The 57,671-nt window shown below is 63.2% G+C and carries 50 protein-coding genes, 1 pseudogene and 1 riboswitch (1 of these 52 running past the window's edge); of the genes and pseudogenes, 24 read left to right on the forward strand and 27 right to left on the reverse strand.

Annotation, left to right across the window (positions count from 1 at the left end):
- Positions 1-892: DUF6542 domain-containing protein (locus tag A9W99_RS09440; protein WP_253869708.1), on the reverse strand; the 892-nt coding region annotated here is incomplete at its 3' end.
- Positions 893-1,019: 127 nt separating this feature from the next.
- Here A9W99_RS09440 and ychF point away from each other — a divergent pair.
- From ychF to A9W99_RS09465, 6 genes are all read left to right on the forward strand, one after another.
- The gene (ychF, locus tag A9W99_RS09445; protein WP_067376291.1) at positions 1,020-2,117 is read left to right on the forward strand and encodes a redox-regulated ATPase YchF; all 1,098 of its coding nucleotides are present in this window, start codon (positions 1,020-1,022) and stop codon (positions 2,115-2,117) included.
- Between the two features lie 47 nt (positions 2,118-2,164).
- The gene (locus tag A9W99_RS09450; protein WP_067376133.1) at positions 2,165-2,554 is read left to right on the forward strand and encodes a nuclear transport factor 2 family protein; all 390 of its coding nucleotides are present in this window, start codon (positions 2,165-2,167) and stop codon (positions 2,552-2,554) included.
- Positions 2,555-2,747: 193 nt separating this feature from the next.
- Entirely contained in the window at positions 2,748-3,086 is a 339-nt protein-coding gene (locus A9W99_RS25990; RefSeq protein WP_082929929.1) for a hypothetical protein, read from the forward strand.
- A 458-nt stretch (positions 3,087-3,544) separates the two neighbouring features.
- Entirely contained in the window at positions 3,545-4,174 is a 630-nt protein-coding gene (locus A9W99_RS09455) for a peptidoglycan endopeptidase (protein WP_371514939.1), read from the forward strand.
- A 314-nt stretch (positions 4,175-4,488) separates the two neighbouring features.
- Positions 4,489-5,007, forward strand: a complete 519-nt coding sequence (locus tag A9W99_RS09460; protein ID WP_371514940.1) for an OsmC family protein — start codon at positions 4,489-4,491, stop codon at positions 5,005-5,007.
- Positions 5,008-5,027: 20 nt separating this feature from the next.
- Positions 5,028-5,351, forward strand: a complete 324-nt coding sequence (locus A9W99_RS09465) for a putative quinol monooxygenase (RefSeq protein WP_067376139.1) — start codon at positions 5,028-5,030, stop codon at positions 5,349-5,351.
- On the opposite strand, the gene A9W99_RS09470 is transcribed toward A9W99_RS09465, so the two are convergent.
- Genes A9W99_RS09470 through A9W99_RS09480 form a run of 3 tightly spaced genes read right to left on the reverse strand, consistent with a single transcriptional unit; the run spans position 5,348 to position 7,244 of the window.
- Positions 5,348-6,034: a guanylate cyclase gene (locus A9W99_RS09470; protein WP_067376142.1), complete on the reverse strand. Its 687-nt coding sequence runs from the start codon at positions 6,032-6,034 to the stop codon at positions 5,348-5,350. The two genes, A9W99_RS09465 and A9W99_RS09470, sit on opposite strands and share 4 nt — an antisense overlap.
- 5 nt (positions 6,035-6,039) lie before the next feature.
- On the reverse strand, positions 6,040-6,420 hold the full coding sequence (locus tag A9W99_RS09475) for a carboxymuconolactone decarboxylase family protein (protein WP_067376145.1): 381 nt from the start codon (positions 6,418-6,420) through the stop codon (positions 6,040-6,042).
- Positions 6,421-6,443: 23 nt separating this feature from the next.
- On the reverse strand, positions 6,444-7,244 hold the full coding sequence (locus A9W99_RS09480; protein WP_253869710.1) for an SDR family oxidoreductase: 801 nt from the start codon (positions 7,242-7,244) through the stop codon (positions 6,444-6,446).
- A 43-nt stretch (positions 7,245-7,287) separates the two neighbouring features.
- Here A9W99_RS09480 and A9W99_RS26800 point away from each other — a divergent pair, with 43 nt between their 5' ends.
- Positions 7,288-7,461, forward strand: a complete 174-nt coding sequence (locus tag A9W99_RS26800; RefSeq protein WP_172828843.1) for a hypothetical protein — start codon at positions 7,288-7,290, stop codon at positions 7,459-7,461.
- Positions 7,462-7,467: 6 nt separating this feature from the next.
- Here A9W99_RS26800 and A9W99_RS09485 read toward each other — a convergent pair whose 3' ends face one another.
- Positions 7,468-8,301 carry an adenylate/guanylate cyclase domain-containing protein gene (locus A9W99_RS09485; RefSeq protein WP_067376148.1) on the reverse strand — a complete coding sequence of 278 codons (834 nt, stop codon included), beginning with the start codon at positions 8,299-8,301 and terminating at the stop codon, positions 7,468-7,470.
- An 88-nt stretch (positions 8,302-8,389) separates the two neighbouring features.
- Here A9W99_RS09485 and A9W99_RS09490 point away from each other — a divergent pair, with 88 nt between their 5' ends.
- Together A9W99_RS09490 and gnd are read left to right on the forward strand one after the other, a co-directional pair.
- Positions 8,390-9,796, forward strand: a complete 1,407-nt coding sequence (locus A9W99_RS09490) for a glucose-6-phosphate dehydrogenase (RefSeq protein ID WP_067376292.1) — start codon at positions 8,390-8,392, stop codon at positions 9,794-9,796.
- A 14-nt stretch (positions 9,797-9,810) separates the two neighbouring features.
- Positions 9,811-10,833, forward strand: a complete 1,023-nt coding sequence (gene gnd / locus A9W99_RS09495) for a phosphogluconate dehydrogenase (NAD(+)-dependent, decarboxylating) (RefSeq protein ID WP_067376150.1) — start codon at positions 9,811-9,813, stop codon at positions 10,831-10,833.
- A 23-nt stretch (positions 10,834-10,856) separates the two neighbouring features.
- On the opposite strand, the gene A9W99_RS09500 is transcribed toward gnd, so the two are convergent.
- Positions 10,857-11,729, reverse strand: coding sequence for an alpha/beta fold hydrolase (locus tag A9W99_RS09500; protein ID WP_067376152.1), 873 nt, complete (start codon positions 11,727-11,729; stop codon positions 10,857-10,859).
- Between the two features lie 22 nt (positions 11,730-11,751).
- Positions 11,752-12,906, reverse strand: a complete 1,155-nt coding sequence (locus tag A9W99_RS09505) for an amidohydrolase family protein (RefSeq protein ID WP_067376153.1) — start codon at positions 12,904-12,906, stop codon at positions 11,752-11,754.
- A 109-nt stretch (positions 12,907-13,015) separates the two neighbouring features.
- On the opposite strand from A9W99_RS09505, the gene A9W99_RS09510 reads away from it, so the two are divergent.
- On the forward strand, positions 13,016-13,495 hold the full coding sequence (locus tag A9W99_RS09510) for a VOC family protein (protein ID WP_067376155.1): 480 nt from the start codon (positions 13,016-13,018) through the stop codon (positions 13,493-13,495).
- On the opposite strand, the gene A9W99_RS09515 is transcribed toward A9W99_RS09510, so the two are convergent.
- Positions 13,485-14,069, reverse strand: coding sequence for a TetR/AcrR family transcriptional regulator (locus A9W99_RS09515; protein ID WP_067376157.1), 585 nt, complete (start codon positions 14,067-14,069; stop codon positions 13,485-13,487). The two genes, A9W99_RS09510 and A9W99_RS09515, sit on opposite strands and share 11 nt — an antisense overlap.
- Before the next feature lie 80 nt (positions 14,070-14,149).
- On the opposite strand from A9W99_RS09515, the gene A9W99_RS09520 reads away from it, so the two are divergent.
- From A9W99_RS09520 to A9W99_RS09530, 3 genes are read left to right on the forward strand one after another with little or no spacing between them, the layout of a single operon-like run.
- Positions 14,150-15,058: an alpha/beta fold hydrolase gene (locus A9W99_RS09520; RefSeq protein ID WP_067376159.1), complete on the forward strand. Its 909-nt coding sequence runs from the start codon at positions 14,150-14,152 to the stop codon at positions 15,056-15,058.
- 4 nt (positions 15,059-15,062) lie between these two features.
- Entirely contained in the window at positions 15,063-16,316 is a 1,254-nt protein-coding gene (locus A9W99_RS09525; protein WP_067376161.1) for a WS/DGAT domain-containing protein, read from the forward strand.
- Between the two features lie 18 nt (positions 16,317-16,334).
- A complete protein-coding gene (locus tag A9W99_RS09530) occupies positions 16,335-16,847 on the forward strand; it encodes a DoxX family protein (RefSeq protein WP_067376163.1) in 513 nt (170 codons plus the stop codon).
- Positions 16,848-16,868: 21 nt separating this feature from the next.
- On the opposite strand, the gene A9W99_RS09535 is transcribed toward A9W99_RS09530, so the two are convergent.
- Entirely contained in the window at positions 16,869-17,207 is a 339-nt protein-coding gene (locus A9W99_RS09535) for a WhiB family transcriptional regulator (protein WP_067376165.1), read from the reverse strand.
- A gap of 517 nt (positions 17,208-17,724) precedes the next feature.
- On the opposite strand from A9W99_RS09535, the gene A9W99_RS26490 reads away from it, so the two are divergent.
- On the forward strand, positions 17,725-17,889 hold the full coding sequence (locus A9W99_RS26490) for a hypothetical protein (RefSeq protein ID WP_156623031.1): 165 nt from the start codon (positions 17,725-17,727) through the stop codon (positions 17,887-17,889).
- Between the two features lie 64 nt (positions 17,890-17,953).
- On the opposite strand, the gene A9W99_RS09540 is transcribed toward A9W99_RS26490, so the two are convergent.
- Positions 17,954-19,366: a short-chain fatty acyl-CoA regulator family protein gene (locus A9W99_RS09540; protein WP_067376169.1), complete on the reverse strand. Its 1,413-nt coding sequence runs from the start codon at positions 19,364-19,366 to the stop codon at positions 17,954-17,956.
- Between the two features lie 118 nt (positions 19,367-19,484).
- Here A9W99_RS09540 and prpD point away from each other — a divergent pair, with 118 nt between their 5' ends.
- Complete coding sequence (gene prpD / locus A9W99_RS09545; RefSeq protein WP_067376172.1) at positions 19,485-20,990, forward strand: 2-methylcitrate dehydratase PrpD; 1,506 nt, start codon at positions 19,485-19,487, stop codon at positions 20,988-20,990.
- 122 nt (positions 20,991-21,112) lie between these two features.
- Positions 21,113-22,237, forward strand: a complete 1,125-nt coding sequence (locus A9W99_RS09550) for a bifunctional 2-methylcitrate synthase/citrate synthase (RefSeq protein ID WP_067376174.1) — start codon at positions 21,113-21,115, stop codon at positions 22,235-22,237.
- 1 nt (position 22,238) lies between these two features.
- Here the strand turns inward: A9W99_RS09550 and A9W99_RS09555 are convergent, their stop codons facing one another.
- A complete protein-coding gene (locus A9W99_RS09555) occupies positions 22,239-22,475 on the reverse strand; it encodes a hypothetical protein (RefSeq protein WP_067376294.1) in 237 nt (78 codons plus the stop codon).
- Positions 22,476-22,554: 79 nt separating this feature from the next.
- Between A9W99_RS09555 and A9W99_RS09560 the strand changes: the two genes are divergently transcribed.
- Complete coding sequence (locus A9W99_RS09560; protein WP_067376176.1) at positions 22,555-24,294, forward strand: DUF3556 domain-containing protein; 1,740 nt, start codon at positions 22,555-22,557, stop codon at positions 24,292-24,294.
- A 296-nt stretch (positions 24,295-24,590) separates the two neighbouring features.
- Here A9W99_RS09560 and metE read toward each other — a convergent pair whose 3' ends face one another.
- From metE to A9W99_RS09590, 7 genes and pseudogenes are all read right to left on the reverse strand, one after another.
- The gene (gene metE, locus A9W99_RS09565) at positions 24,591-26,873 is read right to left on the reverse strand and encodes a 5-methyltetrahydropteroyltriglutamate--homocysteine S-methyltransferase (protein ID WP_067376295.1); all 2,283 of its coding nucleotides are present in this window, start codon (positions 26,871-26,873) and stop codon (positions 24,591-24,593) included.
- A 139-nt stretch (positions 26,874-27,012) separates the two neighbouring features.
- Positions 27,013-27,230: riboswitch (cobalamin riboswitch) on the reverse strand.
- A gap of 115 nt (positions 27,231-27,345) precedes the next feature.
- Positions 27,346-27,447 (reverse strand): annotated as a pseudogene (locus A9W99_RS27180) (NAD-dependent dehydratase); the annotation flags it as partial.
- Between the two features lie 466 nt (positions 27,448-27,913).
- Entirely contained in the window at positions 27,914-28,936 is a 1,023-nt protein-coding gene (locus tag A9W99_RS09570) for an LLM class flavin-dependent oxidoreductase (RefSeq protein ID WP_067376177.1), read from the reverse strand.
- Positions 28,933-29,985, reverse strand: a complete 1,053-nt coding sequence (locus A9W99_RS09575) for an alpha/beta hydrolase (protein ID WP_067376183.1) — start codon at positions 29,983-29,985, stop codon at positions 28,933-28,935. The genes A9W99_RS09570 and A9W99_RS09575 overlap by 4 nt, the downstream gene beginning before the upstream one ends.
- 38 nt (positions 29,986-30,023) lie before the next feature.
- Positions 30,024-31,622, reverse strand: coding sequence for a UbiD family decarboxylase (locus A9W99_RS09580; RefSeq protein WP_067376189.1), 1,599 nt, complete (start codon positions 31,620-31,622; stop codon positions 30,024-30,026).
- Between the two features lie 34 nt (positions 31,623-31,656).
- A complete protein-coding gene (locus A9W99_RS09585) occupies positions 31,657-32,325 on the reverse strand; it encodes a UbiX family flavin prenyltransferase (RefSeq protein ID WP_067376191.1) in 669 nt (222 codons plus the stop codon).
- 480 nt (positions 32,326-32,805) lie between these two features.
- A complete protein-coding gene (locus A9W99_RS09590) occupies positions 32,806-33,783 on the reverse strand; it encodes a GlxA family transcriptional regulator (RefSeq protein WP_067376194.1) in 978 nt (325 codons plus the stop codon).
- A 478-nt stretch (positions 33,784-34,261) separates the two neighbouring features.
- Here A9W99_RS09590 and A9W99_RS09595 point away from each other — a divergent pair, with 478 nt between their 5' ends.
- The 4 genes from A9W99_RS09595 to A9W99_RS09615 all read left to right on the forward strand — a co-directional run bounded on the left by A9W99_RS09595 (position 34,262) and on the right by A9W99_RS09615 (position 40,543).
- On the forward strand, positions 34,262-37,072 hold the full coding sequence (locus A9W99_RS09595; RefSeq protein ID WP_216639723.1) for a LuxR family transcriptional regulator: 2,811 nt from the start codon (positions 34,262-34,264) through the stop codon (positions 37,070-37,072).
- A gap of 327 nt (positions 37,073-37,399) precedes the next feature.
- The gene (locus A9W99_RS09605) at positions 37,400-38,047 is read left to right on the forward strand and encodes a sigma-70 family RNA polymerase sigma factor (RefSeq protein WP_067376198.1); all 648 of its coding nucleotides are present in this window, start codon (positions 37,400-37,402) and stop codon (positions 38,045-38,047) included.
- Positions 38,048-38,301: 254 nt separating this feature from the next.
- Positions 38,302-38,739 carry a tautomerase family protein gene (locus A9W99_RS09610; RefSeq protein WP_067376200.1) on the forward strand — a complete coding sequence of 146 codons (438 nt, stop codon included), beginning with the start codon at positions 38,302-38,304 and terminating at the stop codon, positions 38,737-38,739.
- Positions 38,740-39,685: 946 nt separating this feature from the next.
- Entirely contained in the window at positions 39,686-40,543 is an 858-nt protein-coding gene (locus tag A9W99_RS09615; protein ID WP_067376202.1) for a GNAT family N-acetyltransferase, read from the forward strand.
- A gap of 420 nt (positions 40,544-40,963) precedes the next feature.
- Here A9W99_RS09615 and A9W99_RS09620 read toward each other — a convergent pair whose 3' ends face one another.
- The 5 genes from A9W99_RS09620 to A9W99_RS09640 all read right to left on the reverse strand — a co-directional run bounded on the left by A9W99_RS09620 (position 40,964) and on the right by A9W99_RS09640 (position 48,078).
- Positions 40,964-42,520, reverse strand: a complete 1,557-nt coding sequence (locus A9W99_RS09620; RefSeq protein ID WP_067376204.1) for a GMC family oxidoreductase — start codon at positions 42,518-42,520, stop codon at positions 40,964-40,966.
- A 328-nt stretch (positions 42,521-42,848) separates the two neighbouring features.
- Entirely contained in the window at positions 42,849-43,991 is a 1,143-nt protein-coding gene (locus A9W99_RS09625; protein WP_067376206.1) for an LLM class flavin-dependent oxidoreductase, read from the reverse strand.
- A gap of 147 nt (positions 43,992-44,138) precedes the next feature.
- Positions 44,139-45,608, reverse strand: a complete 1,470-nt coding sequence (locus A9W99_RS09630; RefSeq protein ID WP_156623033.1) for an NAD(P)/FAD-dependent oxidoreductase — start codon at positions 45,606-45,608, stop codon at positions 44,139-44,141.
- A gap of 316 nt (positions 45,609-45,924) precedes the next feature.
- Entirely contained in the window at positions 45,925-46,851 is a 927-nt protein-coding gene (locus tag A9W99_RS09635) for an AraC family transcriptional regulator (RefSeq protein ID WP_067376208.1), read from the reverse strand.
- Positions 46,852-47,058: 207 nt separating this feature from the next.
- On the reverse strand, positions 47,059-48,078 hold the full coding sequence (locus tag A9W99_RS09640; protein WP_371514941.1) for a GlxA family transcriptional regulator: 1,020 nt from the start codon (positions 48,076-48,078) through the stop codon (positions 47,059-47,061).
- Positions 48,079-48,833: 755 nt separating this feature from the next.
- Here A9W99_RS09640 and A9W99_RS09650 point away from each other — a divergent pair.
- Positions 48,834-49,556, forward strand: a complete 723-nt coding sequence (locus A9W99_RS09650; protein ID WP_067376213.1) for an MBL fold metallo-hydrolase — start codon at positions 48,834-48,836, stop codon at positions 49,554-49,556.
- A 544-nt stretch (positions 49,557-50,100) separates the two neighbouring features.
- Here A9W99_RS09650 and A9W99_RS09655 read toward each other — a convergent pair.
- Positions 50,101-51,003, reverse strand: a complete 903-nt coding sequence (locus tag A9W99_RS09655) for an SDR family NAD(P)-dependent oxidoreductase (RefSeq protein ID WP_067376214.1) — start codon at positions 51,001-51,003, stop codon at positions 50,101-50,103.
- A 131-nt stretch (positions 51,004-51,134) separates the two neighbouring features.
- A complete protein-coding gene (locus A9W99_RS09660; protein WP_253869712.1) occupies positions 51,135-53,915 on the reverse strand; it encodes a LuxR family transcriptional regulator in 2,781 nt (926 codons plus the stop codon).
- Between the two features lie 490 nt (positions 53,916-54,405).
- On the opposite strand from A9W99_RS09660, the gene A9W99_RS09665 reads away from it, so the two are divergent.
- Both A9W99_RS09665 and A9W99_RS09670 read left to right on the forward strand, forming a co-directional pair.
- On the forward strand, positions 54,406-55,014 hold the full coding sequence (locus A9W99_RS09665) for a hypothetical protein (RefSeq protein WP_156623034.1): 609 nt from the start codon (positions 54,406-54,408) through the stop codon (positions 55,012-55,014).
- Between the two features lie 173 nt (positions 55,015-55,187).
- On the forward strand, positions 55,188-56,057 hold the full coding sequence (locus A9W99_RS09670) for a TIGR03620 family F420-dependent LLM class oxidoreductase (protein WP_067376300.1): 870 nt from the start codon (positions 55,188-55,190) through the stop codon (positions 56,055-56,057).
- Between the two features lie 182 nt (positions 56,058-56,239).
- On the opposite strand, the gene A9W99_RS09675 is transcribed toward A9W99_RS09670, so the two are convergent.
- Both A9W99_RS09675 and A9W99_RS09680 read right to left on the reverse strand, forming a co-directional pair.
- Positions 56,240-56,881: an SDR family oxidoreductase gene (locus tag A9W99_RS09675; RefSeq protein WP_067376218.1), complete on the reverse strand. Its 642-nt coding sequence runs from the start codon at positions 56,879-56,881 to the stop codon at positions 56,240-56,242.
- Between the two features lie 11 nt (positions 56,882-56,892).
- Positions 56,893-57,671 carry the 3' portion of an SDR family oxidoreductase gene (locus A9W99_RS09680; protein WP_067239632.1) on the reverse strand. The gene runs 61 nt beyond the window's last position, so 779 of the gene's 840 nt are visible here — the last part of the coding sequence; its start codon lies off the right edge, out of view — the gene reads right to left on this strand; its stop codon occupies positions 56,893-56,895.

Here is a 57,671-nt window from a genome sequence, read left to right on the forward strand (position 1 = left end):
AGCCGCGGCTCGGCGGGCGCTCGTAGGACCCGCGGCGTCCGTACGAGTCCCGACGGCCTTCGCGCGGTTGGCTGCGTGGGTCTGGCTCCGCCTGCGGTCGGGGACGGCGGGAACGGCGGGGCGGGTCGCTAGCGTCGAAGTCGCGCGGACGCTGCTGGGAACGGCGACGTTGCCGCCGCTCGGCAGCCGGGTCGGTCTGTTCTTCTCCGGCGCGAGAATGCCGGGACCGGGTGCGGTCCGGGCGCTGGCCGGCACGAGTGCCGCGCGCCGCCCGGTCGGTTCTGGGAGTGGTTCTCGAGCTACGACGGGCGGTGCGTGACCGGGTCGAGGAAGACTCGTCTTCGTCGTCGTCCGAGCCACTGAGCATCGATGTGAATTTTGCGGCGATGCCGCTGAACAGGGCCTTCGGCTCGGCGCGGGTACCGGTGTCGGCTTTGGCGTCCGTGTCGGCGGCAGCCGGCCGATGTGTCATCCCGAAGTACCACCTGGCCAGGCCGATCAACAGCACGACGCCGGCGGTGCCCAGCATCAGCGGGAACCGCTCGATGAGCGGATAGCCGCAGTTGATCAGGAGGTCCTTGAGCTTGTCGATCTTGCCGCCGTGGAACAGCCAGTAGGCGCCGGGTACCGCGCAGAACAGAATCAGTGGCGGCTGGATGACCGCGGTGAACACGCCCGACTGCCGCACCGCCAGGACGGCGACCACACAGCCGGCTATATAGCAGGCTGCGAAGACGTGGGTGAGCTCCTTATGACCGGCGTCGATGCCATACCCGATGGCGGTCGCGCAAATGGCGATCAACAGGGCCCCCCACCAAGGCACACCTGCCACGTTGGGGAGGATCGAGCGGTGGGCAGCCTCTACTGCCGACCTTTCCCGCTGCGGTGACACACGTTGACCGTACCGGCAATAGGCCCAAAGACTCGTAAATACCTTGTCAAGACCAGGGTGTGGCATGCGTCAGCACTGCCGCACGGTGTCAGGCGGTTTCGCCGCCGAGCCCTACACTTGGTTCCTCGTGAGCTTGAGCCTGGGAATCGTGGGTTTGCCCAATGTCGGCAAGTCGACGCTGTTCAACGCGCTGACCCGCAACAACGTAGTGGCGGCGAACTATCCGTTCGCCACTATCGAGCCCAACGAGGGAGTGGTATCGCTGCCCGATCCGCGACTGGACAAGCTCGCGGAGCTATTTCACTCAGAGCGCGTCGTTCCGGCCCCCGTGACGTTCGTCGACATCGCCGGCCTGGTCAAGGGCGCCTCCGAGGGCGCCGGACTGGGCAACAAATTCCTGGCCCATATCCGCGAATGCGACGCCATCTGCCAGGTGGTCCGGGTCTTCTCTGACGACGACGTAACGCATGTCACCGGGCGAGTGGACCCCAAATCGGATATCGAGGTGATTGACACCGAGTTGATCCTGGCCGACCTGCAGACCTTGGAGCGTGCCCTGCCCAGGCTGGAGAAGGAAGCTCGCAACAACAAGGAGCGCAGGCCGCTGTACGAGGCGGCGCAGGCCGCACAACAGGTGCTGGACGGGGGTACGACGCTGTTCGCTGCGAATGTGGACGGTTCGGTGCTGCGGGAGCTGAACCTGTTGACCACCAAGCCCTTTCTGTACGTCTTCAACGCCGACGAGGCGGTGCTGACCGATGCCGGGCGCGTCGCCGAACTGCGTCAGCTGATCGCGCCCGCCGATGCGGTGTTTTTGGACGCCGCCATCGAATCGGAGCTGTCCGAGCTCGACGACGAGTCGGCCGCCGAGCTGCTGGAGTCGATCGGCCAGACCGAGCGGGGCTTAGATGCGTTGGCACGGGCAGGTTTTCACACCTTGAAGCTGCAGACGTTTTTGACCGCAGGCCCAAAAGAGGCGCGGGCGTGGACAATTCACCAAGGTGACACCGCCCCCAAGGCGGCCGGGGTGATTCACAGCGACTTCGAGAAGGGTTTCATCAAGGCCGAGATCGTGTCCTACGACGATCTGATTGCCGCGGGTTCCATGGCCGCCGCCAAGGCGGCCGGTAAGGTTCGGATCGAAGGTAAGGACTATGTGATGGCTGACGGCGACGTGGTCGAGTTCCGACACGGGCAAACGTCTACAACAAGATCGAAGGCGTGATTCAGTTCGTCCTTTCGGCCCACTTCCGTCAGACCTAGGCTCGAACGATGCTGTATCGATGGTTCGTCCGCAAACAGGCGCTCGCGCTGTGCGACCGGTTATCTGATCAACGCTTCGATGAGATCCCTATTGCTGACAACGTCCACTTCGTCTACGTCGGTGACCATCCGCTGGCGACGGAACTACACGGCGCGGATGCCATGCGCAGTTGGCTACGCAACGAGTTGTTCTGTCGCCTCCCTGGTTTGCGTTTCGAGGTGGAAGAAATCGTCGTCGAGGGCGGTCCGTGGTCGACTCGGATGGCCGCACGATACGTCGCCAAGCGCGAAGGCAAAGCGGTGTACCGCGGGGTGCAATTCACCCGGGTTGCCTGGGGCAAGCTCGTCGAAGAGCGCGTCTTCCCCGATTCCAAGGCGCTCGCCGCCGCACTTGAGTGACTGCGTATCGGCTCAGTCGGTGGAATGGGACGTGGTCGAGTTCCGGTTCAACGTCTAGCGCAGTGTGTTGACTGCGCGAGTCGCATGAGCGACGACTCGAGGTGAAATGAAATGCCTACTTGCTTGAAATCTCGCTAAAGGAAATTCTTTGGAGATGGCGACTTCAAAGCAATCGAGACGGTGGGTTGTGCACATGCTGGTGGCTGGAGGGTTGGCATTGTCTGCCGTTGCACTGGCCGACGGGCCGGCCCAGGCGGCCCCGGCCCCCGCTCCCGGCTACCGCTGGTGCCCAGGTGATCAATGGGACCCCGGTTGGGGCACCGTCTCGGATTGGGACTGGAACCAATGCCACGAGTGGCAACGGGCGGGAGGCCCCTTTGGTCCCGCGGGCTGGGGACCCTGGGGTCCGCCGCCACCGTGGGCGACACCGCAGCCACCTCCACCGTCATGGGCGCCCGGGGCTCAGTTGATGTGGAACCCGACCGCCAACGGTTGGGGATTCTGGAACAACAAGATATGGACGCCGATCTAATCGAACGTTGCCCTCGCAATGGCGCTGGCTACAAGCCGCCGCAGTGGCTCACGGGCTGAATGCACGCCAGTCACATCGGCCTCATCAGTCCCTTGAATGCTAGGGGCCAGCGATCTCGAAACTTGGTATCACCCGCGATATCGCATTCCAAGATCGTCACGTGCCTCCATTTTCGGTACTGGAGTGGCAGGTGTGACGAGACCGCTAACGCCGATCTGACGGTTCCACCAGAAGCCGGACAAAGCCCTGCCGTGCGCCATAATAGATCTGGTACGCAATTGTGTCGTTTGCCAGTTCAAATCGAAGCCTGCTTGATGCCCGCATAGCCGGTGGTCAGAGCCATATACCGAGAAGTTACCCCAATTTGCTAAAAACTCCGGAGTCACTTCTGTTTCAACCGTTACATTAATTTGCAATAAGTTTGCTGTATACGACGCACGCCATTGTCGAATTCAAACGTGACTAGTGCCACAAACTTTGGTTACCTATACATGTTATTGGTAGCGTCCCTCTCCATGATTGCTGTTGCTACGCTGTTGGCGCTTGTCAATCAAGTGTCCGGCACTCCGTATATTCCGGGTGGAGATTCTCCCGCCGGGACCGACTGTTCAGGGCTGGCTTCGTGGATATCGAATGCCGCAACTGACAGGCCGGTTTTTGGAAGCAGGTTCAACACCGGGAACGAAGAAGCGGCCCTGTTGTCGCGCGGCTTCCAATATGGAACCGCTCCCAACGCTTTGGTGATCGGCTGGAACGGTGGCCACACCGCGGTGACCTTGCCCGACGGCACGCCCGTCTCCAGCGGTGAACGTGGCGGTGTCCGCATCGGCGGCGCCGGCGCTTACCAGCGCGGATTCACCCACCACATGTTCTTGCCAATGGATGACGTCGAGGGCCTGCCGCCCGTCGACGAGCCACCGGCGCCCGTTCTGGTCGGTGTCGCTATGCCGGCCCCCGCACCTGAGGAAGGCCCCGCACCGGATGCGCCGCCGGCGCCGCCGGAACCGCCCATCCTGGTAGATGCGGCAATGCCGCCTCCGCCAGGCGACCCCGCGCCGACGGGTGATCCTGACATCGCAAATACGTAAAACAAATCCGACGGATGTGGTGAGCTATCCGACCGCATTTTGCGATACAGATCACATTCGTCGGCCATAGTTGCCGAATTAGGCCGGAGCCGTCGCTTGTGGGGTATATCACTATTCCCCCGAGCGGCGGCTTATCCGGCTTTACTCGAATTACTCGGGACGGCCATTCTGATCGAACTCCGTCTAGCCTGAGCGATTTGCTCGCAGTCGTAGTTAAAGAGCGACCGGCCCTCGGGCCACGGTTCGGTTCACGTCGAGCGGGAGGGTCGCACCCATCTGGCAGCGCTCCTTATCATCGCCACAACGGAAGGAGTATTGCCGTGACAGCATCGACCACTCATCTAGGCACTCTCATCGCCGCCACCGACGCCGTGGTCGCCGCCGACAAGTCCAAAGCCCAGGTCGTCTTCCAGGCTTCGGCGGCCGCGCACGACGCCGTGGCCAGCACGGTCACCCTGGGCGAATACCGCGTCGAGGTCGACGAGCCGCCCGTGCTCGGCGGGGAAGGCAAGGCGCCCAACCCGGTGGAGTATTACCTGGCATCCCTGCTCTCCTGTCAGATCGTGACCTGGCGCTTCTGGGCTGAAAAGCTGGGCATCGCGGTCGACGAGATCACCGCGCACGCCGAAGGCGATCTCGATGTGCAGGGCTTCTTCGGCTTTGATGACGCCGTCCGGGCCGGATTCCACGAAGTGCGAGTGGTGGTGAAGGTGGCCGGGCCCGAGACGCCGGAGCGCTACCGCGAACTGCAAGCCGCGGTCGACGCGCACTGTCCGGTCCTGGATCTGACCCGAAACGTCACTCCGGTGACCACACGCGTGGAGATCGCTTGAACCACGTAATCTGAGCGCCCATGATCTTCATCGTCGTCAAGTTCGAGACCAAACCCGAATGGACCGAGCGCTGGCCGGATCTGGTCGCGTCGTTCACCGCGGCGACGCGCGCCGAACAGGGCAATCTGTGGTTCGAGTGGTCGCGCAGCCTGGACAACCCGGCCGAGTACGTTCTGGTCGAAGCCTTTCGCGACGGTGAAGCGGGCGGCGCGCACGTCAACAGCGACCACTTCAAGCAGGCGATGCAAGAGCTGCCGAAGGCGCTGAAGTCCACGCCCAAGATCATCAGTCAGACGGTGGACGCGACGGACTGGTCGGCAATGGGGGAGATGACGGTCGACTAGCCACCACTGACGGTGACGGCGATCTCATCGCCCAGCCGATAGCCGGGCGCCAGCGGCAGCGTGTCCCCGCTCCAGAACTTGCCCGGGTCGAACCAGTTCGTGTCCTTATCAGTGGCGAGCAATCCCATCTCCTCGTAAGTGATCGCCACTGTCTCCGCGCAGTAGGCCGTCTCCAGGCTCATCTTGCGTTCTTGCCTGCGTCGCTTCGTCTGCTCGCGAACCTTCTTGTCCACCACTGGGATTCCTCGCACCCAGTCGTTGATCGTCGGGAGCCGGCCGCGGAACCAACGACCGGTCAGCCGGGCCGCGGTGGGAAACGGCGTGCCGTCCATCCGTGCGATGACGCGCAGCAGTTCGTTCTCCTGTTGGCGAGTGGCATACGGCGTCAACTGACGCAACCAGCACCGTTGGTGGTAGCGGTCGGTCCACTGCACCACGGCTTGCCGAAGATCATTGAGCTGAACACCGCGGTGATTGGTGCCGGTCCACATGTCGACGAGCTTGTCGCCCAACTCGGCGTGCCAGATCAGCGGCGGCAAGTCGTCGATGGCGACGGTCATGCCGACGTGATTCACCGGGGCGTTCGTCAACGTCTGGATGGTGCGGTCGGGTCGTGAGCCGCCGCGGAACAGCCACAAGTCGCCGGTCCGGGTTTCTTCGAGCGCCTGATCGAGAGTCAGCATGTCGGTCAGGGCCGTTCGTCGACGGCAAGAACTTCGCGTGCCGCATTCCGTGCGGTGGTGGCCGCCGGATAGCCGGCGTAGCCCGTCATGTGATAGATCACCTCTTCGATCTCCTTGATGCTCAACCCATTACGCAGCGCGATTTGGAAATGGAGCTTCAGCTCATGCTCCGCGCGCAGCGCAATGAGCGCGCCCAAGGTCACCAGGCTGCGCGAGCGACGATCCAGGCCGTCTCGCGTCCACAACGCACCGAAAACATGATCGAGGCTGAGCTCACCGAGTTCGTCGGCGACGCCGCCGTCCCGCAAAGTGGTGAGGGATTCCGGGATCAGTCCGGGCAACATAGCCTTGAGCACGTCCAGACCTTCGGTGCGGGTGTCAGCCATCGGTAGGCGCCTTTCTGTACTGGTCAACGTTCGCGGGATATCTGGAAGTCGATGTAGGCGTCCCAGTCCTCGACACGCCGCCGCAATTCCTCGACGACGTGAGGATGGGTGGGCACGAAGAATCGGTCGTGCAAGATCGCATCTGCCACCAGCTCGCCGACCGGCGCGGGTTCGAGCAACTCGAACTGTTGGCCCGGGATGCGCAGCGGCGCACCTTCACCGAAAGTCGGTACGCCCGCGGCGATATTCGTCAGCACCGGGCCCGGACACAGTAGCGTGACACCAATACCCTTGGGCCGCAGGTAGATTGCCAGCCCTTCGCTGATCTGCACGATCGCGGCCTTGGCTGCGGCATACGGCAATCGGTCGTAGGAATAGGTAAAAAGTCCTGCGAAGGAGGCGGTATTGACCAAATGGCCGCTGCCCTGGGCCAGCAGCAGCGGCAGAAAGACGGCATTGCTGCGTACCACCGACATCAGGTTGATGTCGAGGATGCGTTGCCATTCGCCGATCGGGATGTCTTGCGGCAGACCGTTGGTCAGCACGCCGACGTTGTTGACCACGATGTCGACCCGGCCGAAACGCTGCAGCGCAGCATCCCGAATGCCTTCGAACGCCTCAGGTTCCGAAACGTCCGCGCGGTGTGTCAGCAACGCTTCGCCAGTGAACTCGGTGAGACGGCTTTCGTCGATGTCGACCGCCACGATGTGAGCGCCCCGGTCGGCCAGTGCGCAAGCGATCGCGCGCCCGATGCCGCTGCCGGCCCCGGTGACGACCGCGACCTTGTCGCGAAGCGGGGAGTTCAACAGGTCAGCCTCTCGCAATGTCGGCATTGTGCTCTACGGGCCGCAGAATAGCCTGTCAACCATGCGCAGCATTTGGAAGTGGATCGGACTGGCGGGTGTCGCGGGCGTCGTCGCCGGCGGCGTTGTGGTAGCGCGCGATCAGCGTAAGCGTCGGGCATATACGCCGGACGAGGTTCGGGCCCGGCTGCACCAAAGGTTGGCCGAGTCAGAACAGGAGGGGCCTCCATCCCAATAGGGTCGGTCAGTCCGATTCCGGCTCGGTGTCCGTTTCCACCGCGAACAAGCGGTAGCTGCCGGAGAATCCCTTCAGCTCGACATCGCGGCCTTCGTCGAAATAGATGTCTTCGCACTTGTTAACGGCGTCTCGCACCGGCTGGCTCACCAGGATCTCTCCGCCGGCAGCATGCGCGGCCACCCGGGCCGCCATCGCGACGTTGCGCCCGAACAGATCGTCACCGCGGCGCACCGAGCGACCCATGTGGACACCGATCCGCACCCGAATATCCTGAATATCCTTGTAGCGCTTGCGCCTTGCGCCATTGAGCAGTGCCTGCTGAAGGTCGATCCCGCATCGCACGGCCTCCTCGGCGCGGGCAAAGGCGACCATGAACCCGTCACCTTGGCTCTTCACCACATGTCCGCCCCGGTCTTCGACGAGGTCGTGAACAAGCTTGCCGTGCGCGGCGATGAGCTTGACGAACGCCCGGTCGCCGATCCGTTCGTTCAGAGCGGTGGACTCTTCGATATCGGAGAACAGAATCACCACCCGGCCGTCGGGAGTGATTCGGGCCAGGTCGGGCCGTTCGACCTCGGCCCAATCGGCAAGATCTTCGATCGAGCTGCGCACCACCGCGCCGAACCCCTCGGTGCGCATCAGGTTGGCGGTTTGCCACACGGTCTTGACTGCTTCGCGGCCGCCGGACAGCAGCCGGTTGCGCGCGTCGGCCCGCTGCCGCAATTCCGCGACCTCTTGACGACTGCGGCTCAGTAACCGCCACAGCACGACGAGCCCGCCCGCCTCAATCGCCGCAACCGCGGCCAGGAGGTAAACCGCGATCTGCTGCGCATCACCCACGTCGGCCCATCCTTCCAGGGCCGATTGGGCTGAGCGTTTCGGGCCTATAGCCTTCGGCTATACGGACTGACATTCGGGAGGTGCGGTGGTGGCCGACGACGATGGTAGTTCGTCAAACCTGCTGGTGATCTTCGGGATCACCGGCGACTTGGCGCGCAAGATGACGTTTCGGGCCCTGTACCGGCTGGAGTCCCGCGGCATGCTGGATTGCCCGATCCTGGGTGTGGCCAGTGACGAGATGAAAGTCGACCAACTTATCGAGCGGGCCCGGAAGTCCATCAGCGACGTCGGCGAGCAGATTGACGACGCGGTGTTCGACCGGCTGGCGAGCCGCCTGGACTACTTGCACGGCGACGTTACCGACACTGAGCTCTACGACTCGCTGGCCGAGCTCATCGGTTCGGACTACCGTCCGCTGTTCTACCTGGAGATGCCGCCGGCACTGTTCGCGCCGATAGTCGAGAACCTCGGCCGGGTGGGACTGCTGGAGCGGGCCCGCGTCGCGGTGGAAAAGCCATTTGGTCACGACCTGGAGTCCGCTCGCGAACTCAACGACCGGCTTCATGCGGTGCTCGACGAAGACCAAATCCTGCGGGTGGATCACTTCCTGGGCAAGCAACCCGTCGTCGAGTTGGAATGTTTGCGGTTCGCCAATACCGCGCTGGCCGAGTTGTGGGACCGCCGCAGCGTTTCGGAAATCCAGATCACCATGGCCGAGGACTTCGGCGTCGAGGATCGAGGCAAGTTCTACGACGCGGTGGGCGCGTTGCGCGACGTGGTGCAGAACCACTTGCTGCAGGTACTCGCCCTGGTCGCAATGGAGCCTCCGGTCGGTCCCAGCGCCGACGACCTGAACGACAAGAAAGACGAAGTCTTCCGTGCGATGCCGGCCCTGCAACCCGAGCGTTGCGTGCGCGGCCAGTATCGCGGCTACACGGACATCGATGGTGTGGCGAAGGATTCGCAGACCGAGACTTTCGTCGCTCTGCGGACCGAAATCGACAACTGGCGCTGGGCCGGGGTGCCGGTCTTCCTGCGTGCCGGTAAAGGGTTGCCGCACAAGGTCACCGAGGTGCGGCTCTTTCTGCGCCGGGTTCCGGCATTGGCCTTCCTACCGGACTGCAGACCGGCCGAACCCAATCAGATTGTCCTGCGCATAGACCCCGATCCCGGGATGCGGCTGCGGATAGCCGCCCAAGTGGGCGACGACTGGCACCCCGTCCATCTCGATTCTCTGTTCTCCGAGGATCTCGGTGAGCCGGAGCGTCCTTACGAGCTGCTGCTGCATGCCGCGTTGACCGGTGACCACCAGCTTTTCGCCCGCGAAGACAGCATCGAACAGACCTGGCGCATCGTGCAGCCGCTGCTGGACAACCCCAGCGAAATTCACCACTACGACCTCGGAACTTGGGGTCCAAAGGCCGCGTCGTCGCTGCTGCGTGGTCACCACGGCTGGAAAGAGCCGTGGCTGCCCCGCAAAGCCGAAACCAAGTAAGGAGACGAAAGCATATGCAGCTAGGGATGATTGGCCTGGGCCGGATGGGTGCGAACATCGTCCGCCGTTTGGTCAAGGACGGACATGAATGCGTGGTGTACGACCACAACGCCGACGCGGTCGAGGCAATGGCGGAGGAGGACCGGACCACGGGGGTTTCCTCCTTGCAAGAGCTGCGTGACAAGCTCGACGCTCCGCGCGTGGTGTGGGTGATGGTACCGGCGGGGGATATCACCACCGGGGTGATCGAGGAGCTTGCGAACACGCTCGACGACGGCGACATCGTGATCGACGGCGGAAACTCCTACTACCGCGACGACGTGCGGCATTCGAAAGCGTTGTCCGTCAAAGGAATTCACTTGCTGGATTGCGGAACCAGCGGCGGTGTGTGGGGCCGCGAGCGTGGTTACTGTCTGATGATCGGCGGCGATAAGGAAGCCTTCGAGAAGGCGGAGCCGATCTTCGCCAGCGTCGCCCCGGGTGTCGATGCGGCCTCGCGGACACCGGGCCGCGACGGCGAGGTCGCGCAATCGGAGCAGGGCTATCTGCATTGTGGGCCGTGCGGGGCGGGCCACTTCGTCAAGATGGTGCACAACGGCATCGAGTACGGGATGATGGCCGCGCTCGCCGAGGGCCTGAACATCCTGCGCAACGCCGACATCGGCAAGCGCATCATCGAAAAGGGTGATGCCGAAACCGCGCCGCTGACGAATCCCGAGTATTACCAATACGATATCGACATTCCCGAGGTCACCGAGCTATGGCGGCGCGGCAGCGTGATCGAGTCCTGGCTGTTGGATCTGACCGCGATCGCGCTGCACGAATCGCCAACTCTGACCGAGTTTTCCGGGCGGGTGTCCGACTCCGGAGAGGGCCGGTGGACGGCCATCGCCGCGATCGACGAGGGAGTTCCGGCGCCGGTGCTGACGTCGGCGCTGTACTCGCGCTTCGCATCTCGTCGCCTCGACGAATTCGCCGACAAGGCGTTGTCGGCCATGCGCAAGCAGTTCGGCGGACACGCGGAAAAGTCGGACTAACCCGTCGACCGAGCGTGCGTTAATCAGGCGTGCGTGTGGCGCCTGACGAAGTCGACCACGACGTCGCTGAAGGCGTCGTTGTCGTCGCCGGCCGCGGTGTGCCCGGCGTTGGACAACTCGACGAACTCAGCGCGCGGCACGGTGTCCAGGAAATGCCGGACGCCTTCCGGGCTGACCACATCGGAGAGCTTGCCGCGGATCAGCAGGATGGGAATCTTCAGGTTGACCGCGGCCTCTTCGAAACTTTCGGTCCGCAGCTCCGGGTCGTCGCCCGGGGCGGTCATGAACGCCGGGTCCCAGTGCCAGTACCAGCGTCCGTCCCGCAGCCTCAGATTCTTCTTGAGCCCTTCGGGACTGCGCGGCTTCTCGCGGTAAGGCAGGTAGGCGGCGACGGCGTCCGCGGCCTCGTCGAGCGACGCGAAGCCGTCGATGTTGGTCAGCATGAAGTCCCTGATCCGGGCGCTGCCGGTCTTCTCGTAGCGCGGCACCACGTCGACAAGGACCAGGCCGGTCACCCGATCGGGCCCGGCGCTGTCGGCCACCAGGATGCCGGTCAGCCCACCCATGCTGGCCCCGATCACCACCACCTGGCGGCCGATCGCATCCAGCACATGCAACACGTCGGTCCTCAGCGTCTCGACGGCATAGTCGGCGTTCGGCGCTCGGTCGCTGTCGCCATGCCCGCGGCTGTCGAGTGCAACGACGTGGTATCCCTCGTCGGCCAGGACCTGGCCGGTGCTCTTCCAGGAGAATCGGTTTTGCCCGCCGCCGTGCAGCATCAGGATCGTCGGACGGTCGGTGTCGGCGGCATCGCGGTTCCATTCGTCGCCGACCAGGGTGATCCCTCCGACGCCGGAAAACTCAACCGTCTGGGGGCTGCTGCTCACGACGCTCATGGTTTGACGTTACATAGGTCGTTTAAGCATCGGTCCCGTGGGGTGGCGGCGGGGGCGTGTCAGGGAACAACTCGGCGAAACTGCCGAACAGGATGCGGTCCCTGGTCGCCGGATCGACGTCGTCGAACAGCTGGTGCAGCGTGGCCTGGGTGTGGCCGAAGGTGCCCTCCAGGTGTGGGTAGTCGCTGCCCCACAGCACGTTGTTAAAGCCCATCGCCGTCATCGCCGCGACCGCCGACGAGTCATGCTGAAACGACGCGTACACCTGCAAGTCGACGATCTCGCGCGGGCTGCGCTTGAGCTTCGGCCGCACCGCCATCGAATGCTGGCGATAACCCTCTTCCATCCGGTCCACGATGAACGGCACCCACGTCGCGCCGCCCTCGGCGACGAGCACTTTGAGGTTCGGGTGCCGATCCAGGGCACCCGACGCGACGAGCTTCACCACCGCGCGCTGGCCGCCGAACGACGTCTCGGTGTAGTTGAGCACCGCTCCGCCGGGGCCGTGGTAAGTGGTGCCGATCGAGCCGCCTGCGGCGAAATCAATTGGCTCGGTTCCGATATGAAAGGCGATCACCATGCCGATGTCCTCGGCGACGCTCCAGAACGGTTCCCATTCGTCGTAGTGATAGTCCCGCTGTGCGGGATGCGGTGCGACGGGAAGAAACACAGCCTTGAATCCCATTGCGCCGCAACGCTTGAGTTCGGTGATGGCGTCGCCGATGTCCAGCGTGGACACCTGCGCCGTTGCGACCAGCCGCGGCGAGTAGTCCATGATGGTGTCTTTGCACCAGTCGTTGGAGGCCCGCATCGCCTCGCGCAACAGCTCCGGTGTGCGAAACGCACTGCACCACATGCCCAACGACGGGAAGACCACTTCGGCCCAGACGCCTTCCTCGTCGAGGTCGGCCAGCCGCCGGGCGACGTCGCGGCAGCCCGCGGCGGCAACGGTGGCCTGGATGAACTCCTCCTGGGCGATGCTGGGCAGCCTGCGGCGGAACACCTGCCCGTCGACGTAGATGGACTCCCATCCGCCGTCGGGATCCTTTTCGCTGCGCGGTGCCAGCTCGGCCAGCCGCTTGGGTAGCCGCGACCGCCACAGGTCGGCAGGCTCGACGACGTGCGAGTCGCCGGAATTGGCCCACAGCTTGACGGGCTCCTGCGCTACAGCGGTCATGCAGGGATATTAGAATCACGTTCTAAAACTGTCAATGATGCTCGGCGGTGAGTTCCGGGCGCCGCTTCGGTCTATCTAGGGGACAAGACCTGACGACAAGGAGGCGCCCATGCCATCGATCACCCCCTCGCTGTGGTTCGACCACGACCTGGAGGAGGCGGCCGAGTTCTACACCTCGGTGTTCCCCAACTCGCGAATCGAAGGTTTCAACAGAACCACGGAGGCGGGACCGGGCGAGCCGGGAACGGTGCTGAGCGGCAGCTTCGTCCTGGACGGCGCGCGATTCATCGGCATCAACGGCGGCCCGCATTTCCAGTTCACCGAGGCGGTCTCGTTCACCGTGCATTGCAAGGACCAGGACGAGGTCGACTACTACTGGGACCGGCTGACCGACGGCGGCGACGAGTCGCAGTGCGGCTGGTGTAAGGACCGTTACGGGCTGAGTTGGCAGATCGTCCCGGATCGGCTCTACGAGCTGATCCAAGACCCGGACCGGAATCGGGCGGCCGCGGCCACCAAGGCGATGTACGGCATGCGCAAGATCGTCATCGCGGATCTAGAGGCAGCGGTAGGACAGCTCACCCAATAAGCCGGTCGATCCATTCGATCGTCGCGTCGATGATCGCCGGCACGTCGGCGGGGTCTTCGCAGCCGGCGACCATCAGCGACGATTCCGCCGTGGCCGCGATCAGCACCCGGCTCAGCAGTTGCCCGCGCACCGACTTGTCCAGCTCCAGGACTGCCATCCAGCTGCGGAACGCCGCTTGCATCCGGTCGCGACGGGCCGTCTCGAACCCGGCCGGTGTGTCGCCGGACGACAACACCCGGGCGCGGCGCCGGTTCTCCCACATCGCCTCGAGGTAGGCCCGCACATGTAGTTCGAAGGTGCGGCGCGGATTGGACGGGCCGGCTTGCTGCATCGCCGCATCGATTTGACGGTCGATGGCGTCGGCCAGTTGCTCGAAGATGGCCAAGAAGAGTTCGCTCTTGCCGCCGAAGTGGTGGTAGATGCTGCCGATGCTGGCGCCGGAGGCCGCCACCACGTCGGCCATCGTCGCGGCGGTGAATCCTCGGGTGGCGAAAACCTCGGTTGCGGCGTCGAGGATCCGCCGCTGGGTGGCGTCGGTCTTGGCCCAGCGGCGAGCCTGCGCCGAGGTCGTCATAGCTAAGACGGTAACGGGTGCGCCGCCGCCGGTAACCTGTCAGTCATGCGCGCAGACGCTCGTCGAAGAGGTAGCACCACATGACTGAGCCGCGCTGGATCGACGTCCCGGGCCCGAGCGGGGACCTGAAGGCGCTCACCTGGGGACCGCCCGAGGGTCCAATTGCGTTGTGCCTGCACGGTTTTCCTGACACCGCCTACGGATGGCGCAAGGTCGCTCCGCGGCTGGTCGAGGCCGGCTGGCGGGTGGTCGCACCATTCATGCGCGGCTACGCGCCGTCGTCGATTCCGGTCGACGGCTCGTTCCACGTCGGCGCGTTGATGGACGACGCCCTGCGCGTGCGTTGCGCAGCCGGCGCCACCGAGCACGACGTGGTGATCGGTCACGACTGGGGTGCCATCGCCGCCACCGGCCTGGCCGCCATCCCGGACACCCCGTTCGTCAGAGCCGTGATCATGTCGGTGCCGCCCGCGGTAGCCTTTCGCGCGCCGGCCCGCCCCGCCGAACGCGGCCGGCTCGCTCTCCAAGTGGCACGCCAAATACTGCGCTCCTGGTACATCTTCTACTTCCAATTGCCTTGGCTGCCAGAGCGTTCCGCGTCCTGGATACTGCCCTTGCTGTGGCGGCGATGGTCGCCCGGCTATCGCGACGCCCACGAGGATTTGCGTCATGTCGACGCCGCGATCGGGACGCCGGAGAGCTGGCGGTCGGCGCTGGGACCCTACCGAGCCAACATTCACAGTCCCCGTCCGCCGGCCCGGTATGCCGAGTTGAACCGCGTGTGGACGCAACCACCTATCCTGCCCAGTCTCTACCTGCATGGTCGCGACGACGGTTGCATGACATCGGCTTTCGCATATTGGACGGAACGGGTGCTGCCGCCCGGCAGCGAAATGGCGATCGTCGAGCACGCCGGGCATTTCTTGCAACTCGAACAGCCGGAGAAGGTTGCCAAGTTGATTCTGGCGTTCGTCGGCTCGCCCGACTGAAGCCATGGCGGCACACCGGATAGCGGCCGTCGACGCGCAGTTCTATTGGATGTCGGCCAAGATCCCCAACGACCAGTTTCTGCTGTATGCGTTCGCCGGTGTACCGGCCGATCTGGACGGCGCCATCGAGGCGGTCCGGGCACGGGCTCGGGCATGTCCGGACTTGAGCATGCGGCTCGAGGATGGATGTGTTCTCACCTATCCGCAGTGGGTCCCGGCGGAAGCCGAGTCCGCACAGCTGGTGCGCCACGAACTGGACGACGACAGTTGGCAGGGCTGCTTGGCCGAGGTCGTCGGCCTCGCCGACCGCCAACTCGGCGTTCGCCGAATGCCTTGGCGGCTACACGTTTTCACGCCGGTGCGTGACATACCAGGCGTCGCAGGCCCGGGGGCCGTTGCGGTCATGCAGGTTCCGCATGCGCTGGCCGATGGTACTCGTGCTTCGGCGATGGCGGCGTGGTTGTTCGGTCGCGACGATCCGGTGCCCGGCGTGGCTCCGCTTCCCGCCGCGTTCTTGCCCTGGCGGGCAGTGCAGGCGGCGCGCACTCATCGGCAGTTGGTTCGCGATCTGGAGGCGGGCCTGTTGACGCCCGGGCCCGGTTCGCGGCCGCCGCTGGCGACGAATGCTCGCCCTGACGGCGCCCGCTCGGTGCGCACGCTGGTGCGGCATCGCTCGCAGTTGCCCGGCCCGACGGTGACCGTCGGCGTGCTGGCCGCGGTGTCCCAAGCGCTGTCCGATCTGCTTGGTGAACCAGCGAATTCGCTGGGCGCTGAGGTGCCGATGGCGAAACCCGGTGTGCGCCATGCGCATAACCACTTCGGTAATGTGGCCGTCGGGCTCTACCCTGAACTCGGGCGCGCTGCCCGTGCCGAGCGCATCGCGACCGACTTGGCCAACGGCCGCCGCCGGTTCGAGCATCCCGCTGCCCGTAGCGCCGACCGCGCCTTCGCGGCGACGCCCGCGCCGTTGCTGCGTTGGGGTGTATCCCAGTTCAATCCTGACCTCCGGCCGGTGCAGGTGAGTGGCAACACGGTGGTGTCGAGCGTTAACCGTGGAGCGGCCGACCTGAGCTTCGGAGGAGCCCCGGTGGTGCTGACGGCCGGATATCCCGCACTGTCGCCGGCGATGGGCTTGACCCACGGGGTGCATGGCATCGGGGACACCGTCGCGATCAGCGTGCACGCGGCGCAGTCGGCCGTTCCGGATATCGATGCCTACGTGCGGCTCCTGGATTCGGCGCTCACGCTCCGACAGTGATGATCTAAGTTTTCAGGTATGACTGCCTACGACGTTGGGTTACTGATCCTGCGGCTGGTGCTGGGCCTGACACTCGCCGCGCATGGCCTGAACAAATTTTTCGGCGGCGGGCGGATACCTGGCACCGCGCGATGGTTCGAAAGCATCGGGATGAGGCCCGGCAAATTCCACGCGGTCGTTGCCGCCAGCACGGAAACCGCGGCCGGACTGGGGCTGGCCGCGGGACTGCTCACACCGATCCCGGCCGCAGGCTTTGTGTCGCTCATGCTGGTCGCGGCCTGGACCGTCCATCGTCCCAACGGGTTCTTCATCGTCAAGGAGGGCTGGGAGTACAACCTGGTGCTGGCCGTCACCGCCGTCGTCGTGGCCACCCTGGGGCCAGGGAGGCTGAGCCTGGACCGTCTTCTCTTCGGCGACGGACTTTGGCTCACCGGCTGGAAGGGTTTGCTGCTCGCGGTAGGCCTTGGTCTGGCCGGAGCCGTTGGTCAGCTAGTGATCTTCTACCGGCCGCCGGTCAAGGAGGCGGGGTAGCCTCGCTACGGCCGTGGGTGGCTACCCGACAGAGCGGTTGTTGCGTTTGCCGAAGAAATCCGTCCACGACACGATCTCAGGATGCTGTTTGAGCAGCGCCCTGCGCTGGCGCTCGGTCATGCCGCCCCAGATTCCGAACTCGACCTTATTGTCGAGTGCCTCGGCGCCGCATTCCTGCATGACGGGGCAGTGACGGCAGATAACCGCAGCCTTACGTTGGGCGGCACCCCGCACAAACAGTGCATCGGGATCTGTTTCCTTACACAGCGCCTTGGAGACCCAAGCGCGATTGTCGGCTGCCACCGCGCGCGAAGTGCTGTTGGCGGGCACAAGACTGAGTGGCCGTCCGGCCGGTCCCATTCCTGGCAACGACCTATCCCTTCTTCTTGGTCGCGGGTTGCGACCCTCTCCCCTGAAGCTGAGATGCACGTCACATCGTGCCCGCCCGTGTGACCTGGATCCCCTCCGTTGCTTAAGTTAAGCGATTCGGTATCGGTTGCGCAAATTTGTGGCACGCGCGTACCTTTCCTCGCCGATGCCCGCCCGGGGGCAGACGCAAAATCGCCCAATTCGAGTCGAAATCGCCGATTTTGCGTCTGCTGGCGATCCAACCGTTTTGGTGCACCGCGTTTCCGGGTAGCCAGCCCTGAGCCAATCAAAGGAGCAACCATGGTTGACAGAGCCGTAGGACTGCCTACGGCGACCAGACCCGAGGCGTCCGATCCGCAGTCACCGGAACGCGGAACGCCGGCCGAAACGCCTGAACGGCTGACGCCGGCCGAACCGCCCGAACGCTTGACACCGGCAGAACCGCCAGAGCGGCTGACGCCCGCGGAACCGCCCCAGCGTCAAACACCGGCAGAAGGAGAGATTCGACATGCGCGCTGAAGAAGGCGACGAAACCGTCGACGACTACGCCGCGGAAGGCAAGCAAACGTTCGACAGGATCAAGGGTTCCCAACGAGCTTCAGGCCCTGTTGGCAGAGCTGTTCGGCGAATCACCAAGTTCTTCAAAAGCGAGAACAATCCGACTGACGGCTAGCTGCCGAGCAGACGCAAAATCGCCCAGTTTCGAGCCGGAATGGGCGATTTTCCGTCTGCTCGCGCTACTCGGCCGAATAAGGCAGGCTGCTGCCGACGTTCGCGTCGACAACCACGCGCGTGCCAAGGTAGGGAAACGCGCGCTGCGCGCACGACGGCCGGTTGCATATCTTGCAGCCCGCGCCGATAGGCACCGCGGTGATCGGGTCGTCGAGGACGACTCCGGCGGAGTAGACGAGCTTTTCGGCGTGGGCCAGATCGCAACCCAACCCGACGGCGAAGCTTCGGTGCTGTCCGAGATACCCGCGGCCGTCGGATGCAACGGTCTTGGCGACCCAGAAGTACGATCGTCCGTCCGGCATCTGCGCCACCTGAACGACAATTCGGCCGGGCTGCGCGAAGGCGTCATGCACTACCCACAGCGGACAGCTGCCGCCGATCCGACTGAAGTGAAAAGCCGTGGCCGACTGCCGTTTCGAGATGTTCCCGGCTTTGTCGGTCCGGACGAAGATGAACGGCACGCCGCGCTGCTGCGGACGCTGCAGGGTCGAAAGCCGGTGACATACCGTCTCGAAACCCACCCCGAACCGGCGGCCCAGCAGATCGATATCGTAGCGCAATTCCATTGCGGCCCGGTGGAACTCGCCGTAGGGCAGCAGGAAGGCGCCGGCGAAGTAGTTGGCCAGACCCACCCGGGCGACCTCACGGGCTTCGGTACCGAGCTGGTCGTCGGTGGCAACGATCGCCGAAATCAGGCCCGCCTGGCTGATCAGAGCGAGCTGGGTGGCGAGCTGAAAGGCGCGCTGACCGGGCCGCAGCCAGCGCGCGATCCGCAGCACCCTGGCGTCGGGGTCGTAGCGACGCTTGGTGGTTTCGGGAAACCCGTCGTCGATCACCACTGTGATGCCGAAGCGGTCGCGCAAGAGTTCGGCCAACTGAATGTCCAATTCGCCTAACCGCATCCCGCTTTCGTTGAACATGCGCTCCGCTGCCTCGTCGAGGTCGCCGATGTAGTTATTGCGGTCGTAGAAGAAGTCGCGCACCTCTTCGAAAGGCATCGGACGCTGCAAGGGCAGCGACGAATCGGCCGTCGCGCGAGATCGATAGCCCTCCAACTCGTCGATCGCATCACGCAAACGGCGGTGAACCGCGACCAGGCTGCGGCCGATCTCAGGCATGCGGGCGACGAATTCCTCGATCTGGCTGGGGCTGATCGCGCCGTCGGCGGTCGTTTCGGTGAATACCTCCCAGAGGTCGGCGACCAGCCGGGCATCCGAATCGGAGGAGAAGTACTGCGCAGGAAGGTCGAAGCGCTCGGTGATCGCGAGCAGCACCGGCACGGTGATCGGCCGCTGATCATTCTCCAGCTGATTGACGTAGCTGGTGGACAGGTGCATCTCCCGGGCCAGAGCGGCCTGGGTCAGCCCGCGCTCGGTACGCAACCGCCGAAGCCGGGCTCCCGAAAAGGTCTTCGCCATCGTAGACACCTTACCCCGGCCCGTGTTCGCAAAGTTTGCAAAAGCGAGAGGGTGAGGACACAAAGATACGCGTTTACAGTCACTTTCCAATGCGCCAGGCATTGCATAGTGTGCGGATATGCTGACACATTCGGTCCGCGCCCGGCGCAGCGCCGACGACTTCCCCCGAAGCGAACACCTGGCCGCCAAGATCGCCGAGGTCGCCGCCGATCCCGTCGCCGTCGAAGCGGAGACCGCCGACATGGTGCTGAACCGGATCATCGACAACGCCGCCGTCAGCGCCGCGGCGGTGCTGCACCGACCGGTGACGGTGGCCCGGCAGCAGGCGCTGGCGCATCCGGCCCGGCAAGGGGCCAAAGTTTTCGGCGTCGGCGGCACTTACTCGGCGGAGTGGGCAGCCTGGGCCAATGGCGTCGCGGTCCGCGAACTCGATTTCCACGACACGTTTTTGGCTGCCGACTACTCGCACCCGGCAGACAACATTCCGCCGCTCGTCGCGGTCGCCCAGCACCTCGGTGTGCGCGGCGAAGACCTGATTCGCGGGGTGGCAACCGCTTACGAAATCCAGATCGACCTGGTTCGCGGAATCTGCTTGCACGAGCACAAGATTGATCATGTCGCTCATCTGGGACCGTCTGTGGCAGCCGGAATTGGGACCATGTTGAGGCTGGACACCGAGACCATCTACCAGGCAATCGGACAGGCGCTACACCTGACCACCAGCACGCGTCAATCACGCAAAGGCGCCATCTCCAGCTGGAAGGCGTTCGCGCCGGCGCACGCCGGAAAGATCGCCATCGAGGCCGTCGACCGGGCAATGCGCGGCGAAGCATCGCCCGCGCCGATCTGGGAAGGCGAAGACGGGGTGATCGCCTGGCTGCTCGGCGGCCCCGAGCGTGAATACCAGGTGCCGCTGCCCGCGCCCGGCGAGCCCAAGCGGGCCATCCTGGACAGCTATACCAAGCAGCATTCCGCGGAGTACCAGAGTCAGGCACCGATCGATCTGGCCCGCCGGCTACGTCAGCGCATCGAAGACGTAAACCAGATCGCCCGGATCATCTTGCACACCAGTCATCACACCCATGTGGTGATCGGGACCGGCTCCGGTGATCCGCAGAAGTTCGACCCGGACGCGTCACGCGAAACCCTCGACCATTCACTGCCCTACATCTTCGCGGTGGCGCTGCAGGACGGCACCTGGCACCACGAACGCTCTTACGCTCCCGAGCGGGCGCATCGACCCGACACGGTCGAGCTGTGGCGCAAGATCTCCACCGTCGAGGACCCGGAGTGGACCCGCCGCTATCACTCAAACGATCCGGCCGAGAAGGCATTCGGCGCGCGTGCGAAAGTGACTTTGAAGAGCGGTGAGGTGATCGTCGACGAACTGGTGGTGGCCGATGCCCACCCGCTGGGCGCACGCCCATTCAAGCGCGAGCAATATGTCGCGAAGTTCACCGAGCTTGCCGACGGCGTCGTGAAACCGGCTGAGCAGCAAAGGTTCTTGTCTACGGTCGACGGGTTGGCCGAGCTGCCCGCCGGGGCGGTGAGTGCGTTGAACGTCCTGGCCGATCCGCAGGTCCTGGACCAGGCGCCGCTGATCCGGTCGGGAATCTTCCGGTGACGGCACTGGCGCGGCTGGCGATGTTCGCGGTGGAGGCGGGAATATGCGAAATCGCCTCGGCGGGAACGCAATCGCTGTCCTGTCAGGAATGCAACGACTTAGCCAGTTGAAGGAGACCGACCATGGCCGCGCCTACCACCGATATCGAGATCAAGAAGGGTCTTGCCGGAGTGGTGGTGGACACCACCACCATCTCCAAAGTGGTTCCGGAAACCAACTCGCTGACCTACCGGGGATACCCGGTCCAGGATCTTGCCTGCCACTGCAGCTTTGAGGAGGTTGCTTTCCTGTTGTGGCGCGGCGAGCTGCCTACCGACGCTGAGCTGGCGCTGTTCTGCCAGCGCGAGCGCGCCGGCCGGCGCCTGGACCGGTCGATGCTGTCGCTGCTGGCCAAGCTGCCCGACAACTGCCATCCGATGGACGTGGTACGCACCGCGGTCAGCTATCTGGGCGCCGAGGATCCCGACGAGGAGATCGAGTCGGCGAACCGGGCCAAGGCGTTGCGCTTGTTGGCGATGCTGCCCACCATCGTCGCGGTCGATATGCGGCGCCGTCGCGGGCTGGACCCGATTCCGCCGCACAGCGGACTGGGATACGCCGAAAATTTCCTGGCGATGTGCTTCGGCGAGGTCCCCGAACCCGCAATCGTCAGGGCATTCGAGCAGTCGATGATCCTTTACGCCGAACACGGATTCAACGCATCCACCTTCGCCGCGCGCGTGGTGACGTCGACCCAGTCCGACATCTACAGTGCGGTCACGGGGGCCATCGGTGCGCTCAAGGGACGGCTGCATGGGGGCGCCAACGAAGCGGTCATGCGCGACATGCTCGAGATCGGTGACCCGGCCAACGCCCGGAAGTGGTTGGGTAGCAAGCTGACTCGCAAAGAGAAGGTCATGGGCTTCGGCCATCGCGTCTACAAACACGGCGACTCGCGGGTCCCGACCATGAAGAAGGCGTTGGCCGGCGTCGCCGCCGTCCGGGAGGGTCAGCGTTGGTTAAAGGTCTATGACGTCCTGGAAAGCGAAATGTTCGAAGCCACCGGCATCAAGCCCAACCTCGACTTCCCGACCGGCCCCGCGTACTACCTGATGGGATTCGACATTCCTTGTTTCACACCGATTTTCGTGATGAGCAGGATTACCGGCTGGACAGCTCACATCATGGAACAGGCCGCATCCAACGCGTTGATCCGGCCGCTCAGCGCCTACTCAGGGTGTCCGCAGCGGGCACTTGCCGGCAGGTGACTTACGCGGGTCCGCCGTACTGCCATACCAGGTTGTGGGCGCCGGTCATGGTCGGATTGCACCACATCGTCCGGCCATTGACGTCGCGCGCGGTTGCGTGCAGGGTCGTGCACGCATCGCCCGGTCCGGGGACGTCGGCGTGCGCCACCGGACTCGTCACAACAGCCCCGGTCACGAACGCGACCGATGAGACGGCGGCTACCGTCGCCATCGCGGCGACGCGGAGTTTGCTTGTCATGGACATCTTGTAAGCATCTACCACGCGGCCGCTCAGGTCTAGCGTGCGTCCGGTTAGAACGCGTTCTAATCTGTCCGCCATGGGGTTTCTGAAGCCCGACCTGCCGCAGGTCGACATCGCCGAATGGAGTAGGGGCACCCGCAGCGAGAAGATCCGCCCGATGGCGCGGCACTGGGCCGAGGTGGGCTTCGGGACGCCGGTCGCGCTGCACCTGTTCTATGTCGTGAAGATCCTGCTCTACATCCTGGTCGCGTGGCTGATCGTGTTGACCACCAACGGCATCGACGGATTCACCGACGTCAAGTCGTGGTACGCCGAGCCCATCGTGTTCCAGAAGGTCGTGCTGTACACGATGCTCTTCGAGGTGGTCGGTCTGGGCTGCGGTTTCGGGCCGCTGAACAACCGGTTCTTTCCGCCGATGGGCTCGATTCTGTATTGGATGCGGTTCGGCACCATCCGGCTGCCACCGTGGCCGGATCGCGTCCCCCTGACCAAGGGCACCGCCCGCAAACCGGTCGACGTCGCGCTGTACGGGCTGCTGCTGGTGTTCTTGGTGGGCGCTCTGTTTTCCGACGGCACCGGCCCGGTTCCAGAGCTGGGCACCAAGGTCGGGCTGTTGCCGGTGTGGAAGGTCGCGTTGATCCTGCTGACGCTGGCCGTGCTCGGGCTGCGCGACAAGGTGATCTTTCTGGCCGCCCGCGGCGAGGTCTATGCGACGCTGGCGGTGACCTTCCTTTTCGGAGCCGTAGACATGGTTGTGGCGGCCAAGCTGGTATTCCTGGTGATCTGGATGGGCGCGGCGACGTCGAAGCTGAACAAGCACTTCCCGTTCGTGATTTCCACGATGATGTCGAACAACCCGTTGTTCCGGCCACGGTTCGTCAAGCGGATGTTCTTCGAGAAGTTCCCGGATGACTTGCGGCCGGGACTGTTGTCGCGGTTGTTCGCCCACGTCAGCACCTTCATCGAGATGTGCGTGCCGCTGGCATTGTTCTTCTCGCACGGCGGCTGGCCGACGACGGTGGCCGCGATCGTGATGGTGTGCTTCCACCTCGGCATCCTGACCGCCATCCCGATGGGGGTCCCGCTGGAGTGGAACGTCTTCATGATCTTCGGCGTGCTGTCGTTGTTCGTCGGCCATGCTCGCCTCGGGCTCGCCGACGTGAAAAACCCGGTGCCGGTGGCAATCCTGATCGGCCTGACCGCGGCAATCGTCATCGCGGGCAACATGTTTCCGCGCAAGATCTCGTTCCTGCCGGGCATGCGGTACTACGCGGGCAACTGGGACACCACGCTCTGGTGCATCAAGCCCTCGGCAAGCGAGAAGATCGGCCGCGGCATCGTCGCCATCGCCAGCATGCCGCAGGCCCAGCTGGAACGCTTCTACGGCAAGGACCGCGCCGAGATCCCGATGTACCTGGGATATGCGTTTCGCGCGATGAACACGCACGGGCGGGCGCTGTTCACCTTGGCGCACCGCGCCATGGTGGGTCAGAACGAGGACGACTACGTCATCACCGACGGTGAACGGATCTGCAGCACCGCCATCGGATGGAATTTCGGCGACGGCCATATGCACAACGAGCAACTGATCACCGCGATGCAGCAGCGCTGTAAGTTCGCGCCCGGCGAGGTGCGGGTGGTCCTGCTCGACGCCCAGCCGATTCACAAACAGACGCAGGCCTACCGGCTGGTCGACGCGGCCACCGGTGAGTTCGAACGTGGGATAGTGCGCGTCGCCGACATGGTGACCCGGCAGCCCTGGGACGACGAAGTGCCCGTCGAGGTGCTGTCGACGCCGAGCGTCACGCCAGAGTGACACCGGTGCCCGAGCGCCACGCTGGCGTGACGCTCGGGCTCGGCCGGCCCGTGTACTTCCCTCGCTGGGGTGTCAAGCGTTGGCGCTGGGTGTGAAACGTTGGCGCTGGGAGTGAAACCAGGGCGGGAAAACCGCCCAGATTGCGCCCTGGCTTCACCCTGAAAGCCGTTGCTTCACAATGAAAGCCGTTGCTTCACAATGAAACTCCTGGCTTCCCGTCGAAAGCCCTATTGGCTTCACCATGAACGCACACCGAGTGCCTTGTCTTCACCCGAAACGGGCATCCCGAACGTCCGCTAGACGCCGGCCCGGACTTCCCGCGCCGCGGCGACCATGTTGCGCAGCGACGCGGTGACCTCGTCGACATTGCGGGTCTTGAGGCCGCAGTCGGGATTGACCCACAGCCGCTCGGCGGGCACCGCGCGCAACGCCGCGCGCAGCGACTCGGCCATCTCTTCGGTTCTCGGCACCCGCGGGGAGTGGATGTCGTAGACGCCCGGGCCCACGCTGTTGGCGAACCCGGCCGCGTTCAGGTCATCCAGCACCTCCATGTGTGATCGCGCCGCCTCGATGGACGTCACGTCGGCATCCAAGTCCGCAATCGCTCCGATCACCTCACCAAACTCCGAGTAACACAGATGGGTGTGGATCTGCGTCGAGTCCGCGACGCCGGAGGTCGCCAACCTGAAAGCCGTTACCGCCCAACGCAAGTACTCCTCCTGATCGACGCGACGCAGCGGCAGCAGTTCGCGCAGCGCGGGCTCGTCGACCTGGATGACGGCGATGCCGGCGGACTGCAGATCCACCGTCTCGTCGCGAATGGCGAGCGCCACCTGGTTGGCGGTGTCGGCCAGCGGCTGGTCGTCACGGACGAACGACCACGCCAAGATGGTGACCGGCCCGGTCAGCATGCCCTTCACGGGCTTGTCGGTCAGCGACTGCGCGTAGGTGATCCACTCGACCGTCATCGGGTGGGTACGAACCACGTCGCCGTAGAGAATTGGCGGTCGCACGCAGCGGCTGCCGTACGACTGCACCCAGCCGTTCTGCGTGGCGAAGAAACCCTCCAGCTGTTCGGCGAAGTACTGCACCATGTCGTTGCGCTCCGGCTCACCGTGCACCAGCACATCCAGACCGAGTTCCTCCTGCAACTTCACGACGTCGGCGATCTCCTTTTTCATCCTGCTGACGTACTCGGCCTCGTCGATCTCACCAGCGCGAAAAGCCGCGCGCGCCTTGCGAATTGCCGATGTTTGCGGGTACGAGCCAATCGTCGTGGTCGGCAGCGGCGGCAGCTGCAGGCGGGCCTCCTGGCTGGCCCGTCGTTGTGCGGCGTCGCCCCGATGTGCGCCGGACGCGACGATCGCGTCGATCCGGGCCCGGAGCTGGCCGTTGTGCAGGCGTGGGTCGCGCTTGCGGGAAGCGGCGGCGTCGTTGGATGCCGCGATCTCGTCGGCGACCGCTTCGCGACCCTCGTGCAGTGCGCGTGCGAGAACCACTACCTCGCGCACTTTTTCGGCGCCGAACGCCAGCCAGCTGCGCAGTGCGTCGTCCAGGCCGGTCTCGGGTTCCAGCGAGTAGGGAACGTGCAGTGTGGAGCACGACGTGGACACGGCGACCGCACCCGCCGATCCCAGCAGGGTCGTCAGTTTGCCCAGCGCCGCCTCCAGGTCGGTGCGCCAGATGTTGCGTCCGTCGATGATGCCGGCCACCAGCGTCTTGGTGCCTAGTTCAGGAACGCCCGCCACCGCGGTGCCGGCACCAGCCACCAGGTCGACACCGATCGCCTCAACCGGGGTGCGGGCCAGGCCGGCCAGGGCGGCGCCCGGGTCGCCGAAGTAGGTGGCGACGTGGATGGCGGGCCGGTTGCTCACCGAGCCCAGCGCGTTGTACACCGCCTCGGCCAGTGCGGGCGCGTCGGGAGAAATGTCGGTGACCAGTGCCGGCTCGTCGAACTGCACCCATTGCGCATCGTTCTCGGCGAGCAACGACAGCAGCTCGGAGTAGATCGGGACCAGTTCCTGAAGCCGCTCGATGGGAGCGCCCCCGCCGTTTACGGCCTTGCTCAGGGCTAGGAAGGTAATCGGCCCGATGAGCACGGGACGTGCCGGAATCCCTTGTGCAAGAGCCTCTTTCAGTTCTGCCAGCACCTTGTCCGGGTGCAGCTCGAACCGGGTGGACGGTTCGATCTCGGGAACCAGGTAGTGATAGTTGGTGTCGAACCACTTCGTCATCTCCAGCGGCGCGACATCGTCATTGCCCCGCGCGGCGGCGAAGTAACGGTCCAGCTCGTCGGGGATCTCCGCGACCCGGGGCGGCAGCGCGCCGAGCAACACGGCGGTATCCAGCATCTGGTCGTAGTAGGAGAAGGTGTTCACCGGTATCGAGTCCAGCCCGGCGGCCGCCAGGCCCGACCAGGTGTCGTGGCGCAGCATCGCGGCGACGGACTCCAGGTCGGCCCGGCTGGTGCGCCCGGCCCAATAACCCTCGGTGGCGCGTTTGAGTTCGCGTTTGGGACCGATGCGCGGGGAGCCGGTAACGGTGGCGGTGAACGGTTGGCTGCTTACGAACTGAGTCACGAAGTCGTCCTTCAATCGACGGGCTGGTCACCGCCGGCGGACGCACAACCGATCCGGTTGGCGGTGCGCACCTTTGGTACGTACACCGCAACGGATACGGCCAAACGCCCATTCCACGAGGCGATGAACCGCCGGACGCGGCGCGCCCGGCACAGCTGGCAGGTCTTCGGACTCGCAGGCCCGCGCCCGGGGGGCGCTCCTAGTGGCCGTCGCTTCCCAGCCCCTCGGGGCCAGTGCTTGTTAACTTCTAAGACGGCGGTCGTTCCTGCATACCGCTGCGGGACAGTCCCGGATTCTCACCGGGTTCCCTCTCGCGACGCATGTGCTTCGCTCGATGCCGACGCCACGGGTGCGTCAGCAGACCAACTGCGTTGCCAAGGGTACTCCGCGGCCTTGCTGGGAGTCGCGGCGACCGTGACGCCAGCGGCACGCTCGATGCCGACCGTGACGCCAGCGTCACGCTCGCGGCGAGTCAGCGTGCCAGCGCTTCGGCGATGGGAACGTCGACGTTGTTGAACTCGACGGTCCGGCCGATCGTCGAGTCGTCGGCCAGCGCCGCGGCAACGACAAGCGCGCTGTATATGTCGCGCCTGAGTTCCTTCCCCGATGGATTCCTTGGTGTGATGCCGAGTTAGCTGTGCTGGACGGCCCCGACTAGTTCGGCATGGGCTTACTGCACGTAAACGACTGAATGCGAAGGGATTTCGGATACAGAGGAGACCTCTCAGATGGCGGTAGCCGCGCCACCATCTGATCCCGGTCCCGTCGAGTCGTCAGGGCTGAGATCGTGGGACTAGCCGAGGCCCGGTCTAGCCGCCACAGCCTTGGCTCGGGCCCGCATCATGGATAATTAAAGGGCGGTTTCGAATCACCTGGCCTCGGCACGCGCGCTGACGACGCTGCTGAACAAATTGCGTTCTGCCTCGGCGCGCGGTCGTGGCGGCAATCTGTCACTGGTTCGGACGATGACAGACAAAGATGGCGTCTGATGGGCGTATGCACGCGTTCTCACTGCACGCTCCCCCGAATATGTTGCAGTATCAGCGATCCTGGTCCTGCCAACCGCGGACAGCCGAAATGAATGCGTCGAGTTCGCGTGCGATGTCAGGACCTGAGGGTTCAATGATGACCTCGGTGGCTCCATCTTTCGCCATTGCGGCCACGGCCTGTCCGACTGTGGCGGCGGACCCAGTAAGTGTGGCTGTCGGAACGGAGACGTGACCGCCGGCACGCCAGGCCGCCAGGTCGGCATCGTTCATTTCCACCATGTGGCCTTGGTGAATGTATAAGTGGCGCTCGCGTTGAGGGATCTTCTCGATCACATCGAGCCAGGCGGACCCACCGGTAATCTGGCGGACCGCGTCGGCGCCCTGGGTGCTATAGACCAAATGAAAAGTTGCTGCCGCCCACGGGGCGCCAACCGCCAGGCGGACCCGCTCGCCGACTGGATCCTCATCTTCGTCGACGACGGTACCCATCATGGCTACCACAGCACGCTTATAGGCGCGCTGCTGAGGGAGTACCTTCAACATCGAGATCATTCCGTCGGCGCCGACCCGCTTTGCCACTCCGGCACCCTTGGGCCCGATCGCGGCGACTAACAGCGGAATTCGCAGGGGAAGAGCGTCTACTTGCGACGAGGTGAGCATCAACTTAATGGGTGCGCCCTCCCAGTCGACTACCTGTCCGGCCAACAGCTCTTGGTAAGCACGGATATAGGTCTCCATGTACGACCATCGGATTGGCCGCTGGCCGATGGCGGCGCGGCTGGAAAATCCGGTACCGAAAGCGGCCATAACTCGCCCGGGCGCGAGTCGGTGTAGTGAAACAGTCTGTGCGGCGTTAACCAACGGGTGACGCTGCGTCGGAACCAGTACCCCGGGACCCAGCTCAATCCTGGTGGTTAGTTCGGCGGCGCGGTGCAAGGCCACCCAAACGTCATCGCCTTCGAACGGCGTGTCGAAAAGATAGGCTCGGCGATAACCCAGTTTCTCCGCCGTGGCAATATGCTCGGCTGACTCGAATGATGGTGGCAACCCGACACTTACATCGATATCCCTCATCGCGTTGCTCCCTCAGTTATCGCTCCGTGTTGCCACCCCGCAGTCGCTCGTTCGGATCGGTTCGCGCGGCCCAAATCGGTTGCCGGTTCTTTTCGGCTTGGCGAAGATTTCAGGGCCCGGTTCAGTACATCGATAGCTTGGGTAATCGCTGCACTGGCCGCCCCGGTTTCGCGCAGGGCATTCAGCATCATGAAGTCATGGATCGTGCCGTTGTACCGCACACACGTGCAGCGCACACCGGCGGCGGTCAGCTTGTGCGCATAGGCTTCGCCCTCGTCGCGTAGCGGATCGTATTCGGCGACGATGACGAACGCCTCGGGCAGGCCGGCGAGTTCGTCGATGCTGGCTTGGAGCGGCGATGCGAGGATTTCGTTGCGTCTGGCCGTGTCGGACAGATAGGCGTCCCAGAACCAGGCCATAGCCTTGGCGGTGAGGTGCGGACCATCGGCGAAATCGCGGTAGCTTAGCGTGTTCTGGGCCGCGTCAGTTACCGGGTAATACAACGATTGGTGAACGAATGCGACCTCGCCGCGTTGCTTGGCCAGGATCGTCAGCGCGGCGGCGAGATTGCCGCCGGCCGAGTCGCCGGCGACTGCCAAGCGGGTGGCGTCGAGGTCCGCGCCAGCGCCGCCTCGATGGATCCAGAGTGCGGCCGCGTAGGCCTGTTCGATCGCAACCGGGTAAGCCAACTCCGGTGCGCGCTCGTAGTCGACGAACACGACTGCGGCGTCCGCACCCGCCGAAAGCTCGCACACCAGCCGGTCATGGGTTGCGGCGCTGCCTAGAACCCATCCTCCCCCATGCAGGTACAGCACGACCGGCAATGGCCCCACCGTGCCAACGGGTTTGATGATGCGGATGCGTGCCTCGGTACTGCCGCCCTCGACTGTCATCCATGTGCTATCGACGTTGGGTTTGGCGACCGGACCCGATTGGATGTTCTCCAGAGTCGCCCGCGCCTCGGCTGGGGCCAGATCGTACACCGGCGGCAAATGGGCCGCAGTGTAAGCGAACTCGGCCGTGGCCGAATCCAGAACATACTCGCTCACAAAGGAATCCTTTCGGAGGCGCCGGATTCTTCGGCGAATTACACCTCTGGCAGCCGTTTGCTCAGTTTCTGCAGCGTCAGCATTTCGCGCCCGTCGCCGTTGAGGTAGGGGATGCCAATCCCGTATTCCTCCCAGCGGCTTGCGATTTTGGACTCGAGCTCCGGTGCGAGCCTGTCGGTGGGCGGGAAGCGGCGCCCATCCCACTCTGGGCGCCGGTCGATCTCCCAGCTTCGAGTGGCGTCGATGAGCACCCGCGTCCATTGGCCGGCGCCGTATTTGTTGGTGTCATTCAACTCCGGCGGGGTCGAAGGATCGAGTGATGAGCCGATACCCGGGCCGAAGAACCCGATATCGCCGAGGCCGGCATTGACGCGGTATGACATAGCCCAGTCCAGTGCGACTGGGTCGTGGATGTCGATATCCTCCTCAACAACCATGACGTTCTTGTGAAACCACACCGATCCACCGGTTCCCCACAGCGCCGAAGCAATCTGTTGCGCATGGCCGCGGTATCTCTTCTGGATCTGCACCAGAGTGTTCTGGCCGTTTGTCACCTCCGTCATCCAGAGGTCGGTGATGCCACCGATCCCGAGATCGTCGAGTACGTTCCAACTGATCGCCGACCGCGCAAAGTTGACGATGCTGTCTTCGTTGAAGCATCCCGGCCGGATTCCCTCGAGGGTGCCTCGCAGCACCGGGTCGTTGCGGTGGGTGATCCGGGTGACCCGCAGGACGGGCGCCGGTGCTGCGCCGCCAATGAAGCCAGGGTATTCGCCGAACGGGCCCTCCATGACGAATGTCGAGGGGTCGGGGTCGATGAAGCCCTCGACGACGATTTCCGCCGTCGCGGGGACATGTAGCGGTACCGTTTCGCAGGCCACCAGGTCGACTGGGCGGCCGAGCAGGGCCCCCATCATGTCCCATTCGCAGATGTTCTTCGGGAAGGGGCTGCCGGCGCAGAACCCCAGCACGTCGTGCCACCCGTACACGACGGCGACCGGCATAGGCTCCGGCTTGTACTCCTCCATGTGGACGCCCCAACCTTGACTGGGCACCAAGAGCTTGGCGATCTTGTCGCGGTCGACGATCATCCCGCGGTAGCAACCGATGTTGTCGCGTCCCGTCACCTTGTCCTCGGTGACCACACCACAGAATGTGTCGATGTAACGACCACCGTCCTCGCCGTGCCACTTTGGGACTGGGAACTCCCATAGGTTGATGTCGTTGCCCTCGACGATGTTCTCTTTGACGGGGCCGCTGTCGACCACGCGTGGCGAGATGGGTTCCTTGAAAGATTCCCGAAGGTGACGCACGATGGCCGAATCGCTGGTGCCCTCGGGCAGGCCCAACATGAGCTGAACCTGGCGACGGCTACCGAGTGCAGACGTCAATAGCTTTGTGCACCGGGTGTTCTCGTGGCCGATGATGTTGTCGAACAGCAGCGCGGGGCCACCCAGGGCAAGGTTGGCGCGGGTGATCGCGCCAATTTCTTCGGCCCAGTCGACGGGAGCCGTGATGCGGCGCAACTGGCCCGCGGCTTCGAGTGTGGCTAACCAGCTCCGCTGATCGGGACCTTCCTCCCGGTCTCCCGGCTGGGTCGTGCTCGTGGTTTCCCGCAGACTTGTCGCCGTGCTCACTTCGTTCTCCTCACAGGATTAGAGCTGTTCTATTTCAGTTGTGGCCATCAGCCGTCGCTATCAGCCGACTCGTCGTGGTCTCGAGCCGCGTCGTCCAGTCGTCGACTTCGGGGAGCAGTCGGTCGCCGTTTATCGGGACCGGCGGTTGAGGGTCTTTCCAGCGGTTGATCAGGGAGTGTTCGATCCCGAGTTGATCGATGATGCGGCCGACCACGTAGTCGGTTACCTCGTCGACCGAGGTGGGGCGCGAGTAATAGGCCACCGTCGGCGGGAAGATCACGGCACCGGCGCGCGCCAGGTAGTGCATGTTCTCCAGGTGAATCTCGCTCAACGGAGCCTCCCGCGCGACCAGGACGAGCCTGCGCCGTTCCTTCAGCGTCACGTCGGCAGCGCGCGTGATCAGGTTGTCGCTGTAGCCGACTCGGATCGCGCTCAACGTCTTCATGCTGCACGGGCACACGACCATGCCATTCGTGCGAAAAGAGCCACTGGAGATGCCCGCGGCAAGATCACGGGCGCTATAAACGTGCGAGGCCAATGCTCGGACCTCTTCGACGCTGGCGTCGGTCTCGATCTTTATCGTCGCCCGTGCCCAGTCACTGAGAATCAGATGTGTCTCGACGCCTATCTGACCAAGAGCTTCCAGCAGACGGATGCCCAAACTGGCGCCGGTCGCGCCAGTCATCGCTATCACGAAGCGCATCGTTTTCCTCCTTTCAGCTGCACTAAACGATCAAACGTTTGGGTGCTCGTTCTTGATGGCGTGGCCGAACCGAATGATGGAGCGGGGATCCATACCGACAACTAGTCAGCGAGCTCGGCGCATACGTCGCATCACGTGTAGTTCGCGTTTCTAATCGCGACCTGTCGCTCCAGTTCTGTTGACAGCCTTAAGTTTTCAGACCTACCTGATGAAGCGGGCGGGTTCCAGCGTCGCGACCTTTCGGTATTCCCGGCGTCGTTGCCAGGAGTGACCGAGGGTCTGCGCGCCTACGGCACTTCTGCATGTGCGCACAGGTCGGCGGGTGGCGGTCATTGAGGTGTCCGCCCGACAGACGCCGTATGGTGACCTACCCATCCCGCGCCATTTGCCACGCACGGTATTTGCGGAGCGACTTCGCCACGGTCCGCCCGCATGACGCACGCGATCGTTCGGTGTCGGAGTTGCTCCAGACTATTGGTATTAGTCGCGAGACGCGGTGCGAAATCTATCCCGGTAGGCTTTTGGGCTGATGCCCAGGTGGTTGAGAAACACCCGTCTGAGGGTTTCCGTGGTGCCGAAACCCGCCATGCGCGCAGTCTCGGTCACTGTCCGGCCGGCGTCGAGTGCGGCACGTGCGGAATCGATTCGAACCGATTCGACGTAGCGTGCCGGGGTCATCCCTAGCTCGGACTGAAACAGCCGGGTCAGTTGGCGCGTGCTCATGGATGCACGAGCGGCAAGCTTCTTCACGCTGTGGTCATCAGCTGGGTTGGCCGTGATCGCGTCGGTGACCACTCTCAGCGCGGACTCCGGCGGAGGGTCGGCCTCAACCAAGACAGAGAATTGTGATTGCCCGCCGGCGCGTTTGAGATACACCACCAACGATCGGGCGACTTGACGAACCAGCTCGGGACCGTAATCCCTTTCGACCAGCGCCAAAGCGAGGTCGATCCCCGACGAAACGCCCGCAGAGGTGAATATGTCACCGTCGCGGACAAAGATCGCATCCGGTTCGACCCCCACGTCAGGAAATGCGCGGGCCAAGCGTCCGGTATGTCGCCAATGCGTGGTGGCGCGCCGGCCGTTGAGCAGACCGGCCTGCGCCAGGATGAACGACCCGGTACAGACTGACGCCAGACGCCGAGTCCGGAGCGGCACAGTTCTGAGCGCCTCGATGAGTGCGGGGTCGATCGGCCGTCCTACCAAATTGTCACCGCCGGCGACGATGACGGTATCGGCGGATTCGAAAGACGAAATTCGCCTATCTACGCCGAACCGCGTTCCTATCGATGTCTTTACGTCGCGCCCGTCTACCGATGCGACCTCAAGTCGATAGTTCGCCCCGAAGCGGTTGGCTTCGGCGAAGACTTCAGCGGGTCCTACCGCATCTAATAGCTTCACGCCGTTGAAGACGACGATCACCACCAGGCGCGCACTTCTATCGGCGGCTTCAGCCATCTGCTTATTGTGTCGCTTTTGGGGGAGTCGGCCGATCCGCTATACCCACGGGGCGGTACTCGGCGGAAGACTGTCTAGCGCTAGAAGGGGAAATTCTCATGACATCACGGCGAGCGTTGATCACAGGAGTTTCGAAAGGAATCGCAGTTGCCAACCGCCTCCCGGTGTCCGGCGACATACGAGTTGGCCTCTTGCGCGGCCAATGGATTTCCCGGGTGCGTTCTACGAGGTGGATCTCGCGGAGTGGGTGGCCGCCGCCGAAGTGCTCTTGCGAGTCCTGGCGAGTGGACGAATGGATTCGGTGGTCAACAATGTTGCCGTCCCACGTTTGGGCAGGATCGCCTGTAGAACGATCCGAGTCTGTCTTGTTTGTTTGCTGCCCACACGCGCAGGGGGCGGCACCCATCCGCGACTCAGTACGATGCAGCGCGATTTCTCCGATGTTGAGTGTGGCCAGCGATGGGTCTAGCTTCAGTGCGTGGAGTCGCGGGCTCTGCGTCAGGAAAATGTGGAGCTGATCGGTCGCCACGCGGAATGCGTCGCGCTCGACCAGCTTCTCAGTGAAGTGCACGACGGCGAAAGCCGAGTTCTGGTGCTGCACGGGGAACCGGGTGTCGGAAAGACGGCGCTGCTGGAGTACGTCGGCCAGCGGGCTGCGGGCTGCCGCGTCATCCGCGCCAGCGGCGTCGAGTCCGAGATGGAGCTCGCGTACGCCGCGCTGCATCAGTTCTGCGCGCCGATGCTGGACCGTCTGGACCATTTGCCACCACCACAGCGTGACGCTATGGGCGTGGCTTTGGGCCTGAGCGTAGCGCCGGCACCGGACCCGCTGCTGATCGGGCTGGCAGTCCTGAGCATGTTCTCCGACGTTGCTGAGGCCCAGCCGCTCGTCTGTTTGGTCGACGATGTTCAATGGCTTGACCGGGCCTCGGCGCAGGTCTTCGCATTTGTTGCCCGCCGATTGGTAGCCGAATCGGTGGGATTGTTTGCGGCGACGCGCGTTCCCCACCCCGATATGAGGACGCTGCCGATGCTGGCGGTTAAGGGCCTCAAGGACACCGATGCGCGGGCACTCCTGGACAGGGTTCTGACCCGGCCCCTTGATGAACGGGTCCGCGACCGGGTGATCGCCGAGACGCGGGGCAACCCGCTTGCTTTGCTGGAACTGCCCCGTGGTGTGAGCGTGCAGGAACTGGCGGGCGGGTTCGGCTTACCGGGGGCGGCGCGGCTATCTGCGGCAATGGAAGAAAACTTCCGCCGTTGGATCGAATCCTTGCCGGATGTTACCCGCGACCTGCTGCTGCTGGCGGCGGCCGAGCCGCTCGGCGATCCAACACTGCTGTGGCAAGCGGCCGTGCGGCTGGGTATCGGTGCCGACGCCGCCACACCTGCCATCGAAAGCGGCTTGGCTGAGTTTGGCACGCGAGTGCGGTTTCGCCATCCATTAGCCCGCACGGCCGCCTACCGATCAGCTCCGCTTCGTGCCAGGCAACAGGCACACCGCGCGCTGGCTGAGGTGACCGACTCGGAGCTGGATCCCGACCGGCGCGCATGGCACCGCGCCCAAGCCGCGTCAGGCCCGGACGACGATGTCGCCTCGGAATTGGAGCGCTCGGCCGCGCGGGCGCGGGCGCGCGGCGGCCTGGCGGCGGCAGCCGCGTTTCATGAGCGGGCAACAATGTTGACACTTGATCGTGCCCGCCGTACGGCGCGGGCATTGGCGGCCGCGTCAGCCAAGGTCGAAGCTGGTGCCTTCGACTCGGCACTGGACCTGCTTGCCATGGCCGAGCGTGGACCGCTGGACGAACTCCATCGTGCCCGCGCCGACCTTATCCGGGCCCAGCTCGCGTTCGCCACGAGCCGGGGTGGCGACGCTCCGCTCCTGCTGCTGCGGGCGGCCAGGCGGTTTGAGCCGATCGACGCCAGTCTCGCCAGGCAGACCTACTTGGATGCTATTTCGGCTGCAGCATTCGCAGGCCGCCTTGCCAGTCCGGGCGGTGGCGTACTCGACGTGGCACGGGCTGCAACCACGGCCCCGCTGCCGGCGCGCACGCCGCGCGCGCCCGATTTCCTCCTGGAAGGGTTGGCGGCGAATTTTGTCGTGGGATACCGCGCGGCGGTGCCAAACCTGCGGGCGGCAGTGAGTGCCTTCGGCACCAACATGTCGGTAGATGAAGAACTGCGCTGGATGTGGCTGATAAACCTGGCGGCGTTGCACTTATGGGATGACGAAGACTGGGACGCACTCTCCGGACGGTACCTTCAACTGGCGCGCACCGCCGGCGCGATGAACGAGCTCCCGCTTGCCCTGAGCACACGTGCCATCATGCTGACGTTCGCTGGCGACTTGACCACCGCGAGCGCGCTAACCGACGAGCAGCGCACGGTGACGGAAGCCACGGGGATCAGTCTTGCTCCCTACGCTGCCATGCACCTGGCCGCGATGCACGGGCGGGAAGCGGCGACGTGTGCCCTCATCGAGCAGACCGCCGCAGAGGCGCCCCGGCGGGGCGAAGGTATCTCGATAGCCGTCGCCGAGTGGACGAGAGCCGTGCTTCATAACGGCTGGGGCAACTATTCGGAGGCGATGGCCGCCGCCCAGCAGGCTCTCTACCACCAGGAGTACCCGGACGTCAGATACCCGGGTGTGGCCAACTGGGCTGCGGCCGAGCTCATCGAGGCGGCCGTGCGCAACGGGATGTGCGAGACGGCGACCGAAACAGCCCACTGGATCACAGAGATGACCAGCGCCAGTCACACCGAGTGGGCGGTCGGGGTGGAGACGCGGTCGCACGCGCTGCTGGCCGAGGGGGAGGCCGCAGAGCGGCTCTATCAGGAATCGATCAGACACCTTAGCCACAGCCGCGTCCGCACCGAGCTCGCCCGGGCTCATCTGCTCTATGGGGAATGGCTGCGGCGGGAGGGTCGGCGCACGGATGCCCGGACGCAGCTCCGCGCCGCGCACGGCATGCTCGACGCGATGGGCATGCATGCGTTCGCCGAGCGCGCGGGGCGCGAGCTTCAGGCCACCGGTGAAACCGCTCGCAAGCGGACGGCCTCCCTCGGCGGCGAACAACTGACCCCGCAGGAAGTCCAGGTCGCCCGGATGGCACGGGATGGCTTGTCCAACCCCGAAATTGGCGCGCGACTGTTCATCAGCGCCCGAACCGTTCAGTATCACCTGCGCAAGGTGTTCGCCAAGCTCGCCATCAGCTCGCGCAACCAGCTCCACCAGGTCCTTCCGAGCAGTCCTTCACCGCAGCTGATTTCACCGCAGCGGATTCGCTGAATCAGATCGCGGTGCCACGGTGAGCACAACGCACGCCCTCATTCCGATCGGTGCGGCCACCGGCAGGCCACCCAACTAGCCATCTGGCGGATGCAACCATGGCTCAATCCACGGCAGCCTGTTGCTATTGACAACGACCGCCCACAGGGCTGCGAGCCAGTAGATGTCCGCGACGACTTCGTCGAGATCATCCTCAACTGGCCCGAGTAGCACTACCAAGGAACCATCACCGTGAACAATGATCTCAGCAATCTCGCAAACGACCAACAGCAACCGGATCGAAAATGCTGTGCGAATGGCTCATTCAAATGGGTCGTACACCACCGAATGGCGTGCACGCCCGAGGCTTCAGGTGCGGCAGGCGACCCCATCACCGAACTCAATATGCGGTTCGAACGCGACGCCATACCGTTGATTGATCGGCTCTTTGCCGGTGCGCTAAGTCTGACGCGAAATAAGCAAGACGCCGAAGACTTAGTGCAGGAAACGATGTTGCGCGCGTACGCAGGCTTTCATACCTTCCGCGAGGGAACGAATCTGAAAGCGTGGCTCTACCGGATCTTGCAGAACACCTGGATCAATCAGTACCGCAAGAAACAGTCGCGGCTCGCTGAGATCCCAGTCGAGTACATCACTGACCAGCATATGGCGGCTGACGTACTACTTACCTCGGCTAGGCTGCGCTCGGCTGAAGTCGACGCCCTCGAGTCGTTGCCCGACGACGAGGTAAAGGCCGCCCTGATGACACTGCGCGAGGAGTTACGCGTCGCCGTTTATTACGCCGACGTGGAGGGATTCTCGTACAAGGAAATTGCCAACATCACGAATGCTTCTGTCGGCACGGTGATGTCGCGACTTCATCGCGGCCGACAACGATTGCGTATAGCTCTTCGAATGGTCGCCAGCCGACGCGGCATGACGTCCGCTGAAACCTGGAGCGATCAGCCGTCCGCCACGCCGGTAATCGCCATCTAGCGGTGGTCCGGAGATGCGCCACACGACGATGGGTGGGCACTGGCCGACTCGAATTCTCAACAGCTGCAACGAGGTAGCGCCGTGCGAGTGGGTGTGGCGTATTCGGCCCAGTGTGGCTTCACCGAACTCCGCCAGTCCGGGTGCCTTTAAGCGTCAGGCTGCACAAGGCGTCACCCACCCCCACCGACTTCCCTGGACGGCCTGCTGGCGCATCGTTTTGGATTCCCACAACAGAAAAAACGAGAGGAAACACCATGCCCATCTATCAGTGCTACTCCCCACCAGGGTTGCTGACCGAGACTGCAAAAGCCCAAATCGCCGACGAGATCACCACCATTCACACCGATGCCACTGGTGCACCGGAGTTGTTCGTCAGTGTCGTGTTCCAGGAGGTCCAGGACGGCGACTGTTTCGTGGCCCGCGAACCGTCAACCCACTCTTATATTCTCGGCATGATCCGCCACGGACGTAGCCTCGAAACGCGCCAGGTGATGCTGCGTGAATTCTCGCACATGTGGAGACGTATCACCGGCCAATCTGAGGCCGAACTTCTCGTCGCGTTGACCGAAGTCGACCCTGCAAGCGCCATGGAATCGGGCTTGATCCTGCCCGAGCCCGGCGACGAACAAGAGTGGTTCGATGAGAATCACGCGAGACTGGCCGAATTGGGAGTGACTTTAACGCCCTGGTAAACGTGCAGCCTCCCGACCAGGGAACGCGGAGGGAGTCCCGACTATCGCTGGTACACAACGATTGTCGGCGAAGGATAGACACTTTCGATTACCACCGGGTGGGCTTGCACATAACAGTTCTCGAGGCATCCGGCTGCCGCCCACGCAACATAGCTGGAGGCCTCGGGGGATCGAACGCCTTATCACCATGTGCCAGCGTCTGATGCCAAACGCTTAGTTGTAGGCCATTTAAGCTTCCCATAATTATGGGACCAAAGCGGTTGCCACCTTGCCGAGATAGTTGGTATTCAAGGCGCATCCTCCATGCGGACCCGCCTGATACGTGCGCTCGCCAGCGGTTGCCGTTGCCAATGTCCCCTCTTGTGGGATAGACGGCAGGATTGGGTCAGTCCGGATAGCCGCGCATTCCGCCAGACTGTGTTGTGCAACAACTTTCGGAGATTGGAACGAGCCCGCTGCCGATGCGTTAGCACACGGCAGTACACGCGACATCTGGAGGATCGCCCGTGAAGCCACTGACCCAGAAACGCTTAGCCGGAGGTTTCGGATGCCGGCAAAGTTGAGCCCTTCATCGAGGCGGCGACGGAAAGCTGCTCAGCAGCGGACCGAGCGCTACTCTCGGCGACATTGCTGATGCTGTGGCCGCGGCCCAAGAGGCCTTACGCACTGCTAGAAGACGACTCCAGCGCCCGAACGAGCCCGCGCCCTCGAACGACTGGCCGAGGCACTCGAGCGGCTCTCGCCAACCGAAGACTTTTCAACTCTGCCACAAACTCATGGCCCAGGTTCGACGATCACTGCCCGCCCCATTTGTAGTTTTCCGAAATCAAAGCATTCCGAACGCTGATCGCCCAGCTTGCCAAGGTCGATCAGCTACCCACACCCATGCGCTCGTCGAGCGGTTTCAGCTCACCGTTCGCTCGAGCTACCAAGTGAGGAGATACCGATGCAGCTCCAAATACGTGCAGCCGCGATGGAGGATGCGGCTACCTGCGGACAGATCTGCTATGACGCATTCGCAGCCATTGCCGGTCGCCACGGATTTCCGCCGGAGCTACCGTCCCTCGACGCGGCAGTAACGCTAATGTCGGAACTGATAGGCAATCCCGGCTTCTTCGGGGTCGTCGCGGAATGTGAAGGAAGGGTAGTCGGGAGCAACTTTCTCGACGAACGCTCGATGATCCTCGGCGTGGGTCCGATCTCGGTGGAGCCTACATCGCAGGACCGGCAACTCGGTCGCGCGTTAATGACCGCGGTCCTCGACCGCAGCGCGGCTCGTGGCGCGCCGGGAGTGCGATTGGTCCAAATCGCGTATCACAACCGTTCGCTAAGCCTCTATACCAAACTTGGGTTCGACATACGCGAACCGCTGGCCGCATTGCAGGGGACTCCGCTTGAGCTACAAATACACGGTTATGCTGTCCGGCGGGCGACCGAGGCAGACATCGACGCGTGTAATGCACTGTGCGTACGTGTGCTCGGCCACGACCGCAAGGGCGAGCTGGTGGATGCGATTGCTCTACGCAGCGCCACGGTCGTCGAGCGTCAGGGACGCATCAGCGGTTACGCAACCGGAATCGGCTATTTCACGCATTCGGTCGCTGAAACTAACGACGATCTCGCCGCGCTCATCGCCGCGGCGGAAGAATATTCCGGCCCCGGGTTTTTGGTACCGCTGCGGAACACCGAATTACTGCGCTGGTGCCTCCAGCACGGTCTACGGGTTGTCCATATGCACAATCTCATGAGCATTGGCCTATATCAGGAACCTCGCGGAGCATTTCTCCCGTCGATTTTTTGCTGATTGGACACATATCTGACAGATCTCACACGGCCACTGCTCAAGCGTCGTGCCCTGAGGAATCTGGGGGCGGTGCTTCGCGTGTCATTTCTGCTCGAACCCGGATCCTCGGAGGAACGCTTGTGGCTGGCGTAGCCATCGGCGTAAAACTCGTCGACGCCCCATCCTGTCCTCGGCGCAACCACCGCGAAAGAAAGTCTATGACCCTGTTTGTGGGGACGTGGTTGGCAAGCTGAAGCTCATCGAGTCCCTCCCAAACGTAGGCGGCGAGACGGGCGCCGGGTTCACATTTTGCGTAGTCCGCGAAGGATTCTGCTCAGCGGAAGGGCTGCGGCCAGACCGCAGCGCAGGCTGTGCTGCATGCGCTGAGGTTGCCGATAATCGCTCGTGATGCTTAAAGCGCGAAACTGACACCCTGTGTGCTCACAACGCATGTTCCGCTTTGAGAATGTCACCGGCGCGCTCACCGATGACGACACACGGAGCCATCGTGTTGCCGGTGGTTATGCGCGGCATGATCGATGCGTCAGCGATTCGAACGCCTTCTAGCCCATACACCTTGAGACTTCCATCCACGACCGACATCACGTCCCGCCCCATTTTGGCCGTGCCGCAAGAGTGGAAGTAGCTTTCTGCTGCGTTACGGACGAAACGGATCAGCTCCGGCCGCGTGAGATCACCCGGCATCACTTCACGTTTGATGAAGGGCCGCAGAGCCGCCGAATTCCCGAGTCCGCGGCATAAGTCAACGCAGGCGAGTGCAATCTCGACGTCGTCGGCCTCCGCCAGCATGTTTCCCTCGACCGTCACTGGGTCCCCCGGATGGGGGCCGGTAAGCCAGATCCTGCCACGACTCTTGGGCTGTAGCACCCCGGCACACATCGTCCATCCCAGCTCGGGTACGTCGTAATCTTGAGCATTTTCCTTGCTGCACATGGGAAATTCTCCGACGCAGATTTGTATATCAGGAGCTTCCAGACTGGAGTCGCTCTTCCAGAACACCGTGGCCTCGGCCCCGTTGTTGCGTGGCTTGAGCGGCTCTCTCCATTCCCAAACGCAGTCGATGCGCGGATGATTCTGGTAGTTTCGCCCGACACCAGGCAGATGTGCCACGACCGGAATCCCCAAGCGTCGCAATTCGTCAGCATCACCGATGCCCGACTGCATGAGCACCTTCGGCGTGTTCACCGCGCCCAGCGAAACGACCACCTCGTTCGCCACGGCAACGCTATGGGTCTTTCCGCCGTGCGAGAACTCCACCGCCGCGATCCGGTTGTTATCGAAGGCGAGCCGCGTCACCGTCGCGCCGGTGATAACAGTTAAGTTCGACCGGCACCGGTGCGGGTAGACGTAGGAACGAAACACCGACTGCCGGATCCCGTTGCACAAAGTCAGGTCGAGGATCGATGCCCCACCGTCGCCGACCATCATCTCGTCGTTATTACTTTTGTAGCTGGGGATTCCGATCGAGCGCGCAGCCTCGACGATGGCGAAGGCGAGCGGGTTGGGATCGGGAGCGGGCGCGACGAAGATCGGGCCGCCGACGCCACGGTACTTGGGGTCGTATGGCCCGCCCCAGTTTTCGATCCGGCGGTAGATGTCGAGAATTGCTTGATAGCCCCAGGACTCGTTATCCGCCTCAGCCGCAAAGTAGTCCCAGTCACTCGGGTGTCCCCGCGCCCACACCATCACATTGATGCTCGATCCTCCACCAAGCACCTTGCCCATGGAAAGCGAGATTGATCTGCCATTAAGTTGAGCTGAGGGTTGAGAGACGAAATTCCAGTCACGCTCACTGCCCAAGTTGAGCGTCCATTGGGAGGGGTCTTGGACGGCAGGCACATCGTCAGTGCCCCCCGCCTCAAGCAATAGGACAGTGACATCAGAGTTTTCAGCTACGCGGCTCGCGACGACCGATCCCGATGAGCCGGAGCCGCAAACCACAAAGTCGTACCGTGGTGCAATCTTGGAACTAGCCATGTACGTTCTCCAGCCTTGTCTAATCAAAGGTTGCGCGCGGCCCGCGCTGCCGGCGTCGCAGCGGGCGGAATCGGTTGATGGCCTGTCGTACAGCCAAATCGATTCCACGCGTAGCTGCGTTGAAACTGTGCCGGCGCTGTCCTGGCATTTGGCATCGTTGATAGCTCTCGCCGAAGGCACTCGATGCCGTATCGAGGTCGTCGCCGCCCGGGAAGGCGGCTCTCGGGCGTCTTCATTGCCTCGATATGCTGGTGTCTCGCTGAAATTCCTTTCCTACCTTGGTTTTACACACCTCGTCGTAGCTGAGGCGCACCTAGACGCGTCGGGTTCACATTTTGCGTAGTCCGCGAAGGATTCTGCTTAGCGGAAGCGTTGCGGCCAGACCGCGGCGCAGGCTGGGCTGTATGCCGCTGAGGTTGCCGATAATCGGATATCGCAGGCCGTGGTCACGCCATTCGGCGACCTGCTCGATGACGTCATCGGGTGTGCCGGTGAGGAGGCACTCTTTGAGTAGTGACGAGGGCACGTCAGCCGTCAAGGATAGGACCGTCTGTTCGTCGAGCGTCTGCGGGATGATGTCTTGTGCACCGGTGAAGTCGTCACCGAGGGGATGACGCGCGCCGTGGCGGGCCCATAACCGGGCGTGTGCGCTGAGCGCGAACGCTTTCATGGGTTGGGAGGCCAACGCTTCGTCGACCTGGTCGCGGCTGCGACCAGTCATGACGAAAAACAAGCCCGCGGCGGTGATGGACGTGGGGTCACGGCCGACGTCCGAAGCGGCGGCCCGGACCTTTTCCAGGCCGACGGCGTAGTCCTTGGGCCGCATCGTCATGGCGGCGGGAAACCATGCATCGGCGTAGCGCCCAGTGGCCCGTAGCATGCGCGGCCCGTGGGAGGCGATCCAGATGTCCGGCCACTTGCCGCGGTAGGGCGGTAGGTCGAACACGGCGTTGCGCAGCGGGAAGAATGGTGAATCACGCGTGACAAGTTCGCCTCTGGAGTTCCACAGCGCGCGAATGGTGGCTAGGGCTTCTTCGAAGCGTGCCACCGGCTTTGACCACTCCACACCGTAGGTCTCATTGCTTTCGCGGTTGCCTGTTCCTATACCGAGAATGGCTCGTCCCCGGGTAAGTAGATGCAGCGTGGCGGCCGCCTGAGCGGTAACCGCGGGATTGCGACGGGCGGCACCGGATACCCCAATCCCAACCCGACGCCGTCCCAATTTATTTCGAGCGGCCAGATATCCCAATACCGTCCATGCTTCGTAGTACGCATCGACATCAGGGGCTAGCCGTGCGGTTCCGACGTACTGAGGTGTCAGCACCGATCGCGGAAACAGTGAGGTGAGATGGTCAGGGAACCAAAACGAGTCCACCCGATTCCCAACCGCGGTGAGATAACTGGCGCTCACCAACGCCGTTGGTAAGTAGCGGGTGTGTAGCGGTTGTTCTATCAGACCGACCTTAAACATGCTTACGCGCTTTCACTCGGAGAGGATTGTGACCGCGGCGACCATGATTGTCACCATCATGCGAAAGTCTCTGCGATAGAGGGGTTTCGCTGCAACGGACCATATTGACCGATGCAAAGGGTCAAGCATCAGTGACCCGATGACTCTCTATGGTGCCGCTTGTCTGGGACTGTCCGTCTCGGTCGCGCCTCGGACAACCATAGGTGACGTTGTCTCGCTGGCTCCCCCTCGCTTTTGCGAATTCTTAAGTACCCGAAGCATTATTGACGGGCGCAGCAGGTGCGAGGGAGGATCAAGCAGATTCATCGACTGCAGGAATTGCTGGACCACTGCTGGATCGGTTTCGGCGGCGGCCAGCACCCGATCGAGGTAAGCGTTGATGATCCGTATAGACAGCGGTCGTTTCCCCGCTATCTGGGGCAAAGCCAGGTCCGAGCCTACCGCCGCTTGCCAGGCCACGCGGATCTCTTTAGCGGACGCGCGAAAAAACCGCCACGGTAGGTTGCGATCCCCCTGCTGCAGGCAGTGGCGCAGGACGAGCGCTTCGATGGCGGCGACCGACATGCCCTGTCCGTAGAGTGGATTGAAGTTACATAGCGCGTCGCCCACGACGATCAGACCGTCGGGCGTTCGCGCCAACTTGTCATAGCGGCGCCACCGGTTTGAGGGAAACCGATAGTGCGTCATGTCTGCGAGTGGCTCGGCACGCCGCGCGGCGTCAAGCACGTACGGGGGCGCCATGTCGGCCAGGCAGTCCAGCAGCGCAATGCGATCCGCGGGGGGTTTTTGTCCTGCCACCGTTTGGACCGCGAGCCTGTAGGTGTCGTTCTCGCCGGCAAACATCGCGAAGCACACAGGTCGGCTAGGCTCGGGGCCGCTGAAAGCGAGGTACTCGCGCAGCGTGCCCGGTGGCAGGTGGACCGGCATGCCGGCGTAGCTGACCTGCACCGTAAGCTGGTCTTCGCGGGGGCGAGGATAGCCCAGGTCGTCAAGAAGCACTGGTGTCCGTGAGCCGCGTCCGGTGGCGTCCACGACAAGATCGGCCGCTAGGACCTTCTCGGCGCCAGAGTCACGCCGTGCCACCACAACACCGGTCACGCGGTCGCGTTTTCGGTCCGACGTCAATCTCACCGCATCGTGGTCTTGCATGATCTCCACGTTGGAAAGTGCATGCACGCGGCGGCGCAGGCTCCACTCCAGAAACGGCCGGCTGACGTAGTAGCTGACCATCGAATTAGGGTCTGGAATCGTGCCAGATCGCAAAAGGCGATGTCCGCCAAACGATACCCAAAACCGTGACAGGTCACCGTCATTCCACACTCGCGCGCCGCCGACGACCAGCTCGTCGAGAAAACCGGGCAACAGCTCATCCATGATCTGCGCCCCGCGCGCTGTCGGAAGGTGGGGCAGGCCGCCTTGCGCCACGCCGCGACGGGTCACGGGGCCGTCCGGGAGGACATCCCGTTCGACCACCGTGACTGTGCTGTAGAAGTCAGCGAGCACCCGGGCGGCCAATAGCCCACCGATGCTTGCCCCCAAAACTACTGCGGTCTCGGCAACTTTAGGAAACACCTCGTCGCGAAGGCGACCTGTATCCGTGAGCGGTGCAATCGACATCTACTACCCTTCATCGACGTTCGGTTCATGGGCTTCCTGCAGCGCTGCAGACGATCGCCGCGTGAATCTCCTTGCGGGACCTGCAGACAGTCTGCAGCGATCAGGGCTATCCGCCCACGGCTTTTCGAGCCGTTCTTCCCACAAAAGCTGCCGCGACCACCGCTATGATCCGCGATCTACCGGACGGCGGTGCATGTTGTGCCCGCATCGCAACCTTTGTGTGCAATGCGTTTTCGAGAGGCAATCAAATTGTGCGGCGCTCGCCTTTAATGGACGGGTCGAATTTCGTGCTAGTGCCGATCGACACGGTGACCTGTCAGCTGAGCAGCTGCCTGCGGTAAGCGGTGGGTGTAGTGCCGAGCTGTCGACGTGTCACGGTGGCCAGGTGTTGTGAACTGGCGAAGCCGCATTGGTGCGCGATATCGGTAATGCTTAGAGACGGGTTGCCTAGCAATTCACACGCTCGCGCGAAACGGCGGTTCATTAACCAGCGATGCGGAGGCTCGCCCGTGCCATCGCGAAAAAGAGTCGCCAGGCGGGCCGTCGATAAACCTACTACCTTCGCCAGCTCCGTCAAACCGACGTCATCCGATAAGTGCGCTTCGAGGTACTCGATCGCGCGCCGTAGGCGCCAATCGCGATAGCCTGGTCCGCTTTTTCCAGCGAACGCTGTGGAGCCAGACAGGGTTGAATGTCGCCGGATGAGCCGCACTGCGAGCTGCTGGCCGAGCGATTCGAACATCATGCGAGAACACCGGTCGCGTTGCGTCATCTCGCGGAGGATCTGCCGGCAAGTGGCCTCGACGAACGGATCACGTGAACACATCGGATCGACAAGAGCGATCGTCCGACCTTTCTGGGTTGCACCGCTCTCTACAGCGAGCCGCTCAACCATGGCGTGAGGCAGATACATGTGCAAGTAGGTGAATGGCTGCTCTGAGGTGAATATCCCGCGCGGCTGTTCGCCGGCGACCACAATATTCATGTGGAACGCCGGATGTGCGCCGCTCCACTTCCGCTGCCCGTCGGCGAAGTAGGTGTGGTGATGGTGCCCGCTCACCAACATCGATATCACGTCAGTGTTCTCATTCGCGCGGCCAGATAATTCGTATGATGAATTGCGCTGGAACCGCCAGATAGCTGCCGACATCGTTTCGTCAGGAGTCGTGATGCGCTGCTCTGGCGCGAAACCCAGTCGGTGCGCGACGTTATCGGGGGTTACCTTTGTCGGTGCGCTTACCATCACGCCATCCGTCGCTTGACCGATGACGATGTTGTCTTGAGAAGGTGTTGAATAAGCAAGGCTGCCAACGCCAGAGACGCAGCAATTGTCCCGCGGTCGAATCGTGAAGACACAGATTCAGTGTCCGCGTTTGTAACGACTTCGGCCAGTGGCGAAGCGACACGTTTCCCACAATCTGCGACATCAAGCGCGGACGCAACGCCAGATCTAGCAATCGTGATCGACGGTCGGAGGCGGCGCAATCGGGCGGGAAGCGTCATCGGCACTGCGGACAGTAGTACGGAATCTGTCTTGATACGCCTTGGGGGAGACGCCGAGGCGGTTGACAAAGACTCGTCTGAGCGTTTCGGCACTGCCGAAGCCGGCTAGCTGCGCTGTGCGAGCCACCGTTCGTCCCCCCTCGAGTTGGGCCCTCGCGATATCGATGCGGACCATCTCAACGTACCGGGCCGGGGTTGTGGCAAGTTCGGACTGAAATAGTCGCGCCAATTGGCGTTTGCTCAAGGACGCCCTTGCCGCAAGGCTTTTCACGCTGTGGTCCGCATCTGGGTTAGCAGCGATCGCTGCCGTGACCGAACGCAGCACGGATTGGGACGGCGGATCAGCCTCCACTAAGACAGAAAACTGCGACTGTCCTCCCGCGCGTTTGAGATACACAACCAGCGCCCGTGCCACCTCGCGAACCAACTCCGCGCCATAATCCAGTTCCACCAGCGCCAGAGCCAGGTCGATGCCAGCTGATACCCCAGCCGAGGTGAAGATCTCGCCATCGCGAACAAAGATCGCGTCCGGTTCGACACATGTATCAGGGAATTCGCGGGCAAGCAGCGGTGCGTGTCGCCAGTGCGTTGTAGCGCGCCGACCGCTCAACAAGCCAGCCTGTGCCAAGACGAACGAACCCGTGCAAACGGAAGCCAATCGCCGGGACCGCGCCGACAACGGTCCGAGGGCCTCCACGAGCGCCGGATCGAGTTGCCGCCCGACCAGTGTGTCGCCCCCAGCGACAATGACGGTGTCGGCAGAATCAATCGCCGAAATGCTATCGGTGACACCCAACTTGGTTCCGATCGAGGTTGTCACATCTTGCCCATCTACGGATGCGACTTTGAGCTGATAATGCGCTCCGAACCGGTTTGCCGCAACGAAGACCTCGGCTGGTCCCGCTGCATCCAGAAGCGTCACCCGCTCGAAGACGATCGTCACCACTACACGTGATGTCGCAGCAATCTCATTCACACCAGCATTGTGTCCCTAACGGCGTTCATGGTTCGCCAGCCGTGTCTACATTCCGATCCTCGGCCACCAAGACTTGTAATGCGGGACGCATGTGAGCATCCGATGCAAGTCTCGTGCACAAAATTCGCGACCGAGACACGTCGTTGTCAGGGGATCAAGGTACACACGACCATGACGGCCACGCCTGTCCCAGGTGGGGCAGCGCGAAACGTTGCGCGGCAGTGGCTGATTGCCTTATTAATCAGATGACGACAGGTAGGTACCGTGAATCACCTAAAATCAGTCCGCCCGGACACAGCAAAGCCATGCACCGCCGCAATTGTCGAAACGGGCGAGAAAGACTCATCCCTGGCACCTGGGATGCCGCACTGTTGGTGGGGCCGTCTTCCGCTAGAGAAGACGTTCGGCTTCGCGCGTAATCGCTATGTCATCATTGATTACTCGCGGTCGGACGAATCTCACGCTCGGGGCGACGCTTTGCCTCTGCGACTGTTCCTAGTCCAGAGTCTTCTCCACGGTCTTATCGCGACACTGCTGATTGTGTCCGCCGCCGGGCTCGGGTGGTTCTAACGGCGGGCATTCAGCGATGTCAGCTGGTGTAGGACGTGGTTTGCTTGCGGCAATGCTGCACATAGTGTGGGCGGTCGACCGGTAGTTCGCGATAAGCGTGACGGAGATCTGCAGTGCGCACACATGTGACGGGATCTCTCGGATACGACGCGACAAATCAGCGCAAGGATGGCTCTATGAACATCACCTCGAATACCACCCTTCACGAAATTGCGCCGGATATCTACCGGCTGTCGACGTGGGTACCCGAGGTCACCGATGACGGGTTCACCTTCAATCAATTCTTGTTGACCGGTGAGCAGCCAATGCTGTTCCATTGCGGTCACCGCCAGCTGTTCCCGCAGGTGTCGGAAGCCATCTCGCGCGTTATGCCGCTGGATACGCTCCGGTGGATCTCGTTCGGGCACCTGGAAGCTGACGAATGCGGCGCGATGAACCTATTTCTGCGCGCTGCCCCGCATGCCGAGGTCATCCATGGTGTGCTGGCGAACATGTTGTCCTTAAACGACATCTGTGACAGGCCGCCGGTGGCCGCGCCTGATGAACTGCTTGACATCGGTCAGCATCGGCTGAGGTTCATCGCCACTCCGCACGTGCCACACAACTGGGAAGCGGGGTTGTGGTTTGACGAAGCGACGTCGACCCTGCTGGCAGGCGACCTGTTCAGCCAGGCCGGTCGTTGCCCTGCATTGACCGAATCAGACTGTGTCGCAGCAGCCTTAGATACTGAAAGCCTCTTTCGTGGAACGGGTCTAACGACCAATCTGGTGCCCACGCTGCGGCAGTTGGCCGAGCTGAAACCCCGCACACTGGCGCTCATGCACGGTGCCTCCTACACCGGCGACGGCACCGGACAATTGCGCGAGCTGGCCGACGGTTACGCCGCGATGATGGTCTGACCGCTATACAAACTATGGAGCTTCTGGGAACGCTTAGAAACGCCGTTGTTACGGTTTCTCAGCCACCTCGACCTTCATCGAATCCGACCGCGAGAGGGTCCGCACTGAGTCTCACATTTGGGAACCGCAGTGCCCTATGCCAACAAGCGCCGTGTCCGGCTACGGTATTCCGGCGTCGTCAATGCGCCGGTCGTAGCTGACGACGCACATGAGGTCTTCGGTGGACGTGCTGGCAATCTTTGTCTGCGGTTACCTTGTAAAAGCCGCCTGGCTTTGTATCCCACTTCGCTCGCTGATCTGTGCGCTAGTCGTGCCGACAACGAAGCAGAAGGCGTGGTTGTATGCGGTTCAGCCCCGCCAGGGGGACCGATTTTGCAGAGTTGGCCGCTGAAGCCTGATGTTTAGTCGTCGCGGATCGTGTTGCTGCTCAGAGAAGTCCGATACTCCGGGGTAAGTCTGCTTGTTAGCCGATGTGGTCGTGAGCGATGACGTAGTTCGCCGTGCTGACGCGTATGTGTTCTGTCTATTCCTCAGGGTCAGCCGGTTAGACCAATCGGGCCGGTTTCAGTAGGTCGTGCAGCCCGACCCGATGCAGTATCTCGGCCTTGAGCCGGTCGAGGACCGCGAAGCCGACCTCGGCGCCGTCCTCCGTCGGGCCGGTGTAAGACCGAAACGGGCGCTTACCAAATGGGGTATCAATTACATTGACAACGGCGTCGGCGACCGCGGATTCGTCGGGGTCCGGGGAGGCGATGACATCGAAGGCGTGCTGAACCTGAGGTCCCAAACCCGCGTAGGGGCCAGCCTCATAGTCGTCAACCACTGTCTTGTCGCTGGGCGAGCCGGCACGCGCCAAATGGTTGGTGTTGGTGGTGAATGCACCGGAAACGATGATGGAAGTCTCGATGCCCCAGCGGGTCAGTTCGGGAGCGTAGGCCACCGCCAGCGCGTCCATCGCGGCTTTGGCCGCGAAATAGGGTGCCAGATAAGGCGGCGCGCCTCCCGCGGCGCTGCTGCTGGATATCCACACCAACAGGCCCTGCCGCTGTCGTCGCATGTGTGGCAGGACAGATCGGTTGACTCGCTGCGTGCTCAGCACGTTGATGTCATACACTTCCGCGAACTGCTCGGGCGTAAATGCCTCAGCCGGTCCGAAGACCATGTGCCCCGGATTGTGTACCACCACATCGATACGCCCATTGGCGTTCAAAACCCTTTCGACGGCGGCATTTACGGACGATTGCGACTGCGCATCCATTTCCACGGTCCGCAGATCAACGCCGTTATCCTTTGCGAAATAGCCCACCGCTTCGGCCTGAGACGCGTTGCGGCCGGAGATCTCACGCATCGACGCGTAGACCGTTTGGCCGGCGAGCGCGAGCGTTTCGGCGGTGAGCCGAACGAAGTTACTCGACGCACCCGTCACCAGAACTATCTTCTGACCCATTGAGAAATCCTTTCTACGCCAGGGCGAGTCAGCGAGTTGCTCTTTGCCTCAGTAGAAGGTTGCGCTGAATAAGCCGCGATCGCATCCGCCGGTGGCTAGTCATCAAGTGCGCCGATCCACAACTTGACTACTCAACGCGCTTTGACGAACCCGCCGCGGTCGCTGTCGTGCTGACGGCCCTGCAGCGGACGATCCGTCGGAAGGACTCGGTCAAGCTGGCTGCGTGAGCTGATGTCCAACTTCGCGAACACCTTGCGAAGGTGATACTGGACTGTTCGTCCGCTGATGAACAGCCGTGCACCGATCTCTGGATTCGACAGGCCGTCGCGGGCCAACCGTGCGACCTGCGTTTCCTGCGCTGTCAGTTGTTCCCCGCTCACGCCGGCGGCGCGCTTACGAGCGGTTTCACCGGTGGCCTGAAGCTCGCGCCCCGCGCGCTCGGCGAACGCATGCATGCCCATCGCGTCGAGCATGCTGTGCGCTGTGCGGAGCTGCGTCCGCGCCTCCGTGCGACGGCGCTCTCGGCGTAACCATTCCCCGTAGAGCAGATGGGCGCGGGCGAGTTCGGAGCGCATTCGGGTACGGCCAAGCCGCTCAATTGCCTCGCGGTAAAAACGCTCAGCCTCCGCACCAGCACTCAGCAATGCGCGCGAACGTGCATCGATGCCAAGCGCCCAATCGGTGCCACTGGCACTGGTCATTTCGGTAAGACGGGAAAGAGTATTGGCTGCGGCGGTGGTCGTACCGCTGCGCACGGCCGCTTCGATGAGCTCAACCGCGGCCCATGCCGACACGCCAATGTCTGCGGGGTGCTCGGCAGCCTTCTGGGCTGCGATCATCGCCTTCTCGTAGTTGCCAATGCCGTTGTTCAGCACTGCCTCCGCCCACTCGGCAATCGTCAACCCGACGCCTTCGCCGCGCCGCATGACGTCTCGTGTGGTGTCTTCGATCAATGTCGATGCCTCGCCCGGACGGCCCTGAAATGCGGCCAGGCCCAGCGCGCCATGTGGCGCGACACGTTCGCCGGTGGCCTCTGTCACCGTCTCGGCCTCCTGAATCAGCGATTCGGCGGCGGTGAGTTCGCCGGCGGCAAGCAGCATCACCGCGCGCGAACTGAGAGCAAGCGGCAATTCCGTTAGCGCGCCGGCCGCGCGGGCAAGCTCAACATGGCGCGCCGAAAGCACATCCCAACTTTCGTCATCCCACACGTGTAATGCGGCGATTCCTACCAGCCATAGACAACGCAGATCATCCTCTGATGACCTTCGAGGTCTGGCGGTGCTGATAGCGCGACGCAAAATCCCTAGTCCTGCCGCATATCCGTCGGTGAACTGTGCTGTGAGGCCGTCAAGCAGAAGATCGGATAGGCGCGGGTTTACGACGCGTGGCGACGCGGCGGCGGCCTGTGCTACGTCCAGGATCCCGCAGCCGGACGCTAGTCGGGCGGCGAACATCGCCGCCGATAGCGCCTCCAAGTAGGTGTCACGGGAAAGAACGGCGTCGATTAACTCGAGCCGTTTCGCTGCTTTCAGCAGCAGCAGCGGGGCATCGCTGCCGCGGTTGGTAACGAAGGCTAGCTGGGCGCGCACTAGATCGACACGAGCATGCTGCAAGTCGCTTAACGGTCCGGCCTCGGCCAGGGCAATCAGATCCAGTGCGGCGTCGAATGCGCCAGCTTGTGCCTTTGCGGCCGCCGCGTCGAGGGCGCGCCGAGCTCGTTGGGCCGGGTCGAGGGTTAACGCTGTTGCGCGCTCAAGGAATGCCGCTGCGGCAGCCACCCCACCGCGCGCTTGAGCCCGCCCTGCTGAGCGCACTAGCTCGGCGGCGACATCCTCGGCAGGGCCGGTGGCGGCATGGGCTAGATGCCAGGCCCGGCGGTCGGGATCCAACTGCGGATCAGTGACATCCGCGAGGGCTCGGTGGATCTGCTGGCGCTTCTGCAGTGACCTCGAGTGGTAAGCCGCCGAGCGCCCCAATGGATGACTGAACTGTACCCGGGAGTCGAACGCCACCAGGCCTCCATCGACCGCGGGCGCCGCGGCGTCCGCACCGACTTCAAGTTTGGCCGCAGCCGACCAAATCAGCGCCGGATCACCGGTCGGCTCGGCCGCCGCCACTAGCAGAAGATTGCGGGTCGACTCCGGCATGGCACTAATGCGCTGCCGAAAACTTTCTTCAATGCTTCCTGAGAGTCGTACCGCGCTCGGCAGCCCGAACCCTCCTGCCAGCTGTTGTGCAGTCCTTCCCCGTGGCAGCTCCACCAATGCCAAAGGGTTGCCCCGAGTCTCAGCGACGATTTGGTCACGTACCCGCGCGTCAAGCGGTCCGGTCAGCACCCTGTCCAGCAGCGCGCGTGCATCCGCGTCCGCCAAGCCGGATACGAGAAGTTGCGGTAAGTTGGCGAGATCGCCGCCCGGCACACGCGCGGCGAAAACCAGCCCGACCGATTCCGCTACCAGGCGCCGCGCGACGAACGCGAGCACCTGCGCTGAGGCCTGATCCAGCCACTGTTCATCGTCGATTAGGCACACCAGCGGCTGTTCGTCGGCTATCTCAGATAGCAAGCTCAACACGGCGAGTCCGATTAAGAACCGGTCCGGAAGGGGTCCGGCGATAATGCCGAACGCTGTCTGCAGCGCATCGCGCTGCGGCTCAGGAAGTCGCTCCAATCGATTCAGCATTGGCCCGCACAACTGGTGCAGCGCGGCGAAGGCGAGCTCCATCTCGGACTGGACACCGGCCGCACGCGCCACCCGGCAGCTCGACGCCCGCTCAGCCAGGTATTCCAGCAGCGCGGACTTTCCAACTCCTGCTTCGCCGTGGATCACCAGCGCCCGGCTTTCGCCGGCGCGCACAACCTCGACGAGCTGATCGATGACCTCGCATTCGGCTCGTCGGCCGATTAGCTCCAACGGACGCCGCCTATTCGGCAACCTCTGTCGATATCCGCATGGCCTGACCGTATACCAACGCAATGCTCACTAGTGGAGCTCGAAGAAGACTCGGCAACCATCACCCTGCGTCGCGAGAGTCGTAACCCACGTGGAAAGGCAAGTCAGGGAAGGTCTTGCCGAATTGAGACTGCCTAGCCGTCGGTACTGCTGCCTTCACTAGGCCTTCTTGTGCCGTTGAAAGGACTGGCCGCTAACCAATGCTTCTGTGACCGATGCGCACTGCGTGTACACAACGCCTGTCAGAGACACGTGTTTGCCGCCTCACCCGCGGTATACATCGACCGATGCCTTTGTGACTCCTTACGGCAGTCCCAATACCCATCGTCAACAAGGAGATCTGGTGCAGTTAGCCCCTCGACCCAAGGCCGTCAGTATGCGGGAGTGGGGTGGACCAAGGTTCGCTACCCGCCTCTGCGCGTACCTGACTACTGGCATCGTGCTGATAGGCGTGAGCGCCAGCGCCGCCATGCCGGTCGCGTCAGATCTACCAGAGATTCAGGCGCGCTCGGGACAGCTGGACGCGGCTTCCGACAGCGCTACCGAGATTTTGGCCGCACTGGGACTCGAGGTCGGCGAGGGCACAGGCAAAATTTCTTTGACCAGGGGGTTGCAAGACGTAGTTGGTCTGGAGAATTCACCGGTCGGGCGCGTGAGTGGCCGCGCTGACTTCTCCGGTTTTAACGCCTATGCGGAGCTCGCCACCAACACATCTGACCGCCAGAAGAGCCTTGGCCAAACTGCGCTCCATGACCCTTGGCCTATGGCGACACAGATCATCGCTAATCAGGTCGGTTATCCGCGTATGAGCCGCAATGCGCGAGGCTCGCTTTCGGACGTCGCTGATGGGGTCATTGTCGCGTCCGCCCTTCCAACGGCGTTTGGAGTCCCCTTTTCGGGCGATGTTAAAGCTGAGTTGGTCGAAACTCAGATCGCGCTGCTGAACCTACTGATCACTTTCAAGCTGAAAGTGGTTCTGTTGCAGACGGCTCTGCTGAATTTCCTGGTCAATGTCAACCGGAACATGGTCCTTGAGTCGCTAGGTGGCACACACACTTGATCGGGTGGGTTGGCCGTCTCGAACGTCAATCACCCTGTGGTGTTTCCCATTCGAGTCCGCGCCATAAGACAGTGGCGTTTGCCAAAGCTCGCAGTCAACATAATTCAAAATCCGCAACAGTGCGGAGGCGTGGCCAGCACCAAGCATCGTGGATACGGAAAGGAATGATTCAGTTGGAACTTGCCGGTATCGGGGTGTCGAGTGTTCAGCTGCGCTACGGCGACCCGGCGGAATCCGCCGAAGCGGCAGCGGAATTGGAGGAGCTTGGCTTTGCATCGCTGTGGATCCCAGATGTCAGTGGGCAGGTGTTTGATGCCGTGCATGGGTTGCTTGGCGCAACAAGACGGACGGTGATCGCGACGGGCATCCTGAATCTCTGGATGCACTCACCGAGCGAGATCGCTGCATCTTATGCCGAGCTCATCGCCACTTATGGCGACCGCTTCCTGCTCGGCGTCGGCGCCAATCACGCCCGACCAATGGGCGTCAACCAGCCGGGGGCATACCACAAGCCTGTGCCAGCGGCTGTCGCGTTCCTGGATGCGTTGGACGCTGCCGACCCGCCAGTGCCCGCCGAGCGGCGGGTGCTAGCTGCTCAGAGCCCGAAGATGTTGGCGCTGGCCGCGAGTCGTACCCGCGGTGCCCAACCTTACATGGCAACGCCGGAGCACACCGCCATTGCCCGTGCGATTTTAGGCGAGACTTCGTTGTTGATGCCGATGCAGACCGTGATCCTGTGTCACGACGCCGACGAGGCCCGTGCCATCGGAACCCATTGGCTGCGGGCTTATTTGGGAGCTTTGCCGAACTACGCCCATAGCTTGCTGTGCCGGAGCGGGTACTCGGTAGATGACTTGGCTCGGGCGAGCGACCGGCTTTTCGACGGGATCATTGTGTGGGGCGACGAGGAAGCCGTTTTGCGCAGGGTAGCCGAGCATCGGGCGGCAGGCGCCGATCATGTCTGCATTCAGGTGCTGACGGATGACCGATCGACCTTCCCTCGTGAAGAGTGGCGTCGGATTGCGGCTGCCTGCAAAGGCTGACCGCGACCACACCGATCTATCTTGCGTGTGAATTTGGCTGCCGAATCATCGATTCTGATCGGCCCTTGGCGGCTATGACGGCGGCAATGAAAACCCCACATGTTGTCCATAGTCTGGTGATCCTCCGCGGCCGGGCCGGGGGTTGCCGGCGACCGTGACGCCAGCGTCACGGTCGCGGCGACTCAGCGCGCCAGTGCCTCGGCGATGGGAAACTCGCCGTTGTTGAATTCGATGGTCCGGCCGATCGTCGAGTCGTCGGCCAATGCGGCCGCGACGACGAGCGCGACGTCCGCCCGCGTGACTGAACCCTTTCCCTCGCCGACGGCGATCCGCCCCGTCGCAGGCTCCAGGGTGAGGTGACCCGGGCCCAGGATGGTCCAATCCAAGCTGCTGGCCCGCAGGTGTGCGTCGGCGGCGGCCTTGGCCTCGGCGTACGGAAAGAACGAATTGTCCGGCGACACACCGTGGTCGGGTCGCGCACCGAAATAGGACACCATCACGAACCTTTTGACGCCTGCCTGCGCGGCGGCGTCTATCACCCGGATCGCCGCATCGCGATCGACGGCGTAGGTGCGGGCCGGGTTGCCCCCGCCGGCCCCGGCGGAGAAAACGACGGCGTCGTGACCCGCGACGAGCTCGGCCAGCGCGGCGGTGTCCAGCTGCTGGATGTCGGCGGTGACCGGTTTGGCGCCCGTTTCGGCGACGTCGCCGGCGTGGTCCGGGTTACGGAAAACCGACGTCACGTCGTCGCCGCGCTCGGCCAGGATGCGAGCCAAGTGCAGTGCGACCTTGCCGTGGCCGCCGATCACGACGATGCGCGCCACGGGCCCGACTCCTACAGCTTCACCCGGCCCATGATCAGATCGATGATCGGCTTGCCCGGAGGGTATGCCCCGGTGAGCGAGGCCATCGTGTGCCCGTAGTCCACCAGCAGCGTGATCCCGCTGATGCCGAACGCGGCGGCGCTGTTGAGGAACGCCATCACGTCGCCCATTTGCTCCGGGGTGTGGACTTTGGAGCCGGTCTCGTCCCGGTAGTCCTGCGCGAAAGTCAGCCACAGGTCGGCGTTGGCCTGCGCCAGCGGGGTGTCGGTGGGACCCGGGCAGATGGCGTTGATGCGGATGCCACGCTTCAGCAGGGGATAGCCCTGGGTTGCGACGTAGGCGTTGACCGCCTTCTTGCTGAACCCGTAGTGGATGATGCCTTCTGGCTCATGCGCCTTGACCCACGCGTCGGCCGCCGCGAAGTCAGGCGTGGCCAGGAACTCGTTCAGCAGTTCCAGGTCGTTTTCCCATCCCATGCCGGCGACCGAGGAGATGAAGCAGATCGCCGAGCCGGACGGAAGCTGATTGTTGCCTAGCAGCCGCTCGATGAGATAGCGGTGTCCGATGAAATTGATCTTCATCAGATCCGGCCCGTCGGCGACTCCGGCGGCGGAGAACACCGCATGCACCGGCCCCTCGACCTGCTCCAGCGCGGCGTCGATGGAGGCCGGGTCGCGCAGGTCCACCTGTATTGCCTTGGCGACGTCATAGTTCACCGGCGCGTAGTCCAGCACGATGACTTCGGCGCCGAGCTCGCCCGCTGACTTGGCCGCCGCCGCGCCCATGCCCG

This window comes from Mycobacterium sp. 1164966.3, from assembly GCF_001665395.1.
In the GTDB taxonomy this organism is placed as follows: Bacteria; Actinomycetota; Actinomycetes; order Mycobacteriales; family Mycobacteriaceae; genus Mycobacterium.

What these genes read in the sequence shown, in the direction of transcription:
- A9W99_RS09520 (WP_067376159.1), top strand. Translation starts at nt 14,150, where the DNA reads ATGACTGAGCCGCGCTGGATCGACGTCCCGGGCCCGAGCGGGGACCTG.
- A9W99_RS09570 (WP_067376177.1), bottom strand. Translation starts at nt 28,936, where the DNA reads ATGAGGGATATCGATGTAAGTGTCGGGTTGCCACCATCATTCGAGTCA.
- A9W99_RS26490 (WP_156623031.1), top strand. Translation starts at nt 17,725, where the DNA reads ATGCGCGCTGAAGAAGGCGACGAAACCGTCGACGACTACGCCGCGGAA.
- A9W99_RS09615 (WP_067376202.1), top strand. Translation starts at nt 39,686, where the DNA reads ATGCAGCTCCAAATACGTGCAGCCGCGATGGAGGATGCGGCTACCTGC.
- A9W99_RS09465 (WP_067376139.1), top strand. Translation starts at nt 5,028, where the DNA reads ATGATCTTCATCGTCGTCAAGTTCGAGACCAAACCCGAATGGACCGAG.
- A9W99_RS09510 (WP_067376155.1), top strand. Translation starts at nt 13,016, where the DNA reads ATGCCATCGATCACCCCCTCGCTGTGGTTCGACCACGACCTGGAGGAG.
- A9W99_RS09475 (WP_067376145.1), bottom strand. Translation starts at nt 6,420, where the DNA reads ATGGCTGACACCCGCACCGAAGGTCTGGACGTGCTCAAGGCTATGTTG.
- A9W99_RS09505 (WP_067376153.1), bottom strand. Translation starts at nt 12,906, where the DNA reads ATGACCGCTGTAGCGCAGGAGCCCGTCAAGCTGTGGGCCAATTCCGGC.
- A9W99_RS09650 (WP_067376213.1), top strand. Translation starts at nt 48,834, where the DNA reads ATGAACATCACCTCGAATACCACCCTTCACGAAATTGCGCCGGATATC.
- A9W99_RS09450 (WP_067376133.1), top strand. Translation starts at nt 2,165, where the DNA reads ATGCTGTATCGATGGTTCGTCCGCAAACAGGCGCTCGCGCTGTGCGAC.
- A9W99_RS09560 (WP_067376176.1), top strand. Translation starts at nt 22,555, where the DNA reads ATGGGGTTTCTGAAGCCCGACCTGCCGCAGGTCGACATCGCCGAATGG.
- A9W99_RS09540 (WP_067376169.1), bottom strand. Translation starts at nt 19,366, where the DNA reads ATGGCGAAGACCTTTTCGGGAGCCCGGCTTCGGCGGTTGCGTACCGAG.
- A9W99_RS09550 (WP_067376174.1), top strand. Translation starts at nt 21,113, where the DNA reads ATGGCCGCGCCTACCACCGATATCGAGATCAAGAAGGGTCTTGCCGGA.
- gnd (WP_067376150.1), top strand. Translation starts at nt 9,811, where the DNA reads ATGCAGCTAGGGATGATTGGCCTGGGCCGGATGGGTGCGAACATCGTC.
- A9W99_RS26800 (WP_172828843.1), top strand. Translation starts at nt 7,288, where the DNA reads ATGCGCAGCATTTGGAAGTGGATCGGACTGGCGGGTGTCGCGGGCGTC.
- A9W99_RS09610 (WP_067376200.1), top strand. Translation starts at nt 38,302, where the DNA reads ATGCCCATCTATCAGTGCTACTCCCCACCAGGGTTGCTGACCGAGACT.
- A9W99_RS09635 (WP_067376208.1), bottom strand. Translation starts at nt 46,851, where the DNA reads ATGGTAAGCGCACCGACAAAGGTAACCCCCGATAACGTCGCGCACCGA.
- A9W99_RS09500 (WP_067376152.1), bottom strand. Translation starts at nt 11,729, where the DNA reads ATGAGCGTCGTGAGCAGCAGCCCCCAGACGGTTGAGTTTTCCGGCGTC.
- A9W99_RS09535 (WP_067376165.1), bottom strand. Translation starts at nt 17,207, where the DNA reads ATGGGACCGGCCGGACGGCCACTCAGTCTTGTGCCCGCCAACAGCACT.
- A9W99_RS09470 (WP_067376142.1), bottom strand. Translation starts at nt 6,034, where the DNA reads ATGCTGACTCTCGATCAGGCGCTCGAAGAAACCCGGACCGGCGACTTG.
- A9W99_RS09590 (WP_067376194.1), bottom strand. Translation starts at nt 33,783, where the DNA reads ATGGCTGAAGCCGCCGATAGAAGTGCGCGCCTGGTGGTGATCGTCGTC.
- A9W99_RS09630 (WP_156623033.1), bottom strand. Translation starts at nt 45,608, where the DNA reads ATGTCGATTGCACCGCTCACGGATACAGGTCGCCTTCGCGACGAGGTG.
- A9W99_RS09525 (WP_067376161.1), top strand. Translation starts at nt 15,063, where the DNA reads ATGGCGGCACACCGGATAGCGGCCGTCGACGCGCAGTTCTATTGGATG.
- A9W99_RS25990 (WP_082929929.1), top strand. Translation starts at nt 2,748, where the DNA reads ATGCTGGTGGCTGGAGGGTTGGCATTGTCTGCCGTTGCACTGGCCGAC.
- A9W99_RS09605 (WP_067376198.1), top strand. Translation starts at nt 37,400, where the DNA reads ATGGCGTGCACGCCCGAGGCTTCAGGTGCGGCAGGCGACCCCATCACC.
- A9W99_RS09515 (WP_067376157.1), bottom strand. Translation starts at nt 14,069, where the DNA reads ATGACGACCTCGGCGCAGGCTCGCCGCTGGGCCAAGACCGACGCCACC.
- prpD (WP_067376172.1), top strand. Translation starts at nt 19,485, where the DNA reads ATGCTGACACATTCGGTCCGCGCCCGGCGCAGCGCCGACGACTTCCCC.
- A9W99_RS09530 (WP_067376163.1), top strand. Translation starts at nt 16,335, where the DNA reads ATGACTGCCTACGACGTTGGGTTACTGATCCTGCGGCTGGTGCTGGGC.
- A9W99_RS09555 (WP_067376294.1), bottom strand. Translation starts at nt 22,475, where the DNA reads ATGACAAGCAAACTCCGCGTCGCCGCGATGGCGACGGTAGCCGCCGTC.
- A9W99_RS09655 (WP_067376214.1), bottom strand. Translation starts at nt 51,003, where the DNA reads ATGGGTCAGAAGATAGTTCTGGTGACGGGTGCGTCGAGTAACTTCGTT.
- A9W99_RS09585 (WP_067376191.1), bottom strand. Translation starts at nt 32,325, where the DNA reads ATGCGCTTCGTGATAGCGATGACTGGCGCGACCGGCGCCAGTTTGGGC.
- A9W99_RS09620 (WP_067376204.1), bottom strand. Translation starts at nt 42,520, where the DNA reads ATGGCTAGTTCCAAGATTGCACCACGGTACGACTTTGTGGTTTGCGGC.
- A9W99_RS09625 (WP_067376206.1), bottom strand. Translation starts at nt 43,991, where the DNA reads ATGTTTAAGGTCGGTCTGATAGAACAACCGCTACACACCCGCTACTTA.